Source organism: Sphingopyxis yananensis, from assembly GCF_020687785.1.
Classification (GTDB): Bacteria; Pseudomonadota; Alphaproteobacteria; order Sphingomonadales; family Sphingomonadaceae; genus Sphingopyxis; species Sphingopyxis yananensis.
This window is the reverse complement of the sequence record NZ_JAJEWI010000001.1, coordinates 229,999-287,669: the sequence shown is the minus strand read 5'-3', so window position 1 is coordinate 287,669 and position 57,671 is coordinate 229,999. Positions and strand designations below refer to the sequence as shown.

Sequence of the window (57,671 nt, the reverse complement as noted above, 5' to 3'; positions counted from 1 at the left end):
CGTTCGCCTGTGCCAGCCTATGCTCGCAATCATGTGCTGGATATTTTGAAATGGCGTTTCACTTATGCTTTTGCTGGCAATGCTGGTTATCCGGCGTCGGTGGATCCGATTGATTTATTGGATCATCAATCCATCGGGCCGATTGAAGTGTCGGCGATTGAAATGCCCCATGGCCCCATCAAGGCGACTGGCTTGGTGTTCAGCGATGGCGCCCATAAAATTGGATATGCCACCGATTTTTCCAAATTCACGGATGAAATGGTCGACTTTTTCCAAGGTGTCGATTTGTTCGTGATCGATGCGCTGCGCCGCTATCCGCATCCGACCCATCCGCATTTGAAAATGTCGCTGGACGCGATCAAAAAGGTCGGCAATCCTCGAGCCATTATTACCCATATGGATAATAGTATGGACTATGCGGATGTGTCATCGGAATTGCCCGATAATGTCGAAGCCGGCTTTGACGGATTGGAAGTGCAGTTATGACAGGTGACGGCATCGTTCAAACCATTTGGTTTATTGGTGCCTTTACCTTGGTCATCAGCGCCTTGGTCGCGCGGCGCTTGCCGATTGGCGATGTGCTGAAAATGGCGCTGATTTGGATTGCCATTTTTGCTGTCATGTTTGCGGTTGCCAGTTGGTGGCAGGGGCTGGGATAAAAGCCAGCCCAAGGTTGATCGGCGTTGGTCGATTTTATGATAATTTAACATAATATATATTATCGGATTATTGCATGTCTTTGCCAAACACCATCAAATCCCCCGCCGATGTGATAAAGCCAATGGACCGTTTGCTGGCGATCATGGCCCAGCTTCGCAACCCCGATGGCGGATGCGAATGGGATTTGGCCCAAGATTTTGAAAGCATCGCGCGCTACACCATCGAAGAAGCCTATGAGGTGGCGGATGCCATCCAATCCGGTGATGGCGACGCCATTAAAGATGAACTGGGCGATTTGTTGCTGCAGGTGGTTTTTCACAGCCAGATTGCGGCCGACAAAAATATATTTGCCTTTGATGATGTTTGCGCCGCCATTTGCGACAAGATGGAACGCCGCCATCCGCATATTTTTGGCGACACCAAGACCGACGATGTCAAACGTCAATGGGAAGAAATTAAAGCCGCCGAACGGGCAAGCAAGGGTGAACGCCAGTTGCTGGATGGAATCGCCCTCTCCCTTCCCGCGCTGATGCGTGCCCAGAAAATTCAATCTCGCGTCGCGCGTGTTGGTTTTGACTGGCCCGATATTGATGGTCCGCGCGCGAAAATTTTGGAAGAATTGGCCGAGGTCGATGACGCCAAAAATGATGAGCATCGCGCCGAAGAAATTGGCGATTTGCTGTTCGCGGTGGTGAATTATGCCCGTCACTTGGGCGTCGATTCCGAAGCGGCGCTAACGGCCGCCAATGCCAAATTTTCCCGCCGCTTTTCGACCGTCGAAAAATTGGCAAATAGCCCCTTAGATGGCCTGACATTGGACCAATTGGAACATTATTGGGCGCAGGTTAAGGACAGCGAAAAGGCGTAATTCCAAGATATTGGAGATAATATCTTGGAATTCACTTTAATATTTTACTCGTCGGTAGCGAGCGGGTCATAAGGGACCGATGTCGGTTCTTCGTCGCGAAAAATTTCGTCTGCTCCATCCAAATGGCCCGGCCATAGGCGATTGAAACGGGCCATGTCCGCCGGGTCAAGACGGGTGGTTATCCAATGGCCATCTTCGGCTGCTTCGTCAGCCAAAATGTCGCCCCGCGCATAGAGCCATGCGTTGGCGTCCCCTTGATCATAGCGCAAAAATATCCGGCATTTTTGGTGCAATGACGTCAGAACGGACGCCATTAAGGCCCGCGCCCCATCGACATTTTCGCCTGTAAAAGCGGACATAATGGCGACATCCGCGCGGTGTTTGGCGCTGGCGATGATATCGGCACGCTGTTCGGGCGTGGCCGTGTCAATTTTGTTCCAAATCTCGATCTGCGGGATGGGTTCCTGATCATCCTCCCCTTCCCCTTCGCTTTCGCGTCCGTTGACGCCCAGCGATTCCAGAATTTGACGGACATCCTCATATTGCGCTTCGGTATCGGGATGCACAATATCACGGACATGGACGATCAAATCTGCGGTCGTGACTTCTTCAAGCGTTGCGCGGAATGCCGCGACCAATTCGGTCGGCAGGTCCGACACAAATCCGACCGTGTCCGACAAAATGGCTTTGTCGATACCCGGCAAGCGAATTTCGCGCATCGTTGGGTCTAGGGTTGCGAACAACATATCCTCTGCCATGACGTCACTGCCCGTCAAATGGTTGAAGAAGGTTGATTTTCCAGCATTGGTATAGCCAACCAAGGCCACCACGGGCCACGGCGCACGCTGGCGTTTTGCGCGTTGTAATTTGCGGGTACGGCGCGCGTCCTCCAGTTGACGGCGAATGCGGGCCATGCGATTGCGGATCATCCGGCGGTCGGCCTCAATCTGGGTTTCGCCAGGTCCGCCAAGAAAACCAAAGCCGCCGCGCTGGCGTTCCAAGTGTGTCCAGCTACGGACCAAGCGACCGGCTTGATAATCGAGATGCGCCAATTCGACCTGCAATCGCCCTTCGGCAGTTGCGGCCCGTTCGCCAAAAATTTCCAAGATCAGGCCGGTTCGGTCAATGACCTTGGCACCCAATTCGGTTTCCAGATTGCGCTGTTGAATGGCCGATAAAGATGCATCGACGATCACCAACTGAACATCTTTTGCCACAATGTCCGGCTTGATCGTTTCAATTTGTCCAACGCCAATTAACGTCGCGGCGCGGGTTTGGCGTAGGCGTAGGGCGTGAACAGCCACCACATAAAGGCCGATAGCGTGGGCAAGGCCAGTCGCCTCGCCCACGCGTGCTTCCGAGTCGCGTGGCAGACCCTGACTATACCATTGGGGTACAATCAGCAGGGCCTTGGCACCACGCGTAACCTCTATGCGTTCATCGTTCATACGGATCTCAGATGACTGATCAATTATCTTCTGCTTCGTCATCCGTTTCCGTCAGGTTGATCGGCCCATTTGGTTGAACCGTTGAAATTGCGTGCTTATATACCAGTTGAACCTGACGCTCACGTTCCAACAGCATACAGAATAGGTCGAAAGCGACAATGTCGCCTTGCAGCATCACACCGTTGACCAAGAACATGGTCACGGGCTCTTCTGACCGGCGCACAGCGTTTAAGAACACATCTTGCAAGGCCTTGCCTTTGGCAGCGGATGGTGCGTGGATATTTTCACCTAGCGACGCGAGTTCGAAATCATGCGATGGCATGATCGTTGAAATTGCGTGCTTATATACCAGTTGCGATTGACCATCGCGGCGTAGCAGCAGCGAGAAATTATCAAACCAAGTGATAATGCCTTGAAGCTTGACGCCCTTGACGAGGAACATCGTAACGGGAGTTTTGCTGCGACGCAGCGCGTTGAGGAAAACATCTTGTAGATTCTGGTTTTTATTGGACACATTGGTCTCCTATTTTTGGCGGTAACACCGCAATACCGGCAACGGTTGCATTTTATATTTTAGCTTCCGTTGCCACCTACGCGTGAGCAGATGCAATATGATGCAAAGTGCGTTTAAGGTCTAGGGGAATGTCCTTCAAATTTTAAGAGTTTTCTCCATCAGGATTTTCGGTCAGGCCCAATAGTTTAAGCTTGCGGTGCAGTGCGGACCGTTCCATGCCGATGAAATTCGCGGTTCGGGAGATATTTCCCGAAAAACGGTTGATCTGAATGCGCAGATATTCGCGTTCGAAATTTTCCCGCGCTTCCTTGAGGGGGATCGCGGTGACCGCCTCGGTTGTTGGTAGGATATCCACGCCGCCGCGCACCAATTCCGATGGCAGCATATCTGTGTCGATGCGGCTGAGGCGATCGGTGGGGGCCATGATCATCACCCGTTCCACCACATTTCGCAGTTCACGCACATTGCCCGGCCAGTCATAAGCCTGAAGCGCGGCCATCGCCTCTGGCGAGATTTCGGGCGGCGCTATACGGCGTTCGGCGGCAAAGCGGCTGATGAAATAATCGCACAGGCCAGCAATATCGTCGCGCCGTTCGCGCAGCGCCGGAATATGAACGGGTACGACGTTCAGCCGGTAATAAAGATCTTCGCGAAAACGACGTTCGGCGATTTGGGCGGTCAGATCGCGGGCCGAGCCGGAAATGATGCGCACATCGACACGGATCATCGTACGGCCACCAACCCGCGTAAAGCTTTGGTCCGTTAAGACGCGCAAGATTTTGGCTTGGGTGGTCAGCGGCATATCGGCCACTTCGTCCAAGAATAATGTGCCGCCATGGGCTTGTTCCAACAGGCCTGCACGGAAGCTGCCATCCTCGCTTTCTGAACCGAATAATTCCAGCTCGACCGTTTCAGGGTCCATGCGGGCAGAGGAAATGACGCGGAACGGCGCATTGTGACGCCCGCTCCATCCGTGCAGAACGCGCGCGGCGACTTCTTTTCCAACGCCCGCCGCGCCGGTGATCAGCACACGGCTGCCCGTGCCTGCCACCCGTTTCAAGGTCGCACGGACATTGTTGATCGCCGTGCTATTGCCCGTCAGTTCATAAGCTGGGCCGACTTTTTCCTTGAGCTGTTCATATTCAAATTTCAGCCGTTCATTCTCGGTGGCGCGGGCCACCAAGTGCAGCAGACGCTCTGCCTCAAATGGCTTTTCTATAAAATCAAAGGCCCCGCGGCGGATGGCCGCGACTGCGGTGTCTAGCCCGCCGTGGCCCGAAATCACGATGATCGGCAAGGTTGGGTCAAATTCCTTGATGGCATCCACCAGTCCGAGCCCGTCCAATCGCGACCCCTGAAGCCACACGTCGATGAGCGCCAACGAAGGGCGGCGTTGTCGGATCGCCTCTAGTGCGGCGTCGCTGTTCGACGCTGTACGGGCTTCATAGCCTTCATCTTCCATCACGCCAGCGACCAAGTCGCAAATGTCCCGCTCGTCGTCGACGATTAAAATATCAAGCGCCATATTCTTCCCTATCCTGACGATTACGGATGCGTCCGGGCACGGTTTCCCCTTGCCCATTTGCGATGGAACCCACTTTTCCAGTGAGTGGTTTGAGCCGTTCCGGATAGAGGGTCAGCGTCACACGCGTTCCCTTGCCAGTCGGGCTGTCTTGGAAATCAAGCTCGCCATAATGCTGCTCGACAATTTTTTTGACGATTGCCAACCCCAATCCCGTGCCGCCTTGGCGGGTGGTCATATAAGGTTCGGCAATATTTTCGCGTTGGTCGGGCAAGCCGATGCCATCGTCGGTGATATGCACCAGCAACCGTCCGCCCTCTGCCTGTTCAATGTCCGCACGAACATGACCAATGGGGGTCTTGGTCGATGCGGGGTCATGATGTTCCTCAATGGCCTCGACCGCATTTTTGACGATATTGGTGAGCGATTGGGACAATAAGCGGCGGTCACAGACCACGGGGTCCATCACGGCGGGTGCGCGCACGCTGAATTGAATATCGGGCTTGGCCACTTCGAATAAAAATACCGATTGGCGCAAAATGTCGCGAATATCTTCTGCGCCAAAGGTTGGCTTGGGCATGCGGGCAAAGCTGGAAAATTCGTCCACCATCCGCCGCATGTCATGCACTTGACGCACGATAGTGTCGGTCAACTTGCGGAACACCGATGCTTCGTCGCTTTCGATTTTATTGCCAAAGCGGCGCTGTAGCCGCTCTGCGGCCAATTGAATGGGGGTGAGCGGGTTTTTAATTTCATGGGCAATGCGGCGCGCGACATCGGACCAAGCTGCGCGGCGCTGGTCCAGAAGCTGCTGCGTAATATCTTCAAAGCTGAGGACATAGCCGTCTTCTTGGTCCACGGCCTTGGCGGCCAAGGTTGCGGGTTCGGAATCTTTGCGGGCCAATTGCACCACGCCCTCGCGCTCGTCCCCTTCGAGAAGGCGGGCGAGTTCGGGCGCGACGGCGGACAATTTCTGGCCCACTAATATGTTGGCTGGTTGCCCAATCAGCCGTTCTGCGGCGGCATTGACCAGCAAAATATGGTCATTGCGATCCACCGACAACACCGCAGAGGATACACCCGATAAAACGGCTTCCATGAAGCTGCGCCGAACCTCTAGCTGCTCATTGACATTGACCAAGGTGCGCGTTTGCCCCTCAATCTGTTCGGTCATGCGGTTGAAGGCCCGCGTCAGCACGCTGATTTCATCGTCATAGCTGGATGGCGCGACGCGTACGGACAAATCGCCATCCGCCGCACGGCGGGTCGCACCGACCAAAGTCCCCAGCGGACGAACAATACGGTCGGCCACAAGGATAGCCGCCACCACCGTCAGCGCCAACAACAGGATAGAACCCAGATATAGCGCCACGTTAAATTGCAATTGCAGTTCCTGCGAACGGCGGAACAGGCCATTATAGTCGGCCAGAACGGCACGGGCCCGTTCAAATTGTTGCAGGCCCAGCACATTGGCGTCGCGCGACGCATAAAGATAAGCGCGGTTCATACCTGGCAAGCGGGTTGCGGCCTCGATCCGGTCGGTTTTTCGGACCACCACCACATCCTCGCCCTTGTCCAGACGTTCCAACATGGCGGGCGAAATGCGATTTTCAGCAGCGCGGTTGTCAGGGTCGATCATGGCGGGGGTGCGAGCTACGCCATCGGCGCCAATTTCAATAATCGCGCTTTCATTCAGGGTGCGGACCACCACCTGTTGCAGATAATAATTCGCAAATTCTGGATCATTGATGGAAATGCGGCGCAATGTTCGGCTGAGGTCGGCGGCCATTGCGGTGGTGTTGGCGCCCACTTCACGCTGATTTTCTTGATAATAGCCTTGGGCCAAATTGGCGGCATTTTCAAACATGCCGCGCGACCGATCGGAAAACCAAAAGTCCACGCCATATTGAAATAATAAGGATGCGAAAATCACAACGAGTAGCGTCGGCACCGCCGCAATCATCGAGAATAGCGCCACAAGGCGGACGTGTAAGCGCCCTTCTCCGCCCTCCATTGACCGCATGGCGCGGCTGCGAGCGATGCGGCTACCGACCAAAACGATTAACGCCATGGCAGGAGCCAGATTGGCGACCATGATCGCCGCGACAATCGCGGGTGTCAGCAATTGGTCGCTTTGGTCGTCGCCGGTTACGAAAATATAGGTCGCCACGGCAATGCTGATGGCCACGGCCAACGCATAATATTCAGGGACGCCGAACTTCCAGCCAATTTTGCGGCTTGTTTCGGTCAGAACAGGGCTATTGCGCATCGAGGCGGCGTTGCTTTCCATTGTGACCTTGCTACGACAAAGATGTTGCATAGAAAACACACAATGTAAACTTCGTGCAGAAATAGTGGCTTTTTTTGGGACGCATGGGGTTGTGCGCGCCCATACACGCTGCCCCCACCCGCAAAATATGGGGGGATATGGCAGCAATGTGGGTTAAATTGTCACATTCGTCTGTGGGATGGACGTCTGTGGAATGGATTGATCAGAATTTCGCGGCGTCGATATCAAGGCTGGCCAGTTTTTTGCGCAACGTATTGCGGTTGATGCCCAATCGCCGCGCTGCCTCCAACTGATTGCCATTTACTTCGCGCAGCATTCGGCGAAGCAAGGCGGCCTCGACCAATGTTTCGAGTTGTTTGTGGATATGGCCATCATGCATATGATCAGCCAGAATATGCGAAGCCCAGTCGTCCACCGCGCGGCTGACGGCATCGGCGGGGTTGGTGGGTGCGTGATGATCACTGGCTTGGGACAAAATGGCGTCGACATCGCGGGCTGTCACCTCGATATCGCGGCTGAGGACCGCCAAACGCTGAACCACATTGCCCAATTCGCGGACATTTCCGGGCCAGTCGTGCCGTTCCATCCGCGCCAGCGCGGCCGCAGAAAATTGCCGATCAGGCAGGCCAGACGCTCGGCCCGCGTCCACGAAATGCCGCACCAAAGCAGGCAAGTCGCTGCGTCGTTCGCGCAGCGGCGGCAAGGTGACGGGAATGACATTCAGCCGATAATATAAATCTTCGCGAAAGCGGCCATCGGCCACCAAAGTGGCCATCTCGCGGTGGGTTGCCGCCACCACGCGGACATCGGCGCGCAAAGACTGGCTGCCGCCCACCGTGGTATATTCATTGGTTTGCAGCACGCGCAGCAAGCGTGTCTGGGCCTCTAGGGGCATGTCGCCAATTTCGTCCAGAAACAAGGTGCCGCCCGATGCTTGTTCAAAACGGCCTGCGTTGCGGCTGTGCGCGCCGGTAAAGGCCCCTTTTTCGTGACCGAATAACTCGGCCTCGATCAATTCGCGCGGGATGGCGGCCATGTTGATGGCGACAAACGGACCATGGCGGCGCAGGCCCGTGGCGTGAATGGCGCGGGCCACCACTTCCTTGCCGGTGCCGCTTTCGCCCAAAATCAACACGGCCAGATCGTTGGTCGCCAGCCGCGCGATGGTGCGGTACACCGCCTGCATGGCGGGGGCGCGGCCCACCAAGCCATGAATATCGGCAGGGTCAGCGGCCTGATCGACGATCTTCTCCGCCGCGCTAGCGCTTGGCCGTTGCAAGGCGGCGCGAACGCTGGCGGTCAATTCCTCGAGGTCGAAAGGCTTGGGCAGATAATCATAGCTGCCAATATTGGCGGCCCGAACCGCTGTATCCAATGTATTTTGCGCGGATAGGATGATGATCGGCGCATCGGCCGCGATACCCGATGTGGTGATGCTTTCGATACCATCGCCGTCGGGCAGGATCACATCGGTAATCATCAGGTCTGGCTGATGAACGGCCAGCCATGCATCCCGTTCTGCCAATGTCGAAACCGCCGTAAAATGCGCGCATTCATCAACCAAAGTTTCACGGATGATCAGGGCAATGGTCGGGTCATCCTCGACCAATAAGATGCGTTTTCCGATGCTCATGGGATGATATCTTTTGGTGAGATGCTATCAGATGGCTTTGCGGCTGCCAGATGCAGGCGAAAGCGTGTCCAGTCGTCGTCGCGGCTATATTGCACTGTCCCCCCCATATCCCGCGCCAATTTGGCGACCAGTGCCAAGCCCAGCCCCCGCCCTTCGCGCTTGGTGGTGACAAAGGGGTCGAACACATCGCCGCGAATGTCGCTGGGAACACCGGGGCCATTGTCGCTGACGCTGATTTCGATCGGCAGAGCGGTGCGTCCCCGTCCGTCCCCATTATCAATCGACAAGCCGTGGCGATAGGCGGTGGTAATCCGCACTTCGCCATCATCGCGGCCTTGCAAGGCCTCGCAAGCATTGGTGACAAAGTTCAGCAAAATCTGGACCAAGGCATCATGATTGCCATGAACCAAGGGCAAGGATGGGTCATAATCCTCGCTTAATTTGATGCCGGGCAATTGCCGCGCCCGCACGGTTTCGATGGCCTGATGGGTTGGCTGATACAGGTTAACAGCATCACATGAAAGCGGCTGACCGCGTGAGAAATGCTCCATCTGATCGATCAGCTTGGTGATGCGGTCCACCTCGGCACAGATTAGCGTGGTGAAGCGTTCGCCGCTGGCGTCGGCCTTGCGAGCCAGTAGCTGCGCGGCGCCCTTAATACCCGCCAGTGGGTTTTTAATTTCATGGGCTAGCATGGACGCCGCCGCCCCAGCCGCGCGTCCAGACCGGCCAATAGCCGTGCCCAGAAATTCAGCGTCATTTTGCGATGGGGTAAGCGTTAAGATACGGTGGCCGCTATGTTCCAATTCCACCATTTGTAAATCGACATCAATGGCGCGCCGGGCCGACGCGATGACAATTTCGGTGCGATGCGCATAAAGCGATGGCTTGGACGCATCGAGCATATGTTGGCGATAGCTGCGGTCGATGGAAATGACATCATAGATGACGCGCCCGATCATCGCAGCGCGGCTGATGTTGCACAGCTGTTCTGCCGCCGAATTTACGAACAATAACACCCCATTTTTGTCCATCACGATGGTCGCAACGGGGTGTGATTGTAGCAACTCTTCATGGTCGAACGCTGAAATGTTCGACGCAGATCGAGTCATGCAGCGGCCTTGGTCAGATGGGGTTCGTAGAATTTTTCCAGCGCATCCAGCACATCTTTGCTGCTGGCCACTTGGTTCACCATGTTGCGGAATTCCGCCGAACCATGCAGACCCTTGACATACCAGCCCAAATGTTTGCGGGCCATGCTGACGCCCGTAAACTCGCCATAATGGTCAATCATCGCGCGGTAATGGGTGGTGATGATGTCATATTGTTCATCAAGCGATGGATCAGGGCGATCGCCTTCACCGCGCAGCGCCGCCATCACCTGCCCCAGCAGCCAAGGCTTGCCATAAGCGCCGCGCCCAATCATCACGCCGTCGGCGCCGCTTTGTGCCAAGGCGGTGCGGGCATCATCGGCCGAGCAAATATCGCCATTGACGATCACCGGAACTTTTACCGCGTCCTTGACGCCGCGCACAAATTCCCAATCCGCCGTGCCGCGATACATTTGGCAGCGTGTGCGGCCATGAACGGTGATAAGCTGCGCGCCCAAATCCTCGGCAATATGGGCGAGTTCTGGGGCGTTCAGGCTGCTATGGTCCCAGCCCATCCGCATTTTCACGGTGACGGGCACCTTCACCGCCTTGACGGTCGCCTCGATCAGGCGGGCGGCCAGCGGCAGGTCGCGCATCAGGGCGGAACCGGCATCGCCATTCACCACCTTTTTCACGGGGCAGCCCATGTTGATGTCGATAATCGCTGCGCCGCGATCTTCGTTCAATTTTGCCGCTTCGGCCATTTCGTCGGGGCGGCAACCGGCCAATTGCATGGACACAGGTTCTTCGACAGCGTCCCACGCAGCCTTTTGCACCGACTGGCGCGTTTCGCGGATCATCGCGGCGGTGGCGATCATTTCCGTGACATTCAAACCCGAACCATAGCGGCGGACGAGTGTGCGAAACGGCATGTCTGTTACGCCCGTCATCGGGGCCAGGATCACCGGATCGGCAATGGTGATATTGCCAATTTGGATCGGCTTAAGCGGGGCCATGGGCCAAAACCTTCGAGTTTGCCTAAAAATTGAGCAGGCGTTTACACCTTAACGCCCTTCCCCGCAAGCCGAGCCTGCGCTAACCGCCATAGCTTATGTCTGATTCTGTTTTTGTCCCTGCCCCCGCTGGTGCGGAAACCAGCCATGTCCCCATCGCCGTCATTTTACTGGCTGGCGGAAAAGGGGAACGTGCGGGCTTTGGTCTGCCCAAGCAATTGCAACGGCTGGGCCATCAAAATGTCTTGGCTTGGAGCATGGATGCCTTTGAAGCGCATCCTGCGGTTACGCGGCGGGTGCTGGTGGCGGATGCCCCAGTCCGCGATGCCATGGGTGAACGGCTGGCGGGTTGGGATTTGGCCCATGCGGGCAATGAGCGGCAGCAGTCTGTGGCCAATGCCTTGGCCTTGCTGGGTGATTTGCCCGATGAGCATATCATCTTGGTGCATGATGCCGCACGCCCAGGGGTAAGCAACGCCGTGGTAGACCGGTTGGTCGCAGCAACCGTGTCGGGCACGGATATTGCCGCCATACCCACCCTGCCCGTTCCCGACACATTGGCGGCGCAGCAGAGGACCGACACCGAATATGACGTGATGGGCGATGTGGTTGACCGCAGCCAGTTGGCGCGCGTCCAAACACCCCAAGCCTTTCGGTTGGAGCATTTGCGCGCCGCCCATGCCGCCGCCCATCAGGGTGCAGCAAGCGATGACGCGCAACTGGTTCGGGCCTTGGGCGTGACATTGCTATCGGTTGTGGGCGATGCGCGCCTGCACAAGCTGACCTATGCAGAGGATTTGACCATCTTAAATGCCTTGCTAACCACTCCCCAACCGATGCGCATCGCGACGGGCATGGGCTATGATGTTCATAAGTTGGTGCCCGATCGGCCATTGTGGATTGGCGGGATCACCATTGATCATAGCCATGGCTTGTTGGGACATAGCGATGCGGACGTGGCCTTGCACGCCTTGACCGATGCCCTTTTGGGGGCCTTGGCGGATGGCGATATTGGCGATCATTTTCCGCCAACTGACCCGAAATGGGCCGGTGCAGCGTCCGATCGCTTCTTGGAGTTTGCCGGACAGCGCGTTACAGCGCGCGGCGGGAGCATAGAGCATGTGGACCTGACGATCATTGCAGAGGCCCCGAAAATTGGGCCACATCGTTTGCCCATACGCCAACGGATCAGCGAGATTTTAAATATTTCGTTGGAACGGGTCAGCGTAAAAGCAACCACAAGCGAGAAATTGGGTTTTACAGGCCGACGCGAAGGCATTGCTGCCCAAGCCATTGCCACCATCAAATTGCCGGAGTGAATGCAGGTGCGTGATATAAATGCATGGCAGACCGAAAAAGAAAATTTGGCGGCCGAAATATTGAGCGCCAACCGCGCTATTGGCCGCCGTATTGCGGTGGCAGAAAGCTGCACGGGCGGAATAGTGGCATCGGCGTTGACCGATGTGGCGGGCTGTAGCGATGTTTTTGCCGCAGGCTTTGTGACCTATTGTGCGGATGCCAAGCACCGCCAGTTGGATGTCAGCAACGAGATATTGGAAACATTTGGCGAAGTATCATTGGCCACAGCTTGGGCGATGGCGTCTGGCGTATTGGCCAATAGCGACGCTGATGTTGCAGTGGCGATTACCGGCATTGCCGGACCGGGCGGTGGATCGGAAAAAAAGCCGGTGGGGCTGGTGGTATTTGCGCGGGCCTTGCGCGGCCAAAATCCCGATGATTATTTCACGCAGCGCGTGCAATTTACAGGCGGCGACCGTGCATCCATTCGCCAAGCCGCCACTATGTTTGCGTTAAATTTGCTTCAACCGGCAGGCGATGAACTGCGTCCGTCCGACGATATTTCCTTGCCCGCCGCATAAAGTTCGGCGGCGCGGGTTTCGAAGGCGCTGGTCATTTTTCGAAAAGCTTTGTCGAAAAATTGACCAGCCAGCATTTCAAACATTTTATTCTTGAATGTAAAATCGACCATGAAGTCGACGCGGCAACCGCCGTCGACATCTTCGAAGCGCCATTCATTGTCCAAATGCTTCATCGGGCCGTCGATATAGCTGACCTTGACCAAATTGGGCCGCGTTTTCAGCACGCGGCACGAGAAGGTCTCGCGTAGCCCCTTAAAGCCGACGATCATGTCGGCCAGCGCCTGTTCCTCGCTGTCGCTTTTGACGCGCAAGGCAATGATCCATGGCAAAAATTCCGGATATTTTTCAATATCCGTCACCATATTATACATTTGGGCAGCACTATAGGGCAGCGTACGGCTGTCGTGATGACGCGGCATAGATTATCCGCCCTTTAGCTTGGCAAGTTGTTCGTCGCGGGCGGCGCGCATACGTTCAAAATCGTCGCCAGCATGGTAGCTTGAACGGGTCAGCGGCGATGAAGCCACCTGCAAAAAGCCCTTGGCCCGCGCAATTTGGGCATAAGCATCAAAGGCCTTGGGCGTCACAAATTCCGCAACCTTGGCGTGCTTTGGCGTGGGTTGCAGATATTGACCCATGGTGATGAAGTCGATGTCGGCGCTGCGCATATCGTCCATCACTTGGTGAACCTCCAGCCGTTCTTCGCCAAGGCCCAGCATGATGCCCGATTTGGTAAAGATGGATGGGTCGCGGCGCTTCACGCTTTCCAGCAAACGCAGCGATGCATAATAGCGCGCACCGGGGCGAATGGTGGGGTAAAGACGCGGAACGGTTTCCAGATTATGGTTATACACATCTGGCCGTGCATCAATGATCGACGCCACGGCGCTTTCCGGCTTGTTTCGGAAATCAGGCGTTAAAATTTCAATGGTGGTCGTGGGCGTTTCGCGGCGCAAAGCGTTGATCACCTTGACGAACTGGCTGGCACCGCCGTCGGGCAAATCGTCGCGGTCCACCGAGGTGATAACAATATGACTCAGGCCCATTTTCGCCGCTGCAATGGCGGTATGTTCGGGTTCCATCGCATCAACGGCGCGTGGCATCCCCGTTTTGACGTTACAAAAGGCACAAGCGCGCGTGCAGGTGTCGCCCAAGATCATTACGGTCGCATGTTTCTTGGTCCAACATTCCCCAATATTGGGGCATGCGGCTTCCTCGCATACGGTGTTCAGGTTCAAATCCCGCATCAAACGGCGGGTTTCAGAATAACCTGCGCTGGTGGGAGCCTTGACACGGATCCAGTCGGGCTTGCGCGCGCGTTGCGCGATGGGTTTTTGCACGGCGTCAGTCATGGGGTCCACATAAGCGCCTCCGCCCGTCTTCTCAAGCACCGATGACGGAATGCACATGGGGGCTATAAAAATCTTCTCATGAAATGATGCTGTGCTAAATAGCCCGCATGACTCACTTTGCAGATATGATCGACGGTTATCATCGTTTTCGCGATGGTGGATGGCAGGCCCAGCGCGAACGGTGGAGCCAATTGGCCGAGGGGCAATCGCCCAAGGTCATGGTCATCGCCTGCTCCGATAGCCGCGTCGAACCGTCGGATATTTTCGACACCAACCCCGGCGAAATCTTTGTGGTGCGCAACGTTGCCGCCTTGGTTCCGCCATTTGAAACGACGCCTGGCCGGCATGGCGTATCCGCTGCGCTGGAATTTGCTGTGCAATTTTTGCATGTCGATGAAATCGTCGTGCTGGGTCATGGCTTGTGCGGGGGCTGTCATGCGGCTTTGCATCAAACGATGGCGGGCGCGGAACCGGGCCGTGGCGGCTTTATCGCCGACTGGATTGGATTGCTGGACGATGCCAGCGCCGCCATTCGTGAAAGCCACAACAATATTCAGGACCGCAGCGCGGGACGCGCGATGGAAATGGCTGCGGTAGAGGTCAGCTTGGCCAATTTGCGGACATTCCCCTGCATCAAGGAAAAAGAAGCCCGCGGCACCTTGCGGCTGCGCGGTGCCTTTTTCGCTATTACCGACGGCATTTTGCATGTTTTGGATGAACAAACGGGCGAATTTCAACCCGCTTGATCTGACCGAAACACAATCTTTCCGATCTTCCTCGCAAGATATTAAAATGTAACGGAACATATACCCATAAAATGCCCCATGTTACCCAACATGGGGCATTTTTTTAAGGGGCTACTTCGTACCAATTTGCTCCATGCATTCGGGCTAATTGTGTCGGATAGCCGCCATCCGGCAAGACATGGCGTGTGAAATTTGCGGTCGATGATTTTTTACGTGAACTATCGCGGCTTGTGCGTGTTTCCTCTTGGACAGAGGAGACAGAGATGCCCCATCACAACCTCCCCCTCTCGGCCCCTGCTTTGGCGTCACGCCGTCGCCCCTTGGCTGGCGAGGATGAAATATATGCCAAATCTCGCCGCGCCTTATTGGTCGAGGAAATCCACCTGCGCCGCCAGATCGCCCAAATTGCCGAGCTTCGCCGCGCGCTACCGGCAGGGCCACTGGTGGATGATCATATATTTCGCAAGGCCGACCATGGCTATTCGTCGCTGAGCCGCCTGTTTGGCGACAGCGACACGCTAATTTTATATGCCTGTGACTTCGGCAGCTTGGGCCCTGCCCCTTTATGCTATCATTTTTTGGCAGGTTTGCAGGGCAATTTGGATGCGCTGCGTGCCCATGCCCAATTTGCGCTAGTCTCTTGTGCGCCCGCCGCCGATGTCGCCAATTTCGCCGAGCATCACCAATGGCAAGCAATGCAAATTGTGCAAATTCAGGATGATCATTTTATCAGCAGGTTAAATTTGCGCGGCGAGGATGGGAATTTCTGCCCCAGCGTAATGATTTTCAAACGCTGTGGCCCAGACATCCGCTTGTTCTGGAAGAATGAGATAGGCGCGAATATGGCGGATGACGCCGACACACCATCGGAAATGTTTGACATGTCCAGCCTGTGGATGATGCTGGATTTAACGCCATCTGGCCGCATACCGCAGCGCCAGCCTGTTCGCGACTATTTCACACTGCCCACCGACCAAAATCCGCGACCGGACGCCGCATCGGGGCGCTGGCCCCGCCCAGTCTATGATGTAGGCTAGGATTGCCCGTCACGGGACTGGAAGAAAAATATTGACTCAGCCGGGAATGGCATAGGTCACATTGGCTTGGCCAATGGCCCGCGGGTCATCGCCGCTATACAAGCGAACGTCCATAACCGCCAAGCGTTTGCCAAGGCGCAACAATTCCGATTTTGCGGTTAATGTGGCGGGCGGGCAAGGACGCAGAAATTGATAATTGAGCGCGCTGGTCACGGCCATTTCCACCGGACCAATATGTGCCAACACCAGCATATAGGCGGCCATATCCGCAAAGCCCATTTGCGTGGGGCCGGAAATCAACGCACCGGGGCGAAGATGCGCTTTGTCTGTTTCCATTTCGGCGACCAGAAAACCGGGCTCAACGGTGATCACCCGATTGGTTTGGTGCATAGATTGATGGGGGAATAAACGGACAAATAATTCATTCAGCGCGTCCGCATCCATGCGAAGGGCCTGTGAGCTTATTGCGACCATATATTCCCCCATCATTATTATTTGACGTCTCTTGTTAACGCGTCAGCTTTTTATAGGTGGTGCGACCCGGACGGGTTGCTTCGTCGCCCAAGCGGCGGATCTTGTCCGCTTCATAGGCTTCGAAATTGCCTTCAAACCACTCAACATGGCTGTCGCCTTCAAAGGCCAGGATATGGGTTGCCAGACGGTCGAGGAAGAAGCGGTCGTGGCTAATGACCACGGCGCAGCCTGCGAAGTTTTCCAAAGCTTCTTCCAAAGCCGCCAGCGTTTCGGTGTCCAAATCGTTGGTCGGTTCGTCGAGCAGCAACACGTTGCCACCATTTTTCAACATTTTGGCCATGTGAACACGGTTGCGTTCACCGCCCGACAACATGCCAACCTTTTTCTGTTGGTCGCCGCCCTTGAAGTTAAAGGCCCCCACATAAGCGCGGGTTTGCATTTCATGCTTGCCGATCGGCATCAATTCATGACCGCCCGAAATTTCTTCCCAGACGTTTTTATTGGGATCCAGCGCGTCGCGGCTTTGGTCCACATAGCCCAGACGCACGGTATCGCCGATGGTCACGACGCCGCTATCGGGCTGTTCCTGACCGGTAATCAGCTTGAACAAGGTCGATTTACCCGCACCGTTCGGACCAATAACGCCGACAATGCCGCCGGGGGGCAGCGTGAAGGACAGGTCTTCGAACAACAGCTTGTCGCCATAGCTTTTGGAGATACCCTCGACCTCGATCACCTTGCCGCCCAGACGCTCGGGAACTTGGATAACGATCTGGGCCTTGCCAGGGGTGCGGTTTTCTTGTGCTTCGACCAATTGATCAAATGACTTAATACGCGCCTTTGACTTGGCTTGACGCGCCTTGGGCGATTGGCGGATCCATTCCAATTCGTCGCGGATGGCCTTTTGACGGCCAGCTTCTTCGCGCGACTCTTGTTCCAGACGCTTCGCCTTCTTTTCCAGATAGGTCGAATAATTGCCTTCATAGACAAAATAGCGGCTGCGATCGAGTTCGAGGATCCAGTTCACGACATTGTCCAAGAAATAACGATCGTGGGTCACGAGAATGACGTTGCCGGGGTAATCCACCAGATGCTTTTCCAGCCACGCGACGCTTTCGGCGTCCAAATGGTTGGTCGGTTCGTCAAGCAGCAGAATGGAAGGCTTTTCCAGCAACAAACGGGTCAGCGCGATACGGCGTTTTTCACCGCCAGACAGACTTTCCACGCTCCAGTCACCGGGGGGGCAACGCAGGGCTTCCATCGCAATTTCCAGCTGGTTGTCCAGCGTCCAACCATCAACCGCGTCAATCTTTTCTTGCAGTTCGCCCATTTCGGTCATCAAGGCGTCGAAATCGGCGTCGGCTGGCGGATCAGCCATCAAGGTGCTGATTTCATTGAAACGGTCCATCATGTCCGCGACGGGACGCACGCCGTCCATCACATTTTCTTTTACCGTTTTCGTCGGGTCCAGTTCAGGCTCCTGCGCCAAATAACCGACAGTGATATTTTCACCAGGCCATGCTTCGCCGCTGAAATCCTTGTCGATGCCCGCCATGACTTTCATCAAGGTCGACTTACCCGTGCCGTTTGGCCCAACAATACCAATTTTGGCGTCGGGATAAAATTGCAGGTTGATATTGTTCAACGTGGGTTTCTGCGCACCGGGATATGATTTGGTCATACCCTTCATCACAAAACTATATTGGGCGGCCATGAAATGCTCCGGACAATCACTGAGCCGCAACGCGCGGCCATAAAAAAGGATATAGGTTTGCTGCGCGGTTAGCGAAAGCAGATAGAGATTGCAAACAAAGCCCAACCCTGTCCGTCACAGCTTAAAGGTTGCGTGCTGCGGCTGGCCTCAAAAGGCAGGATCGCGAATGGCTATATCGGCTGGATCTGGTGCCGTCGTTCATGGCCAAAACGCCGCTGAGTCTGTGTTCGATTGCGGGTGATTTGCGGCCGCTGCGCCATCACTGGCAATATTTTGATATGATTCTTTCATCAATTCCGGTCCCAGCGGGACGAATGCTGGTTAAAAATAGCGCAGATTTTCGTCATGTTTACGATGAGATGCGTCATCTCAATTATTTTTGTTGACGATTTTTTTGGAAGGTCTAAATCCCGCCGCTGCGTAGATCGGGAAAAATTCCCACTGCGTTAGGCATTTTAGGGAGCCCACAGATCATGAAGAAATTTGCTGCTATCGCCGTTGCTGCTAGCATGTTCGCCCTCGCCGCTTGCGGTGAAAAGGCTGCAGAAGAAGCTGCACCTGAAGCTGCTGTAACCGAAACGGTTGCTGAAGAAGGCGCTGAAGCTGCTGCTGCTGGTGCAGAAGCTGCTGCTACCGACGCTGCTGCTGCTGCTGCTGGTGCAGAAGCTGCTGCTACCGACGCTGCTGCTGCTGCGACGACCGCTGCTGCTGGTGCAGAAGCTGCTGCTACCGAAGCTGCAAAGTAAGTCTTAGTCCTTCGGGACGTTTGACTGAAATCAAAGAGGCGGTCACTAATTGGTGGCCGCCTTTTTTGTGCCTGTCGTTTCGATGCGGGTGCGGCGGCCAGAAAAACAATTGCATCAGGGCGCTTTGACGCTTGCCAACCCTCCCCCCGCTCCGCTATCGCCGCCTCATCCCTTCGGGGGCCTGTAGCTCAACGGTTAGAGCTGGCCGCTCATAACGGCTAGGTTGCGGGTTCGATTCCTGCCGGGCCCACCACCCCTCCCTAAATTTTAACTTCCATTTCAACTCATAAACGACGAAAATCTACCAAATTTTCGCTTTCATCTTCCTATTCTGCTCATTCAACTTCATTCTAGCCCATAGTATTTGGGGAAACCATTGGGGAAACTAATTCCTGAAATGGGGAGACCGGAACTAGGTGGGAGATTCGGTTGTGGTCGTAACCGTGGCAGAGTTGAAAAATGCGAAGCCTCGCGACAAAGCTTATCAACTAAGCGATCATTGGGGCTCTACCTCTATATCTTGCCTACTGGACGCAAGAGCTGGCGATTTAAATATCGCGTCCGAGGTAATGAACAACGCATGACCTTTGGCTTGTTCCCCGAGGACAGTCTCGCGGACGCTCGCGCCAAACGTGATGAGGCTCGTGCTTTGATACGCGACGGCCGGAATCCCCCGCATGAAATGCGATCTGCTAAAGCCTCAGATTTGGCGGTTGAGGCCCCAACATTGCCACTGATAACGCCCCCCAATGGTCTCCTAGCCATTCTGAGCGCATCCGCTTCGCTTGGAGCGCGACCTTTATCTGGCGATCGGTAACACACCGATTTCCCTAGTCACGCCGCAAGCGGTGCTTAAAGTGCTTCGCAAAATTGAACAGCGTGGATCCATAGAAACGGCAAAGCGAGTGAAGGGCTATATCGTTTCCATTTTTCGCCGCGCTAAAGCCGAGCAATTGGTTAGTTCTGAGATGGTGCTTTCGATCAATGATATCGGCGATGCTGTGAAGCTGGCGCCGATCGGTAGCAAACAGCCCACACTGACCAACGTATCAGATCTTATTGAATTACAATGGGCTGTGGAGAGTTCTACGTCAGACGTGCGCGTTAAGCTAGCCTCGCGGTCTTTAGCACTTACCGCCGTGCGCTGAGGCGTGCTTCGCGCGGCCACGTGGGATGAGATAAGTGGCGTTGATTGGCAAACGCCAGATGGTGGCGTACCTGAAGCTCTATTGCTAATATCTGCAAAGCGAATGGAATGGGAGGTTGAGGACAAAGGGAATGCAGCGTTTGGCCATGACGTGCTCTTGTCTCGTCAAGCTGCGGAGGTATTGCGAGCGCTAAAAGTACTGGCTGGCCACTCGGCCTATATATTTCCTAGCAACAGAACTTGGCGCGAACCGATGAGTGATGCCGCTTTATCGACTTTGTATAAGCGAATGAGCGGTGGAAGGTATAAGTACCGTATGGTTCTTCATAGTTGGTGGTCCGCATTTTCTACCATCATGAATGAACGCGCCGCGGAACGGGAAGCAGATGGCGACCGCATGATTATCGATATGATGCTTTCCCATGTTCCAAAAGGCATGTCAGCCACGGAATGGGCATATAATGGCGCTCGTTACTTGAAACCCCGTCGCCTACTAGCCCAGACTTGGGCTGATATTATAATTGCAGTTATGCCCCCACCTCAGCATTTCCGGACTAATTAAATTCTTCCTGCCTATAATGGCCACCGACGGCTACGAAATCGTCAATATCGCTTTTATACCAAGCGACTGACCTTTCTCCGATGCGAACGCGGGATGGAAATGTGCCGGCGGCTTCACGTCGATAATTGTGGCCGGCGACAGGCGGGTGCGTTGGCGCACCATCTTCATACGTAGCAGACTGTCTGTTCGGCGATCTTTTTCCTTTTGGCTCCATGTTGTTCATCACTTCCTGTCCATTATGGGATGGTGCGACATTGTGTGACGGGCCCAGCGGCCTCGCTGGATTGAAATTTATCATATACAGCTCAAATAATGACGGCGGACGGCGCAGCTCAGCGTAGTTTAACTTTGATTGATAATATATTGATTTTCTGTTTTTATCCTCAAATAACGCTGAAAACCTTGTCCCCACTCAAAAATGACGAAAGCAGTGAGGCTATGACATATGCGCCCTCCCAGGTATTGGACCCGCTCTCGCTAGGCTACCAGATGCAGAAAAAACCGCCTCACCATGTGGCGAGGCGGTTTAGAGCAAATATATACCAGTGAATTAGAAACTGTATGAGAAACCGAGGGTCAGGCCATGGTCGCTCCAACGATCTGCCACATTACCCACATAGGAAAGGCCAAGCGAGCCGCCGGGCATGATATTGGCCTGCGCGCCTGCTTCTAAACGCAGGGCGTTACGCGTGGCGGGCAGACCTTGGATCGAGAAGGTTTCGCCGGTGGCAAGGCGATGACGGCCATCGGCCGCCAGATCGCCAAATCCGCGCAGCCACGCGGCCGAAACACGCGGTGTGATCACCGCCTGATTGGAAACTGGGATCGCCATACCCATGCGAAGACCCAAAGTGGTATAGGTCACGTCCCGCTTCTGGCTATCAATGGTGAGCTGCGACAATTCGGCGCCGCTTTCGGCAAAACCATCCGTTTTCACGCGAACATGATTAACGCCGGCGAATGGCTCGATCAGGGATTCGCCCAGCAATGTAGCATAGCTCAGCTCAGCAAAAGCGGATACGGTCTTGCCATCATAGCTGGCTGCAACATCTTCCGAAAAGCCTGGGAAGGCTATGTTGCGCGTGCCTTTTACATCCAGCCAGCCATAGGAGCCGCCCAGACGAGCCCGCAGATTGCCCCAGCCGCCGCCAGCATAAGCGGCGATGGTGGAACCGGTTGCCTTGGCTTGATTGCCTCGGCGATCCAGTTGCACCTTGTCTTCACCATGGCCAAAGGCCAGACCCAGACGCCAATCGCCAATCGCGGTATCGATACCGGTCAGGAAACCATAGCTGCTCTGCGATGCACCAGAGGCATTGCCATCGCTCTTTACGCGGTTCCAGCTTCCCAGTGCCTGGCCCCAGATGCCGGTGCGTCCGCTCGCCGTTTCGCGCGCTGCGCTGCCCGAATTGGATAGTGTCTGGCTGATCGTATCCGCCTGGCCCATACGGCCGATCACCATTTCACCGATACGGCGAGTGCGATCCACCATGAAGGTGCCGGTAGTCGCCCAAAGCTCGCCCGACAGTGCATCAAAAGCCTGCACAGCCCCTGCCTCATCCACCTGTCCGGCAACGGATCGGTAGAGGCCGCCCAGCGGATTGCTTGCATCAAGAGCCGCGGCGACGCTCTGCTGATTGGGGGTGAGAGCCACGCTTTCAAAGCTGCGATCATTGCGAACCAGCGTCAGGGTCACATCATTGCTACCATAGCTCAAGAAGGTGTCGAGAAACAGCAGTGGGTCAATGTTAGGGTCAGCGAAGGTTCCGGTCACGCCGTCCTCCGCCGTCAGAATGACATAGTCGCTGATCCAGCGATAATTGCCAGCGGCGGCGAGTACCGAAATATTGGCGCCTTCGATGGTGGCCGTGCCGGTTGCGTTGATCCGGTCATTATTGCCAGCTGCTTCTACTTCCACTTCGAACAGCGAACCTGCTTCAAACAGAATGTCACCCTCCACATTCAAGGTGCCAATGGAGTTGCCAGGAGCAACAGTGCCGCCTGCGCGCACGATCAGATTGCCAACACTGCCGGTGCCGCCCAATGTGCCGCCATTATTCACATCAATGCTGCCGAGCAGCACTCCATTCACGGCTAGAAGACCAGCATTGATATCGACCTGGCCGGTAAAGCTGTTGGTTCCGGTGAGGTTCAGCCTACCTAGGCCGCCCTTCACCAATTCGCCTGTGCCGGTGAGATTGCCGGCAAAGCTGCTGTCTTCGCTTTGCATGACCGTGAATGCGCTTCCACCAAGCTGCAGCGTACCGCCCGTGCCGCTCAGACCTGCAACCTGCTGATCCTGCCCGCTCAGATCGAAGATTCCACCGTCGATCACCAAATCTGTATCCACATCCAGCAGGGCATTCAGCTGCACCAAACCGGCCTTAACGATGGTCGAACCCGTATAGCTATAATCGCCCGAAAGGATCAACGTGCCTGCGCCCTGCTTAATCAGGTCGCCCGAACCAGACAGGGCGCCTTCATAATCATAATCACCAGTCTGATTGAAAATCAGCGTGCCATCATTTTGCGTATCGGCCAGCAAGCTGCCATTGATGATGCCATTGCCGACCTGCAAGGTGCCATCTGTTTCGATCATGATATCGCCGTCGAGCGCACCCGTCAGCAACAATGTACCAGCGGAAATCGTCGTTTCGCCTGCAAAGGCGCTGCTGTCACCCGAGAAGGTCAAAATGCCCGTACCGGTTTTCTGAACTGCGCCGGTGCCGCTCAGGCCGCCTTGGTAGGTCATGGAGCCGGGATTGGCGAACTGCATCAGCGCGCCTGCGCTGATATTCGCATTGCCCCTGACCGTGGACAGAAACTGTGCCGTGCCTTCTTCTACATTAATCTGTGTGCCAGCTACGGAGCCGGAGAAGGAGGTGATATTCTCACTCGCTTTGGTGATGATTCCGACACCGGTGATAGCGCCAGCATAGGTCACATCATCCGCACGATCAAAAACAACGGTGCCATAGTTGGTCACATTGGAAGTGATCGAACCGGTCGAACCGCCGCCGCCAATATTCACGGTTGCACCGCTACTGATGCCCAAACCATTTGTGAAATCGCTCGAGCCGGTCAGCGTCAGCACGCCGCCGGTGACGTTGAGGCCGCCATTTCCGGTGATGTTACCGGAGAAAATTTGCGATGCATTTGAAATTTGCAGACCCGCATTGCCGACGATCACCGTGCCGCTGCCGCCCAGATCCTTGATCTGCGCAGACGATGCAGCCGTAACATCAAAAGTTCCGTCCACCGTCACGCCGCTGGACGCGCTAACACGGCCCTGATTGCTCAGCGCCAAAGTTGCGCCCGACGCAATATCGGTCGCGCCAGTATAGCTGTTCATACCGGTGAATGTAATCACACCGCCCGCCACCATCACATCGCCAGCACCGGAAATATCACGATTATGGGTCAGCGCATCCGAGCGATTGAAAACCAGCAGGCCCGCGTTGCTAATATTGCTGTTCAGCGAACCCGTGGTGCCGCCATTGCCGATCTGCAACACGCCGCCGTCATTGATCGTCGTGCTCGCCGCCGCTGTTGTTCCCGCCAGCACGGCCTTGCCGCCATATATTGTCAGGCTTCCAGAATAGTTTGCGCTATTCCCGCCAAAGACGGTCGTTCCAGCATAAACATCCACGGCGCCATTGCCGGAAATCGGAGCAGTTAGTTGATAATCTGTATCGGTGTGGTTCAGCACAAGACGCCCTGAACCCTGACCAAAGCGAATGCCGCCCAAGGCATCAATCTGGCCAGCGGCAGCGGCGGGATTACCCGCTGCGGCACCGATGTTCAGCGTGCCGTTGGAGCCTGCAAAGCGGCCAATGAAAATGCCATTGGCATTTTGTGCTGTCAGCGTTGCGCCATTGGAAACGGTTGCGGTGCCGATGCCATTGGTACCGATAGAGACGATGCCGGTGGCAGTAAGGCTGCTATCGGCGCCGGAAAGGCTCAGCGTGCCCCCTGCGGCAGACGCTCCGACATTCACCACGCCGCCAGCCGAAACGGCAGCGCCGCCAGCAATAATCAATTCACCTGCACCCGCCTGACCAACATTGAGCGAACCCGAGATGGTCCATTGCGCATCAGCGCCGGTCAGATTTGCCGTGCCGGTGGAGCCAGTGTTGATCCCCAGCGCGGCGCTGGTCGATTCCACTTGTCCGCCGGCGGTGACATTTAGAACGCCCTGGCCAGAAGCGCCGATGATGAGATCTTTACCGGTAAAGTTGCTATTCGCACCGCCGACTTCAAGCCTGCCTTCAGAACCGGCGTGCATCCCAAGCGTCGTGCTTGCAGTTACATCAGCCTGCGCACCCGCCGAAATATCCAGCGTGCCGTTGCCATATAGGCCAATGGTCAGAAAATCGGCTGTCAGGCTTGACGGCCTGTTATCGGAATTCAATCCAACGAGATTGATCGTGCCGACTTCTAAATTAATATCCTGCACGCCGCCATTGTTGGTGCTGTTGCCGATAATAACGCTGGCAGACGTCAACTGACCGCCATTTTGAACATCAAGCGTGGCATTAGTCTGCGAGCCCACATAAAGCGTGCCTGTTGTGACCGTCTCATTATCAATCACAGGTCCCGGTACCACCGCCGTATCATGTTTGATAAAGACCGTGTTGCCTGCTGTCGGCGCAGTACCAGTTGACCAATTTAATCCATCGCTCCAATCGTTGCTGACGTTGCCCTGCCATGTCGGGTTAGTTTGGAAGGCCGCAGCATGGCCTCCGGCAAGCAATGTAGTCAATGCCACGCCTAAGCTCAGCGCGATTTTATATTGCGACTTATTAGGTTTCATCAATTTTTCTTTATAATTCTGCATGATAGATCCATCACTTGGTAGAATAATTGAGCTGCTTATCTTGGATGAAATCTTTATATTCCATTAAATATTCTTAAAAAAAACGACAATGGAAATCAAAATGATCACCAAAGAATTACGCTTGATTAGTTTTTGACAAAAATGATTCCCACCCTCCTTGTTTTGGTTCGAAATGCGGCCTGAGGAGCCGTCAAGTGTCGATGGAATTTGTCGAGCGCAAGAGCGGGAGTTGCTACCACCTGAGTGCGGTCAGTGGTCGCGGCTAGCTTCTGGGATGGCTAGTGGAGGATTGGGGCTCGCCTATAGCGCTGTATCGTCTTGGGGCACGCCCTCGCATTGATCGGTGTTGAAAATCGTAAAGGGCTTAAAAAGCGCACTTACTGCGCTTCGCGATCATCGCTCCTTGCCGCTTCTTTCTCAGACTTTGGTGTGAGGCGATACGCATAGCAAATGACGCTGGCCTTCTCACCGCGCCTGACATTGCCGCCAGCGGCCTCCGCCTGCCGGCACATCAATCGGCGCTGTGTGTGCTATAGGCTTTGGGGATTACCTCGGCCCAAAGGATCAGCATGTTGATCCCAGAATAGCGGCGGGACATTTCTGTATTTTGCGGCATGCTGCATCCGCAAGCATTGCGATCCCATGGCTGCCCGCGAAATAAGCCAGCCACGCTGACCAAGATGGTCTCGCTCAAAACCCGCCGAGTGTCGACATGCTTAAGGTCATGTCTCTAGGTTAAATAAGACCGGAGGCGCACGATCTGATCATCCGCCAGCTAGTCCGACTATCTCGATGGAATTCTTTGCGGCAATTTAGTCATAATAGGGAACCAACTCCATTACTCACGCTTTGCTTACAGATGATAGCAAAGCGCGACACAGCTTTGGCTGACACTATTCTGTTTCCGCGACCAGAGGGGCTATATTGCCCGTTGGGCGATTTTTATATCGACCCCGTCCGTCCTGTCGAACGCGCACTCATCACCCACGCCCATGCCGATCATGCCCGTGCGGGCCATCGCCATGTACTGGCTAGCCAGCAAACCCTAGAGATTATGGCCATACGCTATGGCGAAGATTTCACCACCCACCGCCAAGTGGCAGAGGGTGAGATCGAGATCGGCGATATATCCGTCAGTTTCCATCCCGCAGGCCATATTTTGGGAAGCTGCCAAATAAGGCTGATCCCGAAAATAGGCCCGCGTATCATAGTGTCAGGCGATTATACGCGCACGCCCAACGACATATGCCCGCCCTTCACCCCCTTGGAGTGCGAGATCTTCATCACTGAGGCGACTTTTGGCATTCCCGTTTTCCGTCACCCGGACCCCGTGGAGGAAATCCGCAAAGTCATTGCGAGTATGGAGGAATTTCCGGATCGCCCGCATCTGATCGGCGGCTATGCCTTGGGCAAAAGCCAACGGTTGATCCGCCTGCTGCGCCAAGCTGGCTATGACGCACCTATTGGGATGCATGGCGCGCTCAAACGTTTGACCGATTATCATATCGAACAAGGCGTGGATCTGGGCGAATTGGTGCATGTCGATGGCGTTAGCGGGCCGCGCCTTTGCCTTGCCCCGCCTTCCGCTTTTTCAACACCATGGGTGCATCGCTTTCGCGATCCGGTGATCGGCTACGCTTCGGGGTGGATGGGCGTCCGCGCTCGCGCGCGTCAGCGCCGCGTTGAATTGCCGCTAGTGATTTCCGATCATTGCGATTGGCCGCAGTTAATCCAAACCATCGACGATGTGTCGCCAGAGGAAGTGTGGATTACCCATGGATCCGAAGCCGGATTGCTGCGCTGGTGCGAACTGACCCAACGTCCTGCGCGTCCACTGCGATTGGTGGGATATGAGGAGGAGGACCAGTGAAGGCCTTTGCCACGTTGCTCGAACGGCTTGCCTTCACCAACGGCCGCAACGCCAAGATGCAGATTTTGCGTCACTATCTGCAGGACACCCCTGATCCAGACCGTGGATGGGCTTTGGCAGCGATTACCGGCCAATTGGAATTGCGGAATATTGGACCTGCCCTGCTTCGCCGTATGATTGCAGAGCGCGTGGACAGCGAATTGTTCGACATATCCTATGATTTCGTCGGGGATTTGGCCGAGACTATTGCGCTTTTATGGCCGGAGCCAAGCGCAAACCGCGACATCAGCCTGACCGATGCGGTCGGCGTTTTACAAAGCAGCAGCCGCAACGGGCAAGAAATTGCGGCGCTGCTAGATCAGCTCGACAAAAACAGCCGCTTGGCCGTTCTGAAACTGGGCACAGGCAATTTGCGGCTGGGCTTATCCGCGCGACTGGCCCGCACCATATTGGCGCAAATGAGTGATCCGACGCTGCCGGAAATTGAGGAGATTTGGCACGCTCTGTCTCCGCCCTATCTTGATCTGTTCGCATGGCTGGCGGGGGAGAACGCACCGACGCCGGACCATCAGGCACCCTTTCGTCCAGTCATGCTGTCCACCCCCACCAACTTGGAGGAATTGGAAAAGCTGCCCATCGCCGATTATCAATGCGAGTGGAAATGGGACGGCATTCGTGTGCAACTGGTCAGCGACCAAGGCGTCAAGCGCGTCTATACCCGCACAGGCGACGATATTAGCGCGGCCTTCCCCGATGCCATCGAACTGATGGATTTCGACGGCACATTGGACGGCGAATTGCTGGTTGGCCGTGAAGGACAGATCGCTCCCTTCGCCGATTTGCAGCGCCGCTTGGGCCGCAAAAGTGTCAGCCGCACGATGATGGCGGAATTTCCAGCATATTTGCGCGTTTATGATATGCTGATTTGGCAGGGCAAGGATTGGCGAAGCGAGCCTTTATCAGCTAGGCGGGCAAAGCTGGACAGCATCACCTTCCCTTCCCCCGCCATGGATGTGTCACCGCTGTTATCGGTAACGACATGGCAGGATTTGGCGGACCTTCGCGCAGATCCACCATTGTCTGTCATCGAAGGCGTGATGATTAAAAATAGCGCGAGCAGATATGTTGGCGGGCGGCCACGCGGACCATGGTTTAAATGGAAGCGCGACCCGATGTTGATCGACGCCGTGCTCCTTTACGCACAGACAGGCCATGGCAAAAGATCAGGATTTCACAGCGACTTCACCTTTGGCGTGTGGAGGGATGAGGAGTTGGTGCCCGTCGGTAAAGCCTATTTCGGCTTCACCGACGAAGAACTGCGGCAACTGGACAAATTTGTGCGCAAAAACACCGTCGAACGCTTTGGCCCTGTCCGCCGTTTGAAACCCGAATTGGTGGTCGAGGTAGCCTTTGAAGGGCTGAACAAATCGAGCCGCCACAAATCCGGCGTCGCCATGCGCTTTCCCCGCATATCCCGTATCCGCTGGGATAAACCGGCCGCCGAGGCCGATCATCTGAGCGCGTTAGAAGCATTGTTATGACGGACCTGCCGCCGATTTTCCAAAATTGGTTCACAGCGCACGGTTGGACCCCGCACCCCTTTCAGTTGGAACTGCTGAACGCGAAAGGCTCACAATTGCTGATCGCTCCGACCGGAGGCGGGAAAACTTTGGCCGGTTTTCTGCCCAGCCTCGTCGATCTGTACCAGAATCCTACCGCGGGCCTGCACACCCTCTATATCTCGCCGCTCAAGGCCTTGGCGTCCGATGTGGCCCGCAACCTGTCGCGGCCGATCGCCGAAATGGGCCTGAAAATTGCCGTCGATCAGCGCACGGGCGACACCAAAGCCAGCCGTCGCGCACGGCAAAAATCCAAGCCACCGCATATGTTGCTGACCACGCCAGAAAGCTTGGCGCTGCTCATCAGCGATCCGCGTGGACCGTGGATGTTTGAATCGCTTCAGCGCATCGTGATCGACGAACTCCACGCCTTGGCCGAAAGCAAACGCGGCGATCAATTGATGCTGTGCTTATCGCGCATCACCAGCTGGGCGCCGAATGCCATAATCATCGGCCTATCCGCCACCACCGAAGCGCCGCGGCAACTGGCCGACTTCATGGGCGGTGCGCAAATTGTGCGCGCTCCCGATGGACCAAAGCCCGACATTGCCCTGCTCCCCACCAACCAACCGCCACCATGGTCTGGCCAGAATGGGCGCTATGCTGTGCAAGATGTGCTGGTCGCGGTGAAGGAAGCGCGATCGGTTATTATTTTCCTGAACACCCGCGCGCAGGCCGAGCTGTTTTTCCAAGCCCTATGGCTGGTGAATGACGATCATCTGCCCATTGCATTGCATCACGGTTCCCTGTCGCGTGAGCAGCGAGAGCGGGTTGAGCAAGCGATGAGTGCGGGCGAATTGCGCGCGGTTGTGGCCACCGCCAGTTTGGATTTGGGGCTTGATTGGGGCAATGTGGATTTGGTGATCCAAGTCGGCAATCCGCGACAAATCAAACGCTTGGTTCAACGCATAGGCCGCGCCAATCACCAATATAATCAACCAAGCCGCGCGCGCTTGCTGCCTACCAACCGCTTTGACGTGATTGAATGCACCGCTGCTATAGAGGCGGTAATGGACGGCGAACTTGACGGAGAACCGCGCGCCAATGGGCCGCTAGACGTGCTTTGCCAACATATACTCCTCATCGCCTGCGCAGGGCCTTTCGACGCCGATGTTGTTTACGATCAAATTATCAGCACCGGTCCCTATCGCGACCTAAGCCGCACCGATTTCAATGATTGTTTAGATTATGCCGCAACCGGCGGTTATGTGCTGCGCCATTATGAAAATTGGCAGCGTTTAGTTCAGCGAAACGGCCAGTGGCAGCTGCGCGATCCCCGCACCGCGCGCGCCATTCGCATGAATAGCGGAACCATCATTGCACGCGATATGATGAAAGTCCGCACCCACGGACGCAGCAGGCGCTATTTGGGCGAGGTCGAGGAAAGCTTCGCCGCCCAGTTGACGCCTGGAGACACATTTTTGCTAGGCGGAAAAACGCTGCGTTATGATCGCACACAGGAATTAACCCTCGAAGTAACCCCGCAAGCCGACAAAAATCCAAAAATCGCGGTCTATGGCGGGCAAACCATGGCGTCTTCCGTTCAATTATCCCAGCGGGTCTTCCACAAGTTGGCGGCACCCGAAAGCTGGACCGGCCTGCCGAACGCCGTTCAGCAATGGCTTGTGCTGCAAGCCAAGGTCAGCAGCCTGCCAAAAGCCAAACAATTATTGTGCGAAGCCTTTCGATATAAAAAACGCGAACATTTGGTGATTTACGGCTTCGCTGGAAAAAATGCGCATCAAACCTTGGGTATATTGCTCACCCACCGGATGGAGGAGGCAGGCCTAGCACCGCTTGGTTTTCTGGCGGTCGATCACGCGTTGCTGCTCACCTCGCTTCATCCTGCTACCGATTTGTCAGACCTATTTCGGTTACAAGATATGGACCCAGCCTTGGAAAATTGGCTGGCCAACACGTCGCTATATCGCCGCAGCTTTCGCGCTGTGGCGATGATCGCGGGTTTGATCCACCGCAACCATATGGGCAGCCGAAAAACCGGCAAGCAAACGGCCTTCTCCAGCGACATTCTTTACGATACGCTGCGCAAACATGAACCCCATCATCTGCTGCTGCGCGCGGCCGCTAGGGATGCCCGTAATAGCCTAGCGGAATGGGACCGCCTCAGCAAAATGGTCGATGATTTTCCGGAAATAAAGCTGGTCCGTCTGGATCGTGTGTCGCCCCTCGCCGCGCCCTTGCTGATGGAATTTGGGCGTGTGCGGTTATTTGGCGAAGGCAGTGAAGAATTGGCACGGCGCATGGCCGATGATCTGATGCAGCAATCGGGCATCTCCGACATATTTAACGGGGTTTGACGCATGGGCCATGAATTTCATTTTTGCGGCGAAAGCTTGATCGCACGGCCATCCGGCGCGCTCTATTGGCCGGACCGCGAATGGTTGGTCGTGGCAGACCTGCATTTGGGAAAATCGGAACGATATGCCCGCCGTGACCGTGGCCTATTGCCGCCTTATGAGACACAGGACACGTTGGACCGATTGCAGGAAGAATTGACCGCAGTAGAACCCAAGCGGTTGATATTTCTGGGTGATAGTTTTGACGACGATCACGCTAGGCTTGCACTTCGCCCCGAACATCGCGCTCGCATCGAACAAATGATTTCGCGGATCGACAGCCTGTGGATCACCGGTAACCACGACCCCATGACAGCCGAGGCGAGTTTTTTAGGCGGGCGGGTCAGCATGGACCTTTGTGACCGCCTAAATTTCCGCCATATGCGCGGCGAAGGCCCGGATATATCAGGCCATTACCATCCCGTTATGCAAATTGCTGGCAAAAGATGGCGTTGCTTCATCGTCACCAAGCGCCATTTGGTTTTACCAGCCTTTGGTGCCTATACGGGCGGTTTAGATATTAACGATAAAACATTTCACCCATGGGCGCGCCAAGGCTTTGCGTTGCTATGTGGTCGCCAAATCTTCGCCGCACCGCTGCCGCAGACATAGCAATCCATGCGCAAGACATACTCACGCAGCGTCGCCAGTGTCGATGAAACGGAAAAGCCATCTCCACTCCCTCAAATCATCGACGCAACTGCGATCAAACCTAGCGACGAAAGAATGCGTAACCGACCTGCCCTTGGAGAACTACCTGCTCAAAAAAGCATGGTGGGTGATGGGTGATGGGGAAGGCGACGAATGGAAGATCCATCAGAGAAACTCAAAGCTATCAAACTAGTCGAGAAGTCGGGGTTAATCTTAACCCTCTCCCGACCAAGGCGTAGATTATGACTATATCCTGACAGGAAACTTTGGATAACAACTTCATTTCTTCGCTGATACAAGTTGGAACTTTTCAGTCAGGCTATTGAATATAAAAATATGTGTATCTGGGCCCTTAGTCGTGCAAATTGTCGGACCAAACTCGGAACGTGAAACTGTCCCTGACGTCTGTTGTATATAACAAACAGGAAAGGGATGCACGATGGCGCTCAACATAAAACATCCACCCCGGGACTCTCAGTTTTTAACGGACGTTTTCCAACAGGGGTTAGCGCGATGGAATAGCCTTCGCTTGGCGCCCAGCTTGCCAGACCCAGACTGGCAGCGTTCGATGGAACATGACCAGCGGATGCTGCGGCTGGAAGGCGGCTTCATCGAAGAACTTCGTCACGAGATATCCGAACTGGCGGCAGACGCCCCTTCCCATCCGGCTAATTTTATATCTTGGTTCGAAGACTTAAAGGCTAGCGGTCCCGGACAGAATGACAGCCTGTTCGATTGGTTAGCAGAAACCGCTGACTTCGATGACTTTCGATGGTTCATGGAACAAGAAGCTGCGGGGGAAGCAGGGTTTGACGATTTGGTCGCCATGACCCAGGTGAAGCTTCCGCTTCGTCCCAAGTTGGAAATGGCATGCAATTATTGGGATGAAATGGGACGCGGTCGCGAGCAAGGCATGCATGGGCCCATGCTGGAAACCGTGTCTGATGCTTTGAACATCAACGTCTCTATTCAAAACACCGTTTGGGAAAGTCTGGCATTGGCCAATGCCATGACCGCCATGGCCACCACGCGGCGATATGCCTGGCATAGCGTCGGTGCGCTGGGCGTTATTGAGCTGACCGCGCCGACCCGCGCTATATTGGTTGCCAAAGGATTGAAGCGCATAGGTTTGAACGCCCATCAACGGCGCTATTTCGACCTGCACGCTCATTTGGACATCAAGCATAGCGCTGATTGGAATAGAGAAGTGATTTTGCCCGCAATCGAAGAAGACCCCGCAAGAGCAAAGGCCATCGCGGAAGGTGCCTTGATCCGCCTACGCTGCGGAGAGCGTTGTTTTGATCGATATCGCTATGAGCTTGGCGTGTGTTAAACCGTTTCGAAGCTGGAGATTTAAGCGCATCCAAATTGTCTATTCGTTTTCGAAGTCCGGAATCAAAGAGGGCCGCGTCATATGACACGGCCCTCTTTGATTATCAGCTTTGTGAAATCACCTTATCGGTTTTGATTGTCACGATTCTGATTTTGGCGGTTGGAATTTTCAGCCTGTTCCTGCGAGCGATTTTGTGAGCTCGGCTGGTTTGCCTGATCCATCTGCGACCTTGCTTCGTCAGACTGCTGACGCTTGTCAGACTGCTGTCCATTTTGATTGGGATTATTGGTTTGGTTTTGATTTCCCATGTCCATTCTCCTTCATCATCTGTCCAAAAGCGGACATAAGATCAACGGAGACCCTCCCCCCCTTGTTCCTTTGGAATATTTGTCTGAAATGGGCTTAATGTTCAAATAAATTAATATACATTCAAAAATACGAGCATTTAAGCCAAATAATAAAAATATCATAATTTAAAACAAACGATGAGGCGACTTATTTTAAAGACAGATAGTCATATATTTTTTATATTCTTAGAAGAAATTTCGCTCATAATTAGAAAAATATTATTAAAAATAGAATATTAACATAAATAATTCATCAAGCATCATGAAATTGCGGCGTCATCGTCTTTTTCAAGCGACGCAGATTGATCCCCATCGGAACGAATGAAACTGATTTTTCCATGAGGCTCCATGATGGCATAAGCCACATCAGAAATTTTGGCGATGCCAGCCATTCTCATCTCTGTTTCCAACTCTGCACGCGTGATGCGGTCCCGCCGCATGTTTGGTGATACGATCTGACCATTTTGAATGAGGACACGAGGCACGCCATCCAACACTCGTTCGGCCCAAGGGGAAAGATAGGTAGTCCAGCTTAATGCCAACGCCCAAAAGGCGATGGTACTGATTGCAAGGGTTGAACCGGTCAGACTTAAATCATTGTGCGTAATGCCTTGCTGAACAAGGTCGCCCATCACGATCAACAGAACCAATTCGAATGGGGTGACCTGCGTCAGTTCTCGTTTACCCAGTAACCGCAATAGCAGATACATGATAAAGAACATCACGGTTGCGCGCAGAATAATATCCATCAGGGCAGTACCATTGTCTGAAAATCAATTTCCGCGAGTTTCGTTGGACCGTCCCACACGATGATCGGTCCGCGAACCTTTCCTATGAGTGGGGGATTTATCTGGCCATCGACTTTAAATTGAAACTGGCCGCCTGGCGGAAGATCGGAGAAAGTAAAATGATGCGCCCCATCACGATATGCTTCCTCTGTCGCGCTAGGGATCATGGTGTTGATAGTCATGTCCCGCCACAATTCATCGGAAACGCTCAGCGACAATTGATGAATGGGTCGCTTCGCATGCACGGTAAGTTGGGTCTCAAAGGCCAAGCCACTGCGAACAATAGTGGGGCTGTGAATGGAAAATTTCAGACGTTGGTTTTCAACCCCTTGTTTGGGTGACGGGTTACCACCCATCAAACCCATGAGGCCAGCGATCATCAGCAGCGTCAACAGAAGCAAGGGCAACGGATTGGCAAATCCCTTTTGCACATCTAGCGCATCCGCACTGATACCATCTGGCGGCGGTGACATCATCTTAGACTGTCCGCGCTGGATGTGATTTAGAGGGCAAGTCTGGATGCCGAACGGCTACGCGTAAGTGGTGGATTGCGGCCTGCAATGCCGCGACCCTAGTCGCCCCTCGGCCAATATCGCCAAAACGGTATAGCTGATGATCACAATAGCCGCCTTCTGTGACGCAGGCCATGTGCACAAGACCAGCCTCTTGGGTGGGACCAGCTTTGCCCGTGAAGCCAGTGATCGCAAAAGCAACGGTCGCGTCAGATCGCTGCAGGGCCCCCCATGCCATTGCTCTTGCGACTTCCTCACTGACATCGCCATGCCAACGGATCATTCCCGCTGGCACACCCAGCAAGTCACATTTGGACCGCTTGCTGTATGTTACGAAGCCACGATCAAAAACATGGCTGGTGCCCTCAACATCCGTCAGCAGCGAAGAAAGCAATCCACCGGTGCAGCTTTCCGCCGTCGCCAGTTTCAAGCCTGCTCGCCCCGCGTCTTTTAGCAGCGCGATTGCCTCACCGATTAAGGTGTCTGGAAGCGCAGGCGCGAGTGTCTCCGCGTCGCATTCGAGTTCGTGGGACAGCATGTGAAGCAAACGCGCCCGCCCTCGGCCAGTTCCGATTGTACCACGGCATGTCGGGCTGGGGCGGCAGGTGGCCGCAGTCGAATGAACGGTGTCTGGCTTGGAATGGTTGTTGAATGAAGGAGAAGTGCGATGGCCAAGACCGACAAGATGATCCACGAAGACAAGCTGCGTGGGAAGGAAAGCAAGCTTCATCCAAAACCGGAATGCGAACCACGCTATTCAGGTTCGGGTAGGCTGAAAGACAAAGTCGCCATTATTACTGGGGCAGATAGTGGTATCGGTCGGGCCGTGGCGGCACTTTATGCCCGCGAAGGGGCGGACATCGTTATCGTTTATCTGATGGAAGATGATGACGCACTGGAAACCCAAAAAATTGTCAAGGCGGAAGGCCGCCAATCCATCGCAATTAAAGCGGATGTTGGCGTATCCAAGATGTGCGAGCAGATCGTCCATGACACGATGGAAAAATTTGGGCGCATCGACATATTGGTCAACAATGCAGGCGAGCAGCATCCCGACAAGGATATTACCGATATCACCGAGGAACAGCTGCGCCGTACATTTCAAACCAACATATACAGCATGTTCTTCCTGACCCAAGCGGCACGGCCCCATCTTAAATCTGGCAGTACGATTATAAACTGCACATCCGTAACGATGTATAAGGGGTCAAAGGAACTGCTAGATTATTCCAGTACCAAGGGTGCAATTACGGCCTTTACCCGTTCCCTTTCTGAAAATCTTATTGGCGATGGAATTCGGGTCAATGCCGTTGCGCCAGGGCCGATCTGGACGCCCCTTAATCCATGTGGAGGCGCTAGCCCCGAAAAGCTGAAACATTTCGGCGAGGACACCCCGATGGGCCGACCTGGGCAGCCGAATGAAGTGGCTCCATCCTTTCTATTTCTAGCATGTGAAGACTCTAGCTACATGTCAGGTCAGGTTTTGCATCCAAACGGCGGTATTATTGTGAACGGATAGGGATAAATTAACATGTGAATATTGTATTTGAATGAGCGAATGTGAAATCCACGCTAGGGCACCGTCATCCATTCACCGATCGAAGAGCGACATCAACGGCTCTATTCCAAAGCGCGCCAAGTTGTCCGTAAAATTAGCTCAAAACCCGCCGACCATTCACGCAAATACGCCCAGAGAGTCGAAAAGGGTGGAGCAGGAGCCGAGCCGTTCAATACATCTCTTTTACCAATCGGGATTTTACTCCTAATCAATCATAGTTATCTGGTTAAATCAATGAGTTATAAGTTTTAAAAGATACCGAAAATGTAATTTTACGCGTCCATATTGCGCATTGCCGTTTTATCTAAGAGCTTCAATTGCCCCAACTCCTGACACTGCAGCCCTCATAGGTTTAAGCCCGAAATAAAAGCACAAAAGCACGATCGGTGTGACTAGTAAAAACGTCAAGGCGAGCGCGACACCTAATGCGCTGCCATCCGCCTTCAAATGGTTAGAAAGGAAAGCCACAACTGTGGGCCCAGCGCCAAAGCCAATGATATTATAGCACAATAGGAAAAAGCCAGACATTATTCCGCGCTTGCTACTCGGCGTTGCCAAGGCCAGGCCAGAGGCGGCAACGGCAATAAAAGGACCGGCGGTGCTAACAATCGTTAACCCCACTAATGTCAGTCCCAAATTCGTCGACAAATATCCGACTGCAGCCGCAGCAGCGAGTGCGGGCATCACAAACAGATACAGCCGAAGATGCGCATCTTTATAGCCTTTATTTTGCAGAAAATCCGCAAGATAGCCGCTGCCCAACATGACAACAATGCCCCCGACAACACCACTTGGGCCGGCTTTGTATATGCGGCCTTCGTTATCGATACTTACGTTCGCCGGATTGTGGGCAGCCGGGCTAGCAGAACAGCTCACACGAGTTTCGTGCTGGATGCCTTGGAGCAAGCGATCCACGAGAGGCGTCCAGCCCATCGAGGTGGTCTTGTTCATCACAGCGACCGCGGTTCTCAATATCTATCCATTCGCTACACCGAGCGCGTCGCCGAAGCCGGGATCGAACCTTCGGTGGGCAGCGTTGGCGACAGCTATGACAATGCTTTGGCGGAGACCATTAATGGCCTTTACAAAGCCGAGGTAATTCACAGGCGAGGACCGTGGCGCTCTTTCGAAGCCGTCGAATTTGCCACATTGGAGTGGGTCGAATGGTCCAACAACCGGCGTCTGCTGAAGCCCATCGGCAATATTCCGCCCGCAGAGGCCGAAGATCGCTATTATACCATGCTGGACGAACAGCCCATGGCAGCATAACTTAAACCAAATAGCCTCCGGCAAACGTGGGGCGGTTCAACTGCACGGTGTTTCGCGGATATGCGCAAGATCAAATTATGTCCCAGTCCGCCTTTTCACACCCGGGCTGGATGCCGTGCAGTGGGCTTCAGAAACATGCTAAGCGCCACCAAAATGTGGAAACATTGGCCGCGTAGGGCCATTTAGGGGAATTTAGCCTGTGGCGGTGTCCGCCACGGGAAAGCGGCGCGGAATAGGCGTCCCCCTACCTGCAGCCTTGCAGGAACACGCAGGGGTGCTGGAAGAACTTGCCGCGCTGCTCGCGGGTGGTGATATGCCGCGCGCCGCTGTCGATCACGGGTCATGCGCAACGCGAAGCCCAGCACGCAACATAGGGCATTTTAGGCGGAATGGGGGAGCAATCAGAAGGCATCTCGCCCAATCCCTGCTTGGACGGCAGGGCGGCTTCGCCATGAGATTATGGCGTATGATGGGCTTGCCCTTATGCAGGCAAGCCATCCATTCATAGGAGCCCCTGCCATTTCGGGGCAAAAGAGTAGCACCTAAGGCGACAGTTGCTGCGCCAGACGACAACGCCGCTACGCTTCAGGCCGATCTGGCTGGTAAATATCCGTCAAATATTTATCGAGCAACGCATTGACCTCGGCAGATTTCTCTAATTGGATCAGATGCCCTGCCTTTGGCAGCATGTCGATTTGACGGACCTCTGCATGGTGATGATAAATATCCCCCAAGGGGTCGTCGCCGTGCCACGCTTCTAGGTCGACATCATGTTCGCTGCCAATAAAATAAAAAGGGGCTTGCGTTTTCAGGCCCCGCCAAGCGGCGCGCTGTTCCCAGCGTATATCCATGGCACGGTACCAATTCAGGCCGCCAGTAAAGCCGGAACGGGCATAGGTCGAGGCCATGACGTCCATTTCTTCGGCCGATATCCATGCCCATGGCAGCGGCGGAGCGGCTGGCAAAGCATCCAGATATTTTGTGCCGACCGGATGTTTCCAGACATCAAGATAATGATAATCGCCGGACAAGGCATAGAGAACCCGTGTGATAAATTCTTTTGGGGCCTCGGCCAAATCGGCGTCAGCAATGCCTTCGGGTCGAAAATATTCGATATGGACAAAATGGTTTTTGGCCCATGCCGCAGCCTCGGCCAGCGGTGAAATATCGGCTCGTTCAGGGTAATGAGGATTTTCCAAGGCGATGATGGCCTTCACCCTGTCGGGGTGCAGATGGGCCAAGTCATAAATGGCAAAAATGCCAAAGTCCAAGCCGGCAAAAACGGCCTGTTCTTCACCCAAATGGTCCAGCAAAGCCGCCAAATCACCGGCGGTTTGGAAGCAATCATAGGCTTGCGGCGACGCTGGGGCATCCGTTTCGCCCATGCCGCGCAGATCGGGAGCAATGACCCGCCAACCAGCATCGGCCAGATAGCGGATCTGGCGGTGCCAACTATACCAGCTATGCGGAAATCCATGACATAATATGATCAGCGGCCCTGTGCCGCATTCAACATAATGGACCCGAATGTCGTTAATGTCGGCCCATTGATGATCAAATATATTTTTAATAAGTTCCAATGCCCTACCCCTCTCCCCAAGACATAGAAAAGCCCAGCGCAAGCCGAAAAACGGTGTGCGCTGGGCGATATTATGGCATCATTTAGAAGCCGAGCTTGACTTCTGCACCGATGACGCGCGGTTCGGAATAAGGCGCCGTCTGGGAGAAGAACCCAGTTTGCTGGCTGCCTACGCCGATGGCGAATTGACGCGCGCGATTGTCGAACACATTATTGGCGAACAAAGCGACCGTCAGATCGGCGTTGTTCAATTCGCGCTGATAAGCGAGACGCAGGTTCACGACTTCATTGGCATCGCTGCGATAGAAGTGGTTGCCAATGACCGAAGGTCCGGCTTGCGAGGAAACAGCCATGGTGCTTTGATAAGAATAGGTTGCATAGGCCGTAACCGACGAACCACCCTTGGCGTAAAATTCCCAATCACCCGACACGGTCAGGGCGTTTTTCGGGACGAACGGCATGGTGAAATAGCCAGTTACATCGTCGCCAACATTTCCATCAAAGTCAGGATTTACATCGGGGTCAAAAGTGGTGTCGGGGAATGCCAACACCTGCTTCAGCTTTGCATCCAGCAAAGCATAAGACAGACGCAGGTTCAGGGCGCGCGATGGACGATAGCCGACCTCAAGCTCCAAACCGTTGATCGTTGCGCGGCCCGCATTGACCGTGGAAATCTTGGACAAGTCGACAGGGTCCGCGGCAAAGTCAATTTGCATGTCGCGGAATTTGTTATGGAAAGCCGACAGGTTGACCGTCAATGCGCGGTCGAGGAATTGCGACTTAACGCCCGCTTCCCATGCTTCGACCTTTTCAGGGCCAAAGGTTTCCGTGAAGTCCAGTCCGCCTTCGGCCGAACCGCCGGCCTTATAGCCCTTGGAATAGCGAGCATAGGTCATCACGTCACGGTTCCATTGCATCGCAAGGTTTACCGATGGACTGAAATTGTCGAATTTCTGGTTGTTGCGTGTGTTATCTTCGGTGACCGCGTCATAATACCATTGCGTACGTCCGGCCCGACGCACATCTTCGGTATAACGCGCGCCAAAAGTCGCCTTCAGGCGGTCATTCAAGATCGGCGGTGTGACGGTGACTTGCAAATAAGCCGCCTTGGAAATCGACTTGGCATCGATCAAGCGTGACGTGTCCGCCTCGCCGCCTGGAATCATAGCGCCTTCCAAAAATTGGTTCTGGAAATGCGTGCCGGTTTCTTTGAAATAATAAAGACCGCCAGTATATTCGGTGCGATCACCAATCGAGCCAACAATCTGCAATTCCTGCGTATATTGTTTCGCGCGATAATCGTGGAATTGCTCGGTCGTATAAACGCCATCTTCGATCGGATAGGATTGGCCGACGCCATAATTCACATATTGCTTGGAATCCGACTTGCGGTACGACGACAAGGAGCGGATCGTCAGGCTGTCATTGACTTCATAGTTCAACGTCAACTGATGATCGGTGAAGTGCGAACGGCTCTTTGGCAAGTCCAAAGGCGCATAGGTCTTGTCACTGTCCAGATCATAGCCGGGCACCAAGCCAACAAGGTCGGGGTTGAAATAATAAGGCGGGGTCGACAAGACACGGCCACGGGCAAAAGCATAGTCGATGGTCAAGCCATCCACAGGCTTCAAGCGGGCGGCGATACGGCCTGCCAATTGGCCCGATCCGTGGAAATTATTGCCGCCGCTATTCTTCACATAGCCGTCTTGGTTGGAATAAAGCAGCGTACCCTTCAGCGACAAGGCGCCGATGGCGGGCAAATTGATATTGGCCAAACCACGGACATAGTCGCGGCTGCCATAGGTCGCGCTGACGCTGCCGCCAAATTCGCCCGTCGGCTTGGACGAAATGATGTTGACCGCGCCGCCGGTGGTGTTGCGGCCATACAGCGTGCCCTGTGGGCCGCGCAATACTTCGATACGCTCGGGATCACCAAGGTCGAACAAGGCGGCTTGTGGACGAGCGATGTAGAAACCGTCGATATACATACCGACGCCGCCATCTTTGGTGATCTGGCCAGCGTCAGCCGAGCCTTGGCCGCGCATGGTCAAAGACACCGTGTCCGACGAATTTGGATAAGCCGTGACGTTCAAGCTTGGCACGGCTTGAGCGATGCCGCGAATGTCCGAACTGCCGTGGTTGGCCAGATCTGATCCAGTGGCAGCAGTAATGGACAGCGGAACATTTTGCAGACGTTCGGCACGGCGCTGCGCCGTCACGACAATTTCATTGCTTTCAATGGCAGCATCCTGATCGACTGCCTCTTGGGCGGATACGGATGTGGTGCAGACCAGACCGCTTGCCAAAATGGACAGGGCAAGGCTGGATTGGCTTGAGGCCAGAAATAATTTTTTCAATGCATGTCTCCCATGAGATATGCGACATCCCCTTAACTTTTTTTCGCATTTGATCAATGGGTTTTTAATTATTAGCAATCATGCGTAGATGCTTTGTTAAAATTATCCGACATTCACTGCTTGTGATAAAATAGTACAGGATGCAGCGCCTTCGTGTCTTTTTACGCAACAATTCCGCCGAATGCGGTGCCATATCGCTTCACGATATCGCGGCAAATGATATGAGGATTTTGATAAAAAACAAAGACATGGCGTCGCATCTGACGAAGTTTCACACCAGATTGCACTGGGGATAACGAATGAGATGAAGATCTGTGGCTGCCCTAGCAGCGGTCAGACCATTTCAGGGCACGCGTGGAACTGATCCGCTGTATCGAACATGCGCCACCCCTCGGCCCGCGCCGCCGGACACGGGGCCTCCGCCCACGGCAACCGCCATGCCCCGCCCATGCATGGGCGCGGATTAACGCGTTTTGGACACGGCGGCCCGCGCGGTATCATGAAGTAAGGTACGAAAACCGCCGAGCAAGGCCATGTCAGACGGATCATAATTGAAATCTGGGCCGAGCTGCTTGCCATTGCATACATAAAATAAGGAACTGCTGGCGACAGAGTTGATGAGGAAAATCGGGCTAACCGCTCGAAATTCGCCGCTGGCCACCCCTTCCGATATCACTTTTTCCATATCGCGCAGTGCGCTGAAGGAAAATTGCGTCGGATTTTCCCCGCGCGGTGTCGCGTCAGCAACCAAGCGCAAGATGATGCGGGCCGCCGTTGGGCGCTGGACCAGATAATCTAGCCAGCCATCTAGCAACGCCAAAAATCGGTCCAAATGCCCTGCGGCATGCAGCATGGATTCACTGGCGGCGCGGTGCATGGATTCGAATATATCCAATTCCACCGCATCGTAAAGTTCTTGCTTATTCGCAAAATGATAGACGATGGACGGTCGGCGGATACCCACCGCCAGCGCCACATCTTCTAGCCGAGCGGCGTCAAAGCCTACATTTGCAAAAACTTGTTCCGCGGCTTCCAATATGGCGCGCCGCGTCATTTCCCCCCGCGTGTGTTGAATTGGCTTCAAGACCTGCACCTTTTTTATCGAGCCGCCCCATCTTCGCCGTAGCCTTGGCGCGATCTTTTGGGAACCGCAACTTTTCATCTTGATTTCTACCTTCACGTAGGTAGAAATTCTTCCTCAAGGTAGGCAGGTAACACACCTACCCATTCATGTCAGGGAGAGAGGGGATGTCCGTGCGTTTGGATTTCACGTCCGTTTATAAAATCATGTTGATGGGTGCATCGGCCAGCATCGCAATCACGCCCGCGATGGCGCAAGAAACAGCCCCTGATGGCGGCCTAGAAGAGATTATCGTTACCGCGCAAAAGCGCGAAGAATCCTTGCAAGACACGCCTATTTCCCTGGCCGTTTTTGGTAGCGAAGGTCTGGCGACCAAGGGGATTTCTGGGCTTGTCGATTTACGGTCGCATGTTCCCAATTTGCAGCTAACGCCCCACCCCAACAGCGCATCCACCACCCAAATTTTCATGCGCGGTGTCGGACTGGCGGATGACCAGATCACGCAGGATGGCAGCGTTGCCGTCTACATGGACGGAGTCTACGTCGCCCGCAGCCAAGGCCAAGCCCTTGAGGTTGCCGAATTGGAACGTGTTGAGGTGCTACGCGGTCCGCAAGGGACATTATATGGGCGCAATGCCACCGGCGGTGCGATCAACTTTGTGACCCGCAAGCCCGAATTGGGTGACTTTGGCGCAAAGCTTCAGGCGACTGTCGGAAACCTCAACAATCGCCGCTATAAAGCGGCCGTCAATATTCCTATGGGCGAGACACTGGCTGCCCGCCTGTCCTATGCCAATATTCGCCAAGATGGCTTTGTGAAAAACCTTGGGACGGGTGTTGATCGCTGGGGTGACAAACGCCGTGAAGCGATGCGGGCCGACATTTATTGGCAACCCAGCGATGCGTTTAATTTGCGCTACAGCTATGATCGGTCCAATATTGACGACACGCCAGCTTTTCTGGCTTTCTCTCCGCTTTACCCATTGAAAGCGGACTGTCCGGTTGCGGGCAGTGAGCATGTGCGCGACTTGTTACCCAACGAAGTGGTGTCACAAGGTCACAGCCTGACCGCCGAGTGGGACGTTGGGGACGCGCTGACCGTTCGTTCCATCACCGCGCACCGCAAATTGCGCAACTTTCAAAATCAGGACTATTTGTCTGGGATCACGGGCCCGGCCCCCTTCCAAAAAAATCAGAGCAACGCGCATCAGAAGCAATGGAGCCAAGAAATCCAGCTGGTTGGCGACACAGCCAATGGCGAAATAAATTATGTCGCTGGTTTGTACTGGTTTTCAGAGGATGGAAGCAATTTTAGCAACAGCTACACCACATCAAGGGCCACCAGAACCTTTACCACAACGCCAATTTCCAACCGTTCCTTCGCGCTCTTTAGTCAAGTGACATATAGCCCCGAATGGGCAGATTCGCGTCTTCACATCACCGCCGGTGCGCGCCACAGCTGGGATAAGCGTGAAGCGATGATGTTCAAGAAAACGCAAAAAGATGGCGGATCTATCATTGACGATCCCGCCATTGGTGACGGCAGCCGGAAATTTAAGGACTTTAGCCCAAGCTTGGTTGTTGCTTATGACCTTGCCGATCATGTGAACATCTATGGCAAAGTTGTCAGGGGGTATAAATCGGGCGGCTATAATACCCGCGCCAGCAGCATTGAAGCATTCGATCGGGGCTTTGGTGCCGAGTCCCTTTGGTCCTATGAAGCGGGACTTAAAAGCCAATGGCTGGACAATAAGCTACGTTTCAATATCGCAAGCTTTCTAGCCAAATATAATGACATTCAGGTGAATGTTCAGTCCGATCCCGATAATATTCGGATTACGGACGTATTAAATGCTGGTAAAGCAACCATTAAAGGCGTCGAAGCTGATCTAACATTGGTTCCGACAAAGGGCCTTCGTTTCAGTCTGAATTACGGATATCTTGACCCGCAATATGACGAAATATTGGATGCAACCGGAAAAGATATTTCATCAAAATTCCGTTTTAACCTTGCGCCCAAGCATAGCTTGGCCGTCGAAGCCAATTATGAAATATATGATCTACCGATCGGCACATTGGCGGCCAATATAAATTATACAATGCAAAGTAAGGTGTATACCAGCGCCACCATCAGTTCCGGAAAATATATTACGGGCGACTATGGACTGCTCAATGCACGCTTGTCTTTGACGGAAATCCCTGGGCTGGACGGCTTGCGCTTGTCAGCATGGGGCCGCAATCTGACCGACAAGCAATATTATACGATGCAGTTCAACGTCGGTGCACCTGCGGCATTATTTGGTGACCCGCGTACTTATGGACTAGATTTGTCGTTTGAATTCTAATCACCATTGGCCATCCTATCACTAGGCCGCATCGCGGTGCGGCCCAGTGACATTGTGGACTGCAACAAATGTTGCATAAGGCCTGCCAATTCCAACAAATAACTTACTGAAAAAATATAAAAAAGGATGTCCTTCGCATGACGCATGCGCTTACCCCCTCATTGAATTTGCCAAACACCCCTGTTCTGATCACTGGCGGCGCGTCGGGGATCGGCTATGCGTGCGCCCAAGCCTTGGCCGCGGTCGGGCGTCCGGTCGCCATTTGGGACATCAACGGCGACCGCGCCGCTGAAGCCGCAAAAAATATTCACGCTGATTTCGGCGTTGCCACCCATGCCGAAGCCATCGATTTGCGGGAGCTGGCAGGCTATTCGGACTCCATCGACAAGACACGTAAGGCATTGGGCCCCATTGGCGGCTTGGTTCATGCCGCGGGGATTGTCGATCAAGCATCTGTGGACGGTATCACCGAAGAAAGCTGGGCTGCGGGCATCGACACCCATCTTCGCCCGCTCGCTATTTTGGTCCGCGACCTGCTGCCAGATTTTTCGGCTCAGCCCCATTCTGCTGTGGTTGCCATCACGTCGATCAATGCGACATTGGGCAATGCGGTTAACCCGATTTACAGTGCCGCAAAGGGCGGCATGCTGTCGCTCGTTCGCTCGATGGCCGACCGACTGGCCCATGACGGCATTCGGATCAACTCCGTTTCACCTGGCCAGATATTGACCCCTATGATGCAGCCAGCGGTTGATCATTTGCCAGACGGCTATTTTGAAAAAAGAATCTTGTTAGAACGTTTGGGTGCGCCGGAAGAAATCGGACGTGTCGTTCGCTTTTTGCTGTCCACCGAAGCCAGTTATTTGACCGCCGCCGAAATCGTCGTGGATGGCGGAAATATCAGTTCGCAGCGCGGCTAGGAGGGGAAAATCATGAAATCGACTATGGTGATATTGAGAAGCGGCTTGACGCTTGGTTTGGCCCTTGGTGGATGGTCGCAGCTTAGCGCGGCAGAGGTTGCCAAGCCCTTGGTTCAAGCTGCCCTAGTGGCCCAACCGGCCACGGCGGGTGAAGCAAAGTCGGCGTTGCTCAGCAATGCGGCCAACTTCCGCGATGCGGGCGGCCACCGAACAGAAAATGGGCAATGGGTCAAAACGGGTATTTTGTATCGGTCCGATCAATTGGACCGCTTGTCCGATGACGACCTTGGCCGCATGCTGGCCTTGAATGTCGGGACCATCGTTGATCTGCGCACGCAAAGCGAGCGGAGCCATGAACCGGATCGGGTTCCAGCGGGCGTCACGCATATGGTTTTGGACGTGGCCAAAGATGCCGAAGGCAGCATTGGCGGCGATATGCGCTCTGCCATGGCCAAAATCGCTGCGGGCGAAGGCGCGAAAATGTTGATCGAGGCCAATCGCGACTTTGTGAATGTCGCGTCCGCGCGTCATTCCTATGCCGAGTTGATAAAGAAGGTCGCTTATGGTGACGATGCATTGGTTTACCACTGCACTGCTGGCAAAGACCGCACCGGATGGGCGAGCGCGGTGATATTGTCCCTGCTTGGCGTGTCCCGCGCAGAAATTGTCAAAGATTATATGGCCAGCAATCAATATTTGGCTGAGAAAAATAAACGCACTTTGGCAATGGTCAAAGCCGCAAACCCCACATTCGTCGCACAGCATCTGGAAGATGTGATGACGGTTCGTCCCGAATTTATCGAGGCGGCATTCCATGAAGTCGGCGTGCAATTTGGGTCTATGGAAAATTATGCCCAAAATGCTTTGGGGCTGGATGCAGCTACCATTCAGCAGTTGAAAAATCGTTTGCTGTCGGACCAACAAGTGTAATCAGGGCTATGCGTGAATGGACGCGGATATAGGCGTCATAGATTGATATGGGGCGGGAGAGATGGGGGCAGCCCCTACCCGCCCTCTATCGTAGCCTGTCGCAGTGCTGGATTAGCCCCTCTAGTGCGGGCATTTGGGCGTGGTGAGCGTATAGTCCTTTTGTTTCACTGCTAAATTTTATCGCAGCCGAAATGATTTTTTATATTTTTAGGAACTAAGCCAGTTGACACCCCGACGCGCACAGTCTAGTGGCCCTCTCGTCAGGGCGAAGCATCGCATCGCTCAGATATAAAACGCTTTTCATTAGCATAGATCTTTCAAAGACTATGACGAAAAGCACAGGCGATTTGATGTCCCAAACATCAAATAAAAGGTAAGGAAGGGATGAAATCTCCCTTTACATAACCGGCAAACGCCTTATGACACACTCACGTTTCGCATGAAACGGTAGACACTCCGGTTCGGGGAGTAGCGCAGCCTGGTAGCGCATCTGGTTTGGGACCAGAGGGTCGTAGGTTCGAATCCTATCTCCCCGACCACTTCAAAATCCAAAATTCACATCATGAATTTCGTCATTGCCTTTGTCGGCAATGGGGGATCTTGCAACCATCATGGTGCGATAGGCCCAGCCATCAGCGTCCGACAGGATGACGTCCAACTGGATGACACGGGGCGTCCCATATTGGTGTGCGACAAGCCATCATGATGATGTGCACATCCATGGCAGCATAGGCCCCACTTCCCTTCATTGCTCTAGCCCGCACGTGTGCGGCCTCGGCATAGCCGTGGCCCATTAATTGCTGCGAATATTTTTCTCTTGGGACGCATCAGACGTCGCCAATGGCAAGTGCAAGGCGATGGCACTGGGCGTGATGTCTAATGCTCCGCCGTTGCTGGCCGCGAGGCTGCCGACCAAACGCAGCGAAAAACCAAGGCTGAGAATATCTGCGGCGGGTGCCTCGCCTTCTGGGCTATAGCCGGGATCGAGCAACTGCTCGGCTGACGCAAATCTTATGGTGGATGGCCGCACGATGCGCAATTGCATCACGTCGCTGGCAGTGAGGTCGGCAATCAATTGCCCAACCATCAAGCTTTCACTTTCCGACACGTCGATCAACGCCGTAAGCAAGCGGCCAATCATCCGGCGCGCATTCCCTAGGTCGGTGCGCGTAAGGAAAGGACCGCCTTCTTGGGTGATGTTAAGGCCGACACCCTGATCCGCCAGCAACGGCTGCAAATCCTTGACGACAAAATCGACCACATCGGCAATATCGACAATGTCGCTATGCTCTGACAGCATGGTCTTGCGAACCTCCGCCTGAGCATTGGCGGCATCCAAATCCTCAATCGTGCTTTGGACGCTGGCGGCATCCTCGATGATGCTGTCCGCCATCACGCGGTAAGAGTCGCTAACCGGACCAAAGATTTGGCCAGAAATAATCTGGGCAAAGCCTGAAATGGCATTTAAGGGGCTGCGCAATTCGTGGATGAACTGGCGAATACTGTCGCTGGCTTCTGGCCGATCGGATTGGCCATAGGGCCGGTCACGGCGAAGCGGGCGTCGGGCGATGGCGCTATAACCCTGAAACTGCCCGCTTCTTTTGTCGAATATCGGCTCAGCGGAAAAAAGCCATTCGCCAGCCGCATCCGTTTTGCCGCCCAAATATATACGGGAGTGGAGTATCTCTGCCCGTTGACGAAACGCCCCTGCTGCGGCGGCATCGGTGCCCGGAATCACCCCCGTTGCCGCGTCGACAATGGACATTCCGATAACCAGCGCGGGCGATACACCGTCTACTTGGTCGATCAACCCGTCGCTATTGATGTGAAAGCGAAACTGGGTGGGGGCTAGCTTGGGTGGGGTGTCGGTCGGCTTCAGCGGTGGCAGTGGACCGCTTTCTGCCATGTTACCCACAGGGGCATGGGACTTACCAGTGTCAGCCAATTTGCTGCGGATCAGGGCTTCAATGGCTTTGATCGCGGATAAGATGTCGTCGGATATCCCATCCTCTGTGGGGGATGGGGTGTTTGCCGCTGTTGACGCCGCTGGGGACGCCATTGGGGCGGGCGCTGAAATTTCCACCGCCTTCCTGTCTGGCGCTATGCTGACAGACGGAGCCTTGGCCACTCCGGGGGATAGTGACGAGTTGGGTTTGGAAGATTGAAAACGATCAATGCGCCGCACAAGTTCGCTGATGGGGCTGTTGGCACTGATGTCGGCTTCGTCATAATCCGATGAAGGCGCAGCGCGGCCAACTGGCACGCCTGCCTGTACTATATCTGCTTGGTCTGGGGCTGCCACCCGATCACCCTGCACCGACGATAACAGAGGGCGTGTTGGTTGGGCAGCGACATCTGCCGCCGCATCATGCGTTGCGGCTGCGACGCCGCTGCGAAACCAGTTGCTTTGCCGGGCCAATATGGGCCGCTCGTCCGCAAAATAGGCATTGGGGGGGGCGGCTTTACATTGCGCCTTTTCCGCGACCTCTATGCTGGCCACATGGGCGGGCGGCAAGGCCATAGCCCCTGCCCCAAGGCTTTCCAATGCGCGCCGCACGCGGGGGTGCAGGTCCGTTCGCCCAGTCAATATGGAACGCGCCACATCATTGGTGGCGGGCAGCAAAGCGAGCCAGTCGTCGGTGGGCAAATGGGCATTTTGCAGCATGGCCGCCGCGACCATAACGGTATCATTGGCATATAAGGCCACCAAGGGCGCAAAACGTCCGTGATGCGCGACGGACAAAGCCGTGTCGCGCCGGACATGTTCTGGCACTTTGTTTCGCAAACGCGCCAAAGTGCGCAAACTTTGTTGTATTTCGTATTGATTTAATTGCATTCCGCGCTGGGCAACGATATCGCTCAATTGACGCCACATAGCGATGCATTCCCGCAGGTTCTGCGGGTCGCGCTGTAAAATCGTCGCGATCATCATATTGGCCGTCACGCGAAATCTGCTCCTGCGGATATTGCCGTGTTGGTGTTTAGCTTATTGATCAGGCTGGTTTTTCCGCCCGCAAAAGGGAATAAATTCCTTGCGCGTTTATGTGGAACAATTGCATTCGCCTGAAACATTATTATACTACAGTAAAATTAGCATAGCGGATATTATATATATGGCCTCTCAAAAATTCGATGATATCGATCTTCAGATTCTCAGCGAACTGCAAAAAGACGGACGCATGACGAATGTGGAGCTCGCTCACATGGTCGGATTGACGGCACCGCCCTGTCTTCGCCGTGTTCGCGCGTTGGAAGAAGCAGGTGTGATTCGGTCCTATCATGCGGATCTGGACCCCGCCAAATTGGGTTATGGCATCACTGTTTTTGCGATGGTCAGCCTGCGCAGTCAGGCCGAATCTGATCTGAAGACATTTGAAGATTATATTGGCACCCTGCCAGAAGTGCGGGAATGCTATATGCTGAACGGCGAAATTGACTTTTTGTTGAAGGTCGTGGCGCGCGATTTGCAAAGTTTTCAAGCCTTTCTGACCGCGCATTTGACCTCTGCCCCCAATGTCACCAGCGTGAAAACATCGCTGACCATTCGCACTGCAAAACAATTGGCGGGCATACCGGTCGACGCATAATATATGCCGAGGCTGGACCAGCCTTTGCCTTCTTATTTTGTGACATAATAAAGGGGACGCCTAACCAAATGGTTAAGCGTCCCCTTTATATGATATAGCAAAATTAATTGGCAGCCGCTGGTGCAGCCTTTGCCTTGGTCTGTGCAACCCACAGCTTGGCGAGGCGTGCGCGTGGGCCGGTGGTCACTTGGCCCAAGGTCGCGGCGCCGGCGTCCGTCTGACCAGCGAGCAACTGGGTCACACCCAAGCGATATTGCCCGACCGGATTACCGGAGGTGGCAACGGCCTGATATAATGGGATAGCCTTGGCATATTCACCCATGGCCACCAGCGCGTCGGCGGTACCCAATGCGGCGCGCGGGTTGCTGAGCGTTGCAGGCTTTGCTGCATCGAGCAAAACAGCCTTGGCATCGTCACGCGCACGCGGGGTTTGCGATTCCAAAATATCGTCGAAATAGCTATCCTTGGCTGGGATAACACCTGCGGCCTTGCCTTGTTGGATCACCGATACAACTTCGCCAGGCATCGCGGCTTCGACGCCCAGCGCCGCATATTCGCTATATTCAGCGCGTTCGGTCATCGACTTGGTTTGACGCATCAAGCGCAGGATATCCAGATTAAGCGCTTTGTCACCGCCCGCATCGCGCAGCATGATGAACAGCAGGTTACGCCATGCGGCGGCCTGCGGATAATCTTCGACGCGCATGCTCAGCACGTCCAGCAATTCTGGGGTGCGGTTGGCATTTTGGAAGGCTTGTGCCGGACGCACATATAATTCGTCCGATGGCTTTTGGCCAGCAGCACGCTGCGCAGCGATCGACGCTTGGGCCACTTCCCAACCCTTGTCGAGATTGCCGCTGCTCAAATAGCTGTCCATCAACAAGGCAGGCAGAACGGCTTCGGTCGAACCGGCAGCTTTGGCGGCCTCGAAACGGGTTACGGCCTTGGCATAATTTTTCGCTTGATACGCAAATTGGCCAGAGAAGAAATTATAAGGGGCCAAGCTTTCAGGCGGGGTCATGCCGCTGTCCAGCATTTCATCCAGACCTTGGCCCTGCACAGCCTGATCGTTGCCGATAATACCTTGTTGCAGGCGATAGAAACCCAGCAGATATTTGTCGTCGGCCGAGGTCGCCGCACCAGCCGCTTCGGCCAGAGCAGCTTGCAGCGCGGCGGCATCCTTGGCATTTTGCGCGTCACCCAGTTTTTTCAACATGGGTTGGAAACCACGGCTTGGGCTTAATTGCTTACCCTTGGCGGCCTGTTCTTTCTTGGGCTTTTCCCGTGCGTCGGCGGCGCTGGGCGCTGCAACCAAAGTGAGGCCCAATACAGCAGCCATAGCCGTGGCCGGCAAGGTACGGAAGCGGTTCAACATTCAAAACTCTCCTCATCATACAGCCGCCATGCCCAGATCGTTGAACCGGACGTGCCGCGCTTCAATTAATGCGGCTAACGTCCGATTGCAGCCAAGGCAATATGGCCGACGGACTTTTACATTTGCGGGCCGGTGTCTGAACGTAATTTGAACCCGTTTCGTCGATGAAGCGGCTTTGCGGCTTGAACTTCATTCTATGCGCCGCAAAACTGGTCGGAATTGTGGATGCGTAGCGGATAGCGCAAAGCTTGGGCCATTGGGTCCGTCTGATCGGTGGCGGCTGCGCAGCCTGAAAAATCATATGGGAACATGTCATGTGGACCAAACATCATTTGGGCTGCAAATTAATTTGATAATCCTGCGGTAAATTGCTGGTCAAAGCCTGTATTTTTGCGGCATTTATGGCATGATGAACATTAGCGGCACAGGGATGTCGTCCGAATATCGCATCCAGTTCATATATTTAGGTGTCATACTATGTCGGGGGAAAAAAAGATCGTGGGACTGTGGCGCAGCGTAACCGATCCTTCTTCGTCTACAAAAGCCGTTGCTGATGACGCGCCGGTTGGCGCGGGCCCTGCCTCGGTGTCCGCACCGACCGCGGGTCGCCACCCCAATGATAGGCGCAGCGCGCCCGATATGTCCGATCAGCCATCCGGCCATGCCATGCGTCAGCCCCATCGCGACCAGCGCCAAGCCCCGCGTTCCCCCGACAGCCACGACGATAATATGGTGATGACCGACAACCCGATGGACGCCCAGCATATTTATAATGTGCCAGATCAGGATTGGGACATGGACCATGGCGGTCCCAGCCAAAATCGCGGCATGACGCACTATATGTCCGCCTTGGCCGCATTGGCCGCAGGGGCGGCCATATTATGGTGTGGTTTCGCCTATTACGCCGTGAGCCATGGCTTTTCCGCCGCCCCAAGCATGGCACAATGGCCAGCCTTAATCGCGGCTATGACCGCGCCGATGGCGCTCGGCCTGATCATCTGGTTGATCCGTGCCCAATCTAGCCCCGCAGCCCAAACCAAATTCTTGCGCGTCGCTGCCGACTTGCGCGCTGAAAATGACGCGTTGAACCAGTCCATGGCCAGCCTGAGCCGCCATTTGGCTGATGCCCGCCAGCAATTGAGCGAGCAGGCCAATTTGGTTCAGCAATTGGGCCTTGATGCCGTCGCGCGAATGAACGACAGCAGCGGCAAATTGGCCGATCATGTGGCGCAAATCGCCAGCGCCAGCCAGACCCTGTCTGGATCGGCGGATGGTGCGTTTCAGCGGATGGATGGCCTGTTAACCGGCCTGCCCCGTGTTGACGATGTGGCGCAACGCTTGGCCCAGAATTTTCGCGACGCTGGCCTGGCCGCCCATCAGCATGGCGCGCAGTTGGAAGCGCAAATCGCCAGCTTGGGCGACAGCGCCGACAAGGCTGCCCGCCAAAGCGATGTCGCCGTTGCCACGCTGCGTGATGCGATTGATACGCTGCAATCCTTGTCGCAAGATACGGAAACGGGGCTGGTTTCGGCGTCCGAGAAGGTGGCCGAGGTCCAGTCCAACGCTCTGTCAGCAATGAGCCGTGGCACCGCCGCCATTCACAAGGAGTTGGAACAGGGCACGCAAGAACTGTCCACCCGTATGGAAGCCATGTGGCAAAGCTTCCGCCACGGGGTGGACGACGCCTCCGCCCATTTGGACCGCCAAATTTCGCTGGCCCAAAGCGGTGGCCGCGAATTGACCACGCAATTGGCGTCCCACGCCGATCAAAGCAATGCGCTGGCCACCCAGATGCAGCAATTGGTCGAGGATGTGGCCGAACGTCTGACCGAAGTCGACGGCTTGGTCAGCCGCAGCGCAGTGGGCATTGAACGGGCCATCGACACCGTCCACAGCAAATTGGACGCCTTTACCGCCGATGTCGGCAGCAGCAACCGGTCGACGCAGCAGTTGATCCAGCATTCCGATGCTTTGTTGCTGGCGCTGGACAGCGTGACCCGCGAGTTGGACGAAACGCTGCCGCTGGCGTTCCAGCGTTTGGACGATCATGAAAAATCCGCCGAAACCGCCCTTGCCCGCCTGAAACCTTTGTTGGAATCATCGGAACTGGTGGCTCAATCGACGTTGTCGCATGTTCAATCGGCCGAAAAGACGCTGCTGACCAACGAAGCGCAATTGACGCGTCAAGCCAGCCAGCAATCCACCATGGCGGAACAATGGCAAGATACGCTGGCCACCACACAGCAAGCCTTGGCGGCTTTGAAGCAGCAAGCCGATGACTTCGCCAATGACAGCGGCAGCCAAATGTTGGCAGCCTTGCAACAGGTTCGGGATAGCGCCGATCAGGTGGCACAGGATGCGCAGCACCGCTTTGCCGCCCTGTCGGACGAAAGCCGTCAAAGCCTGCAAGCCCATGGCCAGTCGGCAGTGGACGAAGCGTTTCGCAGCGAAATGCTGGCGCAATTGGAATCGATTGAACTGGCATCGCACCGCACCGTGGCTGCCGCGAACAGCGCATCGGAACGGCTGACGCACCGCCTGAGCGAGATTATCGAGGTCAGCGAAAAGGTAGAACAACGCACCGCCGAAGCTGAACAAGCCATTGCCGCGTCCGACCGCGACACATTGGCGAAACAGGTCAGCCTGCTCACCGAAGCGTTAAAATCCACCGCCATCGACATGACCAAAATCTTGTCGGCAGAGGTCAGCGATCAGGCGTGGGAAAGCTATTTGCGCGGCGACCGCAGCGTCTTTGCCCGCCGCGCTGTAAAGTTGTTGGACCATGGCGATACACGCGAAGTGTTGCGTCTGTACCAAAATGATGGCGCGTTCCATGCCTCGGTCAACCAATTCATCCACGACTTTGAAGCGATGCTGCGTTTGTTGATGAATGCGCGCGATGGGTCGGCCATCAGTGTCACCCTGCTGTCGTCCGACATCGGCAAAATTTATGTTGCCTTGGCACAGGCCATTGATCGTCTGCGGGGATAAGGTCGGTTTGCGGCGACCAAATAGCCAGAAAAAACAACGAAAAAGGCCCCGTCAGCGCAGAACGAAGCGCTGACGGGGCCTTTTTCTTTAGAATAAGCGCGACCCGTTGGGCACGGCTTGATCGGGGGAAAAGAGGATGACCGCGCCCTGATGGTCCGCAAAGCCCAAGGTCAAAACCTGCGACATAAATTTGCCAATTTGGCGCGGCGGAAAATTGACCACGGCGGCGATTTGGCGGCCGAGCAGGTCGTCGGGCGCATAATTTTCCGTGATCTGGGCGCTGCTTTTTCGCACGCCCAAGCTGCCGCCAAAATCAATTTCTAGCTGATAAGCCGGTTTGCGCGCCTGCGGAAAAGGCGCCACATTCACGATGGTACCGACCCGTATATCCACTTTCAGGAAATCATCGAAACTGATTTCAGGGCCAGCGGGGCTGTCGGCATCATGGGATAGGTGCATAAAATCAATCCAGTATAAACAACAACGCCCCGCCCGGCCCCATCAGATGATCGGGGCAAGACGGGGCGCTGCGGCATTTAAGCCGTCAGATTATTCCAGTTCAAGAATGATCGCATCCACGGCCAAGCTTTCGCCTTGCTGTGCATTCACCACCTTGACCACGCCAGTTTTTTCGGCGCGCAGGATATTTTCCATCTTCATCGCTTCGACGGTGGCAAGCGGTTGGCCAGCTTCGACGGTGTCGCCTGCCTTGACATGCAGGGCGACCAGCAAACCGGGCATCGGGCAGATCAGATATTTCGACAGATCAGGTGGGATCTTTTCGATCATATGCGCTGCCAAAGGCGCGATGCTGTGCGGCAAAACGCGAACATTGTGAATATGTCCACGCGCCGTCATACGCCATCCGGTGCGAGTACGCGCCAGTTTGACAGCCAATTCTTCGCCATCAATATCGGCCACAACCAGCTTGTCGCCCGGCGTATATTCCAGCGCGATATCCAGCTTTTCGCCATTGACCTTGATATGCTTACGGCCAATTTTCACGTCGAACTGGTCGTCGCCCAGCGCCACTTGCCATTTGGCCGGTGCTTCCAAACGGTCGCCCAATTGGCCGTCGATGCGGCGGGCACGGTCTGCGTCGGCGCTGGCCATAAAGCCTGCGATGGCGGCCAAGGCTTGCTTGACATCGTCATTCACCGCTGCGCCCGTAAAGCCTTCGGGATATTCCTCGGCAATGAAACCAGTGGTCAATTCGCCCGTACGGAAACGCGGATGCTGCATGATCGCCGACAAGAAGTCGATATTGTGGCCCAGACCTTCCAATTCGAAACGGTCCAGCGCCGCCACTTGCAGATCAGCGGCTTCGTCGCGGGTTTCGCCCCATGTGATCAGCTTGGCGATCATCGGATCATAATAGATGGACACTTCGCCGCCATCTTGCACGCCTGCATCCACGCGAATGCCGTCTTCGCCGCGCAGGCCGCCAGCCCATGGTTCCACGGGCGGTTGGAAACGCACGATACGGCCCGTCGATGGCAAGAAGCCGCGATAGGGATCTTCGGCATAGACGCGATTTTCAATCGACCAGCCTTCGATCTTGACGTCATCTTGGGTGATGCTGAGCGGTTCGCCCGATGCGACGCGCAGCATTTGTTCGACCAAATCGACGCCGGTAATGGCTTCGGTGACGGGATGTTCCACCTGCAAACGGGTGTTCATTTCGAGGAAGTAAAAGCTTTCGCCCGTCGCGTCGGCGCCCGAAACGATCAGTTCCACCGTGCCCGCGCTGTGATAATTCACGGCCTTGGCCAAAGCAACGCACTGTTCGCCCATGGCCTTGCGCATCGCAGGGGTGACGAAGGGTGACGGCGCTTCTTCAACAACCTTTTGGTGACGACGCTGGATCGAACATTCGCGTTCGTTGAGGTAAATCACATTGCCATGCTTATCGCCCAAGATTTGGATTTCGATATGGCGTGGGTTGAGGATGAATTTTTCAATGAATACACGGTCATCGCCAAAGCTGTTCAGGCCTTCGCGCTTGACGCTTTCAAAGCCTTCACGCACGTCTTTTTCGTCATAGGCAAGGCGCATACCCTTGCCGCCGCCGCCAGCCGAGGCTTTCATCATCACCGGATAGCCGATTTCGTTCGAAATTTCGACGGCATGTTCGGTGTCGCGAATTTCGCCAACAAAGCCGGGTACAACGTTGACGCCTGCTTCTTTGGCCAGTTTCTTGGATTCAATCTTGTCGCCCATGGCGGCAATGGCGTTGACGGGTGGGCCGACGAACGCAATGCCTTCGGCGGCCAAGGCTTCGGCAAAGCTGGTGCGTTCCGACAAGAAACCATAGCCGGGGTGCACCGCTTCGGCGCCCGTTTGTTTGCAGGCGGCAATGATCTTGTCCGCGATCAGATAGGATTCCGATGCGGGCGATGCACCAATATGCACAGCTTCATCCGCCATTTGCACGAACGGCGCACGCGCGTCTGCGTCGGAATAAACAGCCACCGTCTGGATACCCATGCGGCGCGCCGTCTTGATCACGCGGCAGGCGATTTCGCCGCGATTGGCGATCAGGATCTTTTTGAACATTTTATCACTTTTCCTCAGCAAGATCTTTTAATTGTGCGGTGCGCGCGCGGGTCAATTGCGCCATGCACCCGTTGGTAACAAGCGGTTCCGCCGAACCACCCCGCATGGAATA

General features: G+C 54.8%; 49 protein-coding genes, 2 tRNA genes and 1 pseudogene (2 of these 52 only partly in view). 24 read left to right on the top strand and 28 right to left on the bottom strand.

Annotated features, from left to right (window positions below):
- From LKO31_RS01325 to mazG, 3 genes are all read left to right on the top strand, one after another.
- On the top strand, positions 1–486 hold the 3' portion of the coding sequence (locus LKO31_RS01325) for an MBL fold metallo-hydrolase (protein ID WP_227688268.1). Its footprint begins 279 nt before the window's first position; the window shows 486 of its 765 coding nt (coding positions 280–765); its start codon lies beyond the left edge, outside the window; the stop codon is at positions 484–486.
- Positions 483–659 carry a hypothetical protein gene (locus LKO31_RS01320; protein ID WP_227688267.1) on the top strand — a complete coding sequence of 59 codons (177 nt, stop codon included), beginning with the start codon at positions 483–485 and terminating at the stop codon, positions 657–659. Before LKO31_RS01325 ends, LKO31_RS01320 begins: the two co-directional genes overlap by 4 nt.
- Before the next feature lie 74 nt (positions 660–733).
- Entirely contained in the window at positions 734–1,528 is a 795-nt protein-coding gene (gene mazG, locus LKO31_RS01315; protein ID WP_227688266.1) for a nucleoside triphosphate pyrophosphohydrolase, read from the top strand.
- A 44-nt stretch (positions 1,529–1,572) separates the two neighbouring features.
- Here the strand turns inward: mazG and hflX are convergent, their stop codons facing one another.
- The 7 genes from hflX to dusB form a co-directional block, all read right to left on the bottom strand.
- Positions 1,573–2,976: a GTPase HflX gene (gene hflX / locus LKO31_RS01310; RefSeq protein ID WP_227688265.1), complete on the bottom strand. Its 1,404-nt coding sequence runs from the start codon at positions 2,974–2,976 to the stop codon at positions 1,573–1,575.
- Positions 2,977–2,995: 19 nt separating this feature from the next.
- Positions 2,996–3,490 (bottom strand): RNA chaperone Hfq, encoded by a 495-nt coding sequence (gene hfq, locus LKO31_RS01305; protein WP_227688264.1) that lies wholly within the window; start codon positions 3,488–3,490, stop codon positions 2,996–2,998.
- Between the two features lie 142 nt (positions 3,491–3,632).
- Positions 3,633–5,015, bottom strand: a complete 1,383-nt coding sequence (gene ntrX, locus LKO31_RS01300) for a nitrogen assimilation response regulator NtrX (protein ID WP_227688263.1) — start codon at positions 5,013–5,015, stop codon at positions 3,633–3,635.
- On the bottom strand, positions 5,005–7,302 hold the full coding sequence (locus tag LKO31_RS01295; protein ID WP_227688262.1) for a sensor histidine kinase: 2,298 nt from the start codon (positions 7,300–7,302) through the stop codon (positions 5,005–5,007). The genes ntrX and LKO31_RS01295 overlap by 11 nt, the downstream gene beginning before the upstream one ends.
- Before the next feature lie 202 nt (positions 7,303–7,504).
- Complete coding sequence (locus LKO31_RS01290) at positions 7,505–8,935, bottom strand: sigma 54-interacting transcriptional regulator (protein WP_227688261.1); 1,431 nt, start codon at positions 8,933–8,935, stop codon at positions 7,505–7,507.
- On the bottom strand, positions 8,932–10,047 hold the full coding sequence (locus tag LKO31_RS01285; RefSeq protein ID WP_227688260.1) for a two-component system sensor histidine kinase NtrB: 1,116 nt from the start codon (positions 10,045–10,047) through the stop codon (positions 8,932–8,934). The genes LKO31_RS01290 and LKO31_RS01285 overlap by 4 nt, the downstream gene beginning before the upstream one ends.
- Entirely contained in the window at positions 10,044–11,042 is a 999-nt protein-coding gene (gene dusB / locus LKO31_RS01280; protein ID WP_227688259.1) for a tRNA dihydrouridine synthase DusB, read from the bottom strand. Before dusB ends, LKO31_RS01285 begins: the two co-directional genes overlap by 4 nt.
- 95 nt (positions 11,043–11,137) lie before the next feature.
- Between dusB and LKO31_RS01275 the strand changes: the two genes are divergently transcribed.
- Entirely contained in the window at positions 11,138–12,358 is a 1,221-nt protein-coding gene (locus LKO31_RS01275) for a bifunctional 2-C-methyl-D-erythritol 4-phosphate cytidylyltransferase/2-C-methyl-D-erythritol 2,4-cyclodiphosphate synthase (protein ID WP_227688258.1), read from the top strand.
- Positions 12,359–12,373: 15 nt separating this feature from the next.
- The gene (locus LKO31_RS01270; RefSeq protein ID WP_407699227.1) at positions 12,374–12,919 is read left to right on the top strand and encodes a CinA family protein; all 546 of its coding nucleotides are present in this window, start codon (positions 12,374–12,376) and stop codon (positions 12,917–12,919) included.
- On the opposite strand, the gene LKO31_RS01265 is transcribed toward LKO31_RS01270, so the two are convergent.
- Together LKO31_RS01265 and lipA are read right to left on the bottom strand one after the other, a co-directional pair.
- Positions 12,862–13,338, bottom strand: coding sequence for a type II toxin-antitoxin system RatA family toxin (locus LKO31_RS01265; protein WP_227688256.1), 477 nt, complete (start codon positions 13,336–13,338; stop codon positions 12,862–12,864). The two genes, LKO31_RS01270 and LKO31_RS01265, sit on opposite strands and share 58 nt — an antisense overlap.
- A gap of 3 nt (positions 13,339–13,341) precedes the next feature.
- Positions 13,342–14,271, bottom strand: a complete 930-nt coding sequence (gene lipA / locus LKO31_RS01260; protein ID WP_227688297.1) for a lipoyl synthase — start codon at positions 14,269–14,271, stop codon at positions 13,342–13,344.
- 107 nt (positions 14,272–14,378) lie between these two features.
- Between lipA and LKO31_RS01255 the strand changes: the two genes are divergently transcribed.
- Both LKO31_RS01255 and LKO31_RS01250 read left to right on the top strand, forming a co-directional pair.
- Positions 14,379–15,017, top strand: a complete 639-nt coding sequence (locus LKO31_RS01255) for a carbonic anhydrase (protein WP_227688255.1) — start codon at positions 14,379–14,381, stop codon at positions 15,015–15,017.
- Positions 15,018–15,280: 263 nt separating this feature from the next.
- On the top strand, positions 15,281–16,054 hold the full coding sequence (locus LKO31_RS01250; protein ID WP_227688254.1) for a DUF899 family protein: 774 nt from the start codon (positions 15,281–15,283) through the stop codon (positions 16,052–16,054).
- A 36-nt stretch (positions 16,055–16,090) separates the two neighbouring features.
- On the opposite strand, the gene LKO31_RS01245 is transcribed toward LKO31_RS01250, so the two are convergent.
- Positions 16,091–16,528, bottom strand: coding sequence for a PaaI family thioesterase (locus tag LKO31_RS01245; RefSeq protein WP_227688253.1), 438 nt, complete (start codon positions 16,526–16,528; stop codon positions 16,091–16,093).
- 34 nt (positions 16,529–16,562) lie between these two features.
- Entirely contained in the window at positions 16,563–18,242 is a 1,680-nt protein-coding gene (ettA, locus tag LKO31_RS01240; RefSeq protein WP_227688252.1) for an energy-dependent translational throttle protein EttA, read from the bottom strand.
- Between the two features lie 473 nt (positions 18,243–18,715).
- On the opposite strand from ettA, the gene LKO31_RS01235 reads away from it, so the two are divergent.
- From LKO31_RS01235 to LKO31_RS01220, 4 genes are all read left to right on the top strand, one after another.
- Positions 18,716–18,988 (top strand): hypothetical protein, encoded by a 273-nt coding sequence (locus tag LKO31_RS01235; protein ID WP_227688251.1) that lies wholly within the window; start codon positions 18,716–18,718, stop codon positions 18,986–18,988.
- Between the two features lie 177 nt (positions 18,989–19,165).
- Positions 19,166–19,241: transfer RNA gene (locus tag LKO31_RS01230), tRNA-Ile, on the top strand.
- Between the two features lie 144 nt (positions 19,242–19,385).
- Entirely contained in the window at positions 19,386–19,805 is a 420-nt protein-coding gene (locus LKO31_RS15145; RefSeq protein WP_227688296.1) for an Arm DNA-binding domain-containing protein, read from the top strand.
- Positions 19,774–20,136, top strand: a complete 363-nt coding sequence (locus LKO31_RS01220; protein WP_227688250.1) for a phage integrase central domain-containing protein — start codon at positions 19,774–19,776, stop codon at positions 20,134–20,136. Before LKO31_RS15145 ends, LKO31_RS01220 begins: the two co-directional genes overlap by 32 nt.
- 553 nt (positions 20,137–20,689) lie before the next feature.
- Here LKO31_RS01220 and LKO31_RS01215 read toward each other — a convergent pair.
- The 4 genes from LKO31_RS01215 to LKO31_RS14925 all read right to left on the bottom strand — a co-directional run bounded on the left by LKO31_RS01215 (position 20,690) and on the right by LKO31_RS14925 (position 26,132).
- On the bottom strand, positions 20,690–20,911 hold the full coding sequence (locus tag LKO31_RS01215; protein ID WP_227688295.1) for a helix-turn-helix transcriptional regulator: 222 nt from the start codon (positions 20,909–20,911) through the stop codon (positions 20,690–20,692).
- A 336-nt stretch (positions 20,912–21,247) separates the two neighbouring features.
- Positions 21,248–25,510, bottom strand: a complete 4,263-nt coding sequence (locus tag LKO31_RS01210) for an autotransporter outer membrane beta-barrel domain-containing protein (RefSeq protein WP_227688249.1) — start codon at positions 25,508–25,510, stop codon at positions 21,248–21,250.
- Positions 25,511–25,911: 401 nt separating this feature from the next.
- On the bottom strand, positions 25,912–26,046 hold the full coding sequence (locus LKO31_RS15140; protein WP_407699222.1) for an ArdC-like ssDNA-binding domain-containing protein: 135 nt from the start codon (positions 26,044–26,046) through the stop codon (positions 25,912–25,914).
- Positions 26,046–26,132, bottom strand: coding sequence for an ArdC family protein (locus LKO31_RS14925; RefSeq protein WP_265104505.1), 87 nt, complete (start codon positions 26,130–26,132; stop codon positions 26,046–26,048). The genes LKO31_RS15140 and LKO31_RS14925 overlap by 1 nt, the downstream gene beginning before the upstream one ends.
- Positions 26,133–26,417: 285 nt before the next feature.
- Here LKO31_RS14925 and LKO31_RS01200 point away from each other — a divergent pair, with 285 nt between their 5' ends.
- The 5 genes from LKO31_RS01200 to LKO31_RS01180 all read left to right on the top strand — a co-directional run bounded on the left by LKO31_RS01200 (position 26,418) and on the right by LKO31_RS01180 (position 33,364).
- The gene (locus LKO31_RS01200) at positions 26,418–27,404 is read left to right on the top strand and encodes a ligase-associated DNA damage response exonuclease (RefSeq protein ID WP_227688248.1); all 987 of its coding nucleotides are present in this window, start codon (positions 26,418–26,420) and stop codon (positions 27,402–27,404) included.
- Complete coding sequence (locus LKO31_RS01195; RefSeq protein WP_227688247.1) at positions 27,401–28,945, top strand: cisplatin damage response ATP-dependent DNA ligase; 1,545 nt, start codon at positions 27,401–27,403, stop codon at positions 28,943–28,945. Before LKO31_RS01200 ends, LKO31_RS01195 begins: the two co-directional genes overlap by 4 nt.
- A complete protein-coding gene (locus tag LKO31_RS01190) occupies positions 28,942–31,341 on the top strand; it encodes a ligase-associated DNA damage response DEXH box helicase (protein ID WP_227688246.1) in 2,400 nt (799 codons plus the stop codon). The genes LKO31_RS01195 and LKO31_RS01190 overlap by 4 nt, the downstream gene beginning before the upstream one ends.
- Positions 31,342–31,344: 3 nt before the next feature.
- Entirely contained in the window at positions 31,345–31,992 is a 648-nt protein-coding gene (pdeM, locus tag LKO31_RS01185; protein WP_227688245.1) for a ligase-associated DNA damage response endonuclease PdeM, read from the top strand.
- Positions 31,993–32,470: 478 nt separating this feature from the next.
- Positions 32,471–33,364, top strand: a complete 894-nt coding sequence (locus LKO31_RS01180; protein ID WP_227688244.1) for an iron-containing redox enzyme family protein — start codon at positions 32,471–32,473, stop codon at positions 33,362–33,364.
- 122 nt (positions 33,365–33,486) lie between these two features.
- On the opposite strand, the gene LKO31_RS01175 is transcribed toward LKO31_RS01180, so the two are convergent.
- The 4 genes from LKO31_RS01175 to LKO31_RS01160 all read right to left on the bottom strand — a co-directional run bounded on the left by LKO31_RS01175 (position 33,487) and on the right by LKO31_RS01160 (position 35,549).
- Positions 33,487–33,672: a hypothetical protein gene (locus LKO31_RS01175; protein WP_227688243.1), complete on the bottom strand. Its 186-nt coding sequence runs from the start codon at positions 33,670–33,672 to the stop codon at positions 33,487–33,489.
- Between the two features lie 299 nt (positions 33,673–33,971).
- Complete coding sequence (locus tag LKO31_RS01170) at positions 33,972–34,460, bottom strand: DUF421 domain-containing protein (protein ID WP_227688242.1); 489 nt, start codon at positions 34,458–34,460, stop codon at positions 33,972–33,974.
- On the bottom strand, positions 34,460–34,975 hold the full coding sequence (locus tag LKO31_RS01165; protein WP_227688241.1) for a hypothetical protein: 516 nt from the start codon (positions 34,973–34,975) through the stop codon (positions 34,460–34,462). The genes LKO31_RS01170 and LKO31_RS01165 overlap by 1 nt, the downstream gene beginning before the upstream one ends.
- 1 nt (position 34,976) lies before the next feature.
- Positions 34,977–35,549 carry a CinA family protein gene (locus tag LKO31_RS01160; protein ID WP_227688240.1) on the bottom strand — a complete coding sequence of 191 codons (573 nt, stop codon included), beginning with the start codon at positions 35,547–35,549 and terminating at the stop codon, positions 34,977–34,979.
- A 129-nt stretch (positions 35,550–35,678) separates the two neighbouring features.
- Here LKO31_RS01160 and LKO31_RS01155 point away from each other — a divergent pair, with 129 nt between their 5' ends.
- A complete protein-coding gene (locus LKO31_RS01155; RefSeq protein WP_227688239.1) occupies positions 35,679–36,530 on the top strand; it encodes an SDR family oxidoreductase in 852 nt (283 codons plus the stop codon).
- Between the two features lie 339 nt (positions 36,531–36,869).
- Here LKO31_RS01155 and LKO31_RS01150 read toward each other — a convergent pair whose 3' ends face one another.
- Positions 36,870–37,334 carry a hypothetical protein gene (locus LKO31_RS01150; protein WP_227688238.1) on the bottom strand — a complete coding sequence of 155 codons (465 nt, stop codon included), beginning with the start codon at positions 37,332–37,334 and terminating at the stop codon, positions 36,870–36,872.
- 21 nt (positions 37,335–37,355) lie between these two features.
- Here LKO31_RS01150 and LKO31_RS01145 point away from each other — a divergent pair.
- A pseudogene (locus LKO31_RS01145) lies at positions 37,356–37,838 on the top strand (DDE-type integrase/transposase/recombinase); the annotation flags it as partial.
- A gap of 578 nt (positions 37,839–38,416) precedes the next feature.
- Here LKO31_RS01145 and LKO31_RS01140 read toward each other — a convergent pair.
- From LKO31_RS01140 to LKO31_RS01130, 3 genes are all read right to left on the bottom strand, one after another.
- Positions 38,417–39,418 (bottom strand): alpha/beta hydrolase, encoded by a 1,002-nt coding sequence (locus tag LKO31_RS01140; RefSeq protein ID WP_227688237.1) that lies wholly within the window; start codon positions 39,416–39,418, stop codon positions 38,417–38,419.
- A gap of 82 nt (positions 39,419–39,500) precedes the next feature.
- Positions 39,501–41,774, bottom strand: coding sequence for a TonB-dependent receptor (locus tag LKO31_RS01135; RefSeq protein WP_227688236.1), 2,274 nt, complete (start codon positions 41,772–41,774; stop codon positions 39,501–39,503).
- Positions 41,775–42,237: 463 nt separating this feature from the next.
- The gene (locus LKO31_RS01130; protein WP_227688235.1) at positions 42,238–42,867 is read right to left on the bottom strand and encodes a TetR/AcrR family transcriptional regulator; all 630 of its coding nucleotides are present in this window, start codon (positions 42,865–42,867) and stop codon (positions 42,238–42,240) included.
- A 155-nt stretch (positions 42,868–43,022) separates the two neighbouring features.
- Between LKO31_RS01130 and LKO31_RS01125 the strand changes: the two genes are divergently transcribed.
- The 4 genes from LKO31_RS01125 (at position 43,023) to LKO31_RS01110 (ending at position 47,589) form a co-directional block, all read left to right on the top strand.
- Positions 43,023–45,200, top strand: coding sequence for a TonB-dependent receptor (locus tag LKO31_RS01125; protein ID WP_227688234.1), 2,178 nt, complete (start codon positions 43,023–43,025; stop codon positions 45,198–45,200).
- A gap of 137 nt (positions 45,201–45,337) precedes the next feature.
- Complete coding sequence (locus tag LKO31_RS01120) at positions 45,338–46,120, top strand: SDR family NAD(P)-dependent oxidoreductase (RefSeq protein ID WP_227688233.1); 783 nt, start codon at positions 45,338–45,340, stop codon at positions 46,118–46,120.
- Between the two features lie 12 nt (positions 46,121–46,132).
- Positions 46,133–47,050, top strand: coding sequence for a tyrosine-protein phosphatase (locus LKO31_RS01115; protein ID WP_227688232.1), 918 nt, complete (start codon positions 46,133–46,135; stop codon positions 47,048–47,050).
- A gap of 462 nt (positions 47,051–47,512) precedes the next feature.
- A tRNA-Pro gene (locus tag LKO31_RS01110) sits at positions 47,513–47,589 on the top strand.
- 254 nt (positions 47,590–47,843) lie between these two features.
- On the opposite strand, the gene LKO31_RS01105 is transcribed toward LKO31_RS01110, so the two are convergent.
- Positions 47,844–49,994 (bottom strand): sensor histidine kinase, encoded by a 2,151-nt coding sequence (locus LKO31_RS01105; protein ID WP_227688231.1) that lies wholly within the window; start codon positions 49,992–49,994, stop codon positions 47,844–47,846.
- Between the two features lie 169 nt (positions 49,995–50,163).
- On the opposite strand from LKO31_RS01105, the gene LKO31_RS01100 reads away from it, so the two are divergent.
- The gene (locus LKO31_RS01100; RefSeq protein WP_227688230.1) at positions 50,164–50,637 is read left to right on the top strand and encodes an Lrp/AsnC family transcriptional regulator; all 474 of its coding nucleotides are present in this window, start codon (positions 50,164–50,166) and stop codon (positions 50,635–50,637) included.
- A 103-nt stretch (positions 50,638–50,740) separates the two neighbouring features.
- Here LKO31_RS01100 and LKO31_RS01095 read toward each other — a convergent pair whose 3' ends face one another.
- Positions 50,741–52,012 (bottom strand): tetratricopeptide repeat protein, encoded by a 1,272-nt coding sequence (locus LKO31_RS01095; RefSeq protein ID WP_227688229.1) that lies wholly within the window; start codon positions 52,010–52,012, stop codon positions 50,741–50,743.
- Positions 52,013–52,489: 477 nt separating this feature from the next.
- On the opposite strand from LKO31_RS01095, the gene LKO31_RS01090 reads away from it, so the two are divergent.
- Positions 52,490–55,003: a coiled-coil domain-containing protein gene (locus LKO31_RS01090; RefSeq protein ID WP_227688228.1), complete on the top strand. Its 2,514-nt coding sequence runs from the start codon at positions 52,490–52,492 to the stop codon at positions 55,001–55,003.
- Between the two features lie 87 nt (positions 55,004–55,090).
- Here LKO31_RS01090 and LKO31_RS01085 read toward each other — a convergent pair whose 3' ends face one another.
- From LKO31_RS01085 to LKO31_RS01075, 3 genes are all read right to left on the bottom strand, one after another.
- Positions 55,091–55,462 (bottom strand): tRNA-binding protein, encoded by a 372-nt coding sequence (locus LKO31_RS01085; protein ID WP_227688227.1) that lies wholly within the window; start codon positions 55,460–55,462, stop codon positions 55,091–55,093.
- Between the two features lie 90 nt (positions 55,463–55,552).
- Positions 55,553–57,559, bottom strand: a complete 2,007-nt coding sequence (locus LKO31_RS01080) for an acetyl-CoA carboxylase biotin carboxylase subunit (protein ID WP_227688226.1) — start codon at positions 57,557–57,559, stop codon at positions 55,553–55,555.
- Between the two features lie 4 nt (positions 57,560–57,563).
- Positions 57,564–57,671: the 3' portion of a lysozyme inhibitor LprI family protein gene (locus tag LKO31_RS01075; protein WP_227688225.1), read on the bottom strand. The gene runs 294 nt beyond the window's last position; 108 of the gene's 402 nt are visible here — the last part of the coding sequence; its start codon lies beyond the right edge, outside the window; it ends in the stop codon at positions 57,564–57,566.

Bases quoted from the DNA above. Each gene is read 5' to 3' on its own strand.
- LKO31_RS01320 (WP_227688267.1), top strand. From the start codon at position 483: ATGACAGGTGACGGCATCGTTCAAACCATTTGGTTTATTGGTGCCTTT.
- mazG (WP_227688266.1), top strand. From the start codon at position 734: ATGTCTTTGCCAAACACCATCAAATCCCCCGCCGATGTGATAAAGCCA.
- hflX (WP_227688265.1), bottom strand. From the start codon at position 2,976: ATGAACGATGAACGCATAGAGGTTACGCGTGGTGCCAAGGCCCTGCTG.
- ntrX (WP_227688263.1), bottom strand. From the start codon at position 5,015: ATGGCGCTTGATATTTTAATCGTCGACGACGAGCGGGACATTTGCGAC.
- LKO31_RS01295 (WP_227688262.1), bottom strand. From the start codon at position 7,302: ATGGAAAGCAACGCCGCCTCGATGCGCAATAGCCCTGTTCTGACCGAA.
- LKO31_RS01290 (WP_227688261.1), bottom strand. From the start codon at position 8,935: ATGAGCATCGGAAAACGCATCTTATTGGTCGAGGATGACCCGACCATT.
- LKO31_RS01285 (WP_227688260.1), bottom strand. From the start codon at position 10,047: ATGACTCGATCTGCGTCGAACATTTCAGCGTTCGACCATGAAGAGTTG.
- dusB (WP_227688259.1), bottom strand. From the start codon at position 11,042: ATGGCCCCGCTTAAGCCGATCCAAATTGGCAATATCACCATTGCCGAT.
- LKO31_RS01275 (WP_227688258.1), top strand. From the start codon at position 11,138: ATGTCTGATTCTGTTTTTGTCCCTGCCCCCGCTGGTGCGGAAACCAGC.
- LKO31_RS01265 (WP_227688256.1), bottom strand. From the start codon at position 13,338: ATGCCGCGTCATCACGACAGCCGTACGCTGCCCTATAGTGCTGCCCAA.
- lipA (WP_227688297.1), bottom strand. From the start codon at position 14,271: ATGACTGACGCCGTGCAAAAACCCATCGCGCAACGCGCGCGCAAGCCC.
- LKO31_RS01255 (WP_227688255.1), top strand. From the start codon at position 14,379: ATGACTCACTTTGCAGATATGATCGACGGTTATCATCGTTTTCGCGAT.
- LKO31_RS01250 (WP_227688254.1), top strand. From the start codon at position 15,281: ATGCCCCATCACAACCTCCCCCTCTCGGCCCCTGCTTTGGCGTCACGC.
- LKO31_RS01245 (WP_227688253.1), bottom strand. From the start codon at position 16,528: ATGGTCGCAATAAGCTCACAGGCCCTTCGCATGGATGCGGACGCGCTG.
- ettA (WP_227688252.1), bottom strand. From the start codon at position 18,242: ATGGCCGCCCAATATAGTTTTGTGATGAAGGGTATGACCAAATCATAT.
- LKO31_RS01235 (WP_227688251.1), top strand. From the start codon at position 18,716: ATGAAGAAATTTGCTGCTATCGCCGTTGCTGCTAGCATGTTCGCCCTC.
- LKO31_RS15145 (WP_227688296.1), top strand. From the start codon at position 19,386: ATGGGGAGACCGGAACTAGGTGGGAGATTCGGTTGTGGTCGTAACCGT.
- LKO31_RS01215 (WP_227688295.1), bottom strand. From the start codon at position 20,911: ATGGAGCCAAAAGGAAAAAGATCGCCGAACAGACAGTCTGCTACGTAT.
- LKO31_RS01210 (WP_227688249.1), bottom strand. From the start codon at position 25,510: ATGAAACCTAATAAGTCGCAATATAAAATCGCGCTGAGCTTAGGCGTG.
- LKO31_RS15140 (WP_407699222.1), bottom strand. From the start codon at position 26,046: ATGTGCCGGCAGGCGGAGGCCGCTGGCGGCAATGTCAGGCGCGGTGAG.
- LKO31_RS14925 (WP_265104505.1), bottom strand. From the start codon at position 26,132: ATGTCCCGCCGCTATTCTGGGATCAACATGCTGATCCTTTGGGCCGAG.
- LKO31_RS01190 (WP_227688246.1), top strand. From the start codon at position 28,942: ATGACGGACCTGCCGCCGATTTTCCAAAATTGGTTCACAGCGCACGGT.
- pdeM (WP_227688245.1), top strand. From the start codon at position 31,345: ATGGGCCATGAATTTCATTTTTGCGGCGAAAGCTTGATCGCACGGCCA.
- LKO31_RS01180 (WP_227688244.1), top strand. From the start codon at position 32,471: ATGGCGCTCAACATAAAACATCCACCCCGGGACTCTCAGTTTTTAACG.
- LKO31_RS01175 (WP_227688243.1), bottom strand. From the start codon at position 33,672: ATGGGAAATCAAAACCAAACCAATAATCCCAATCAAAATGGACAGCAG.
- LKO31_RS01170 (WP_227688242.1), bottom strand. From the start codon at position 34,460: ATGGATATTATTCTGCGCGCAACCGTGATGTTCTTTATCATGTATCTG.
- LKO31_RS01165 (WP_227688241.1), bottom strand. From the start codon at position 34,975: ATGATGTCACCGCCGCCAGATGGTATCAGTGCGGATGCGCTAGATGTG.
- LKO31_RS01160 (WP_227688240.1), bottom strand. From the start codon at position 35,549: ATGCTGTCCCACGAACTCGAATGCGACGCGGAGACACTCGCGCCTGCG.
- LKO31_RS01155 (WP_227688239.1), top strand. From the start codon at position 35,679: ATGGCCAAGACCGACAAGATGATCCACGAAGACAAGCTGCGTGGGAAG.
- LKO31_RS01150 (WP_227688238.1), bottom strand. From the start codon at position 37,334: ATGTTGGGCAGCGGCTATCTTGCGGATTTTCTGCAAAATAAAGGCTAT.
- LKO31_RS01125 (WP_227688234.1), top strand. From the start codon at position 43,023: ATGTCCGTGCGTTTGGATTTCACGTCCGTTTATAAAATCATGTTGATG.
- LKO31_RS01120 (WP_227688233.1), top strand. From the start codon at position 45,338: ATGACGCATGCGCTTACCCCCTCATTGAATTTGCCAAACACCCCTGTT.
- LKO31_RS01115 (WP_227688232.1), top strand. From the start codon at position 46,133: ATGAAATCGACTATGGTGATATTGAGAAGCGGCTTGACGCTTGGTTTG.
- LKO31_RS01100 (WP_227688230.1), top strand. From the start codon at position 50,164: ATGGCCTCTCAAAAATTCGATGATATCGATCTTCAGATTCTCAGCGAA.
- LKO31_RS01095 (WP_227688229.1), bottom strand. From the start codon at position 52,012: ATGTTGAACCGCTTCCGTACCTTGCCGGCCACGGCTATGGCTGCTGTA.
- LKO31_RS01090 (WP_227688228.1), top strand. From the start codon at position 52,490: ATGTCGGGGGAAAAAAAGATCGTGGGACTGTGGCGCAGCGTAACCGAT.
- LKO31_RS01085 (WP_227688227.1), bottom strand. From the start codon at position 55,462: ATGCACCTATCCCATGATGCCGACAGCCCCGCTGGCCCTGAAATCAGT.
- LKO31_RS01080 (WP_227688226.1), bottom strand. From the start codon at position 57,559: ATGTTCAAAAAGATCCTGATCGCCAATCGCGGCGAAATCGCCTGCCGC.